The sequence below is a fragment of the Serratia ureilytica genome (assembly GCF_013375155.1).
In the GTDB taxonomy this organism is placed as follows: Bacteria; Pseudomonadota; Gammaproteobacteria; order Enterobacterales; family Enterobacteriaceae; genus Serratia; species Serratia ureilytica.
This window is the reverse complement of sequence record NZ_JABXOF010000013.1, coordinates 1-57,239: the sequence shown is the minus strand read 5'-3', so window position 1 is coordinate 57,239 and position 57,239 is coordinate 1. Positions and strand designations below refer to the sequence as shown.

Here is a 57,239-nt window from a genome sequence, read left to right as displayed (position 1 = left end):
GAGCCGGGCACCTATAAAGACCGCCTGCTGATGGAGCAGCTGCCGCACCTGCTGGTGGAAGGCATGCTGATCTCCGCGTTCGCGCTGAAAGCCTACCGCGGGTACATCTTCCTGCGCGGCGAGTACATCGAAGCGGCGGCGCACCTGCGTCGCGCCATCGCGGAAGCCACCGAAGCCGGCTATCTGGGCAAGAACATTCTCGGCACCGGGTTTGATTTCGAGCTGATCGTCCACACCGGCGCCGGCCGTTACATCTGCGGTGAAGAAACCGCGCTGATCAACTCGCTGGAAGGCCGCCGCGCCAACCCGCGTTCCAAGCCGCCATTCCCGGCCAGCGCCGGCGTCTGGGGCAAGCCGACCTGCGTCAACAACGTCGAAACGTTGTGCAACGTGCCGGCCATTTTGGCGAACGGCGTGGAGTGGTACACCGGCATCTCCGGCAGTGAAGACAAAGGCACCAAGCTGATGGGCTTCTCCGGCCGGGTGAAAAATCCGGGCGTCTGGGAGCTGCCGTTCGGCACCACCGCGCGCGAGATCCTGGAAGACTACGCCGGCGGCATGCGCGACGGTCTGCGTTTCAAAGCCTGGCAGCCGGGCGGCGCGGGCACCGACTTCCTGACCGCCGATCACCTCGATCTGCCGATGGAATACGGCGCGATCGGCAAAGCCGGCAGCCGTCTCGGCACCGCGTTGGCGATGGCGGTAGACCACGAGATCGGCATGGTGCCGCTGGTGCGCAACCTGGAAGAGTTCTTTGCCCGCGAGTCCTGCGGCTGGTGTACGCCATGCCGCGACGGCCTGCCGTGGAGCGTGAAGATCCTGCGTGCGTTGGAAAACGGCGAAGGGCAGCCGGGGGATATCGAAACCCTCGAACAGCTGTGCCGTTCCCTCGGCCCGGGCAAAACCTTCTGCGCCCACGCGCCAGGTGCCGTAGAGCCACTGCAAAGCGCGATTAAATATTTCCGTGAAGAGTTCGAGGCGGGTATCGCCGTGCAGCACTTCGGCAACGCGCATGCGATTGGCGGCATTCAGCCGAACAATCTGCTGAAGCAACGCTGGTAAGCCGACTCGCCCGAACACGGCCAGAATTTTTGATTAACGCCTGCCGCAAGGCAGGCCACTTGGAAGCATGCTGACTATGGCTACGATTCATGTAGACGGCAAAGAGTATGAGGTAGACGGAGCGGACAACCTGCTGCAGGCTTGTCTCTCCCTCGGCCTTGATATTCCTTACTTTTGCTGGCATCCGGCGCTGGGAAGCGTCGGCGCTTGCCGCCAATGTGCGGTAAAGCAATACCAAAACGCGGAAGATACGCGCGGCCGTTTGGTGATGTCCTGTATGACCCCGGCATCCGATGGCACCTTCATCTCCATCGATGACGGCGAAGCGAAGCAGTTCCGTGAAAGCGTGGTCGAGTGGTTGATGACCAACCACCCGCACGATTGCCCGGTCTGTGAGGAAGGCGGTAACTGTCACCTGCAGGATATGACGGTAATGACCGGCCACAGCTTCCGTCGCTACCGCTTCACCAAGCGCACCCACAACAACCAGGAGCTGGGGCCGTTTATCTCGCACGAGATGAACCGCTGCATCGCCTGCTACCGCTGCGTGCGTTACTACAAAGACTATGCGGACGGCACCGACTTCGGCGTGTACGGCGCGCACGACAACGTCTACTTCGGTCGCCCGGAAAGCGGCACGCTGGAAAGCGAGTTCTCCGGCAACCTGGTGGAAGTGTGTCCGACCGGCGTCTTCACCGACAAAACGCATTCCGAACGCTACAACCGTAAATGGGACATGCAGTTCGCGCCGAGCATTTGCCAGCAGTGCAGCATCGGCTGTAACACCAGCCCGGGCGAGCGCTATGGCGAGCTGCGCCGTATCGAAAACCGTTACAACGGCAGCGTGAACCACTACTTCCTGTGCGACCGCGGCCGTTTCGGTTACGGCTACGTCAACCAGAAAGATCGTCCGCGTCAACCGCAGCAGCTGCGCGGCGACGACTGGATCACCCTGAACGCCGAGCAGGCGATGCAGGGCGCGGCGGACATCCTGCGTCAGGCGAAGAAAACCATCGGCATCGGCTCCCCGCGCGCCAGCCTGGAAAGCAACTTCGCGCTGCGCGAGCTGGTCGGCGCCGAGAACTACTACACCGGTATCGCTCAGGCGGAGCAATCACGCCTGGCGCTGATGCTGAACGTGCTGAAGAACGGCGGCGTTCATACGCCGGCGCTGCGTGAGATCGAAGATTACGACGCGGTGCTGGTGCTGGGCGAAGACCTGACGCAAACCGGCGCGCGCATCGCGCTGTCCGTGCGTCAGGCCGTCAAGGGTAAAGCCCGCGCGATGGCGGCGGCGCAGCGCGTTGCCGACTGGCAGATCGCGGCGGTGCAGAACATCGGCCAGCACGCCAAGTACCCGTTGTTCACTACTAACATCGACAACACCCGCCTGGACGACATCGCCGCCTGGAACTACCGCGCGCCGGTAGACGAGCAGGCACGCTTCGGCTTCGCCATCGCGCACGCGCTGGATAGCGCAGCGCCGGCGGTGAACGATCTGGCCGATGGCCTGAACAAGAAAGTCGACATCATCGTGCAGGCGCTGACCGGCGCACGCAAACCGCTGATCATTACCGGCAGCAACGCCGGCAGCGAAGCCATCATCGAAGCGGCGGCCAACATCGCCAAAGCGTTGAAGGGCCGCGGTTCCGACGTCGGCATCACCTTCGTGGCGGGCGCCGCCAACAGCATGGGCCTGGCGATGATCGGCGGTGGTTCGCTCGATCAGGCGCTGGAACAGCTGGCGAGCGGCGCAGCCGATACCGCCATCGTGATGGAAAACGATCTCTATCGCCATGCGCCGGCGGCGCAGGTGGACGCAGCGTTGGCCAAGGTCAGCAACCTGATCGTCGCCGATCACCAGCGCACCGCGATCATGGACAAAGCCAACCTGATCCTCTCCTCGGCCAGCTTTGCCGAGAGCGACGGTACGCTGATCAACCAGGAAGGCCGCGCGCAGCGCTTCTTCCAGGTATACGATCCGGCTTACTACGACGACGCCAAGAAGAATCAGTTCACTGTGATGCTGGAAAGCTGGCGCTGGATGCACTCGCTGCACTCCACCTACACCAGCCGCCATGTGGACTGGACTCAGCTCGATGACGTGATCGCCGCTTGCGTCGCCGCGTTGCCGCAGCTGCAGGGCATCGTCGATGCCGCGCCGGACGCGACTTTCCGCATTCGCGGTCAGAAGCTGGCGCGTTCGCCGCACCGTTCCAGCGGCCGTACCGCCATGCGCGCCAACATCAGCGTGCACGAGCCGCGTCAGCCGCAGGATAAAGACACCATGTTCGCCTTCTCGATGGAAGGGAACAACAGCCCGCTGGCCGATCGTCAGCAGATCCCGTTCGCCTGGGCGCCAGGCTGGAACTCACCGCAGGCATGGAACAAGTTCCAGGCTGAAGTGGGCGGCAAATTGCGCCACGGCGATCCGGGCGTGCGCCTGATCGAAGCGGGGGAGGGCAGCCTCGGTTACTTCGACCGCGTGCCAGCCGCCTTCAATCCGAACGACGGCTGGCGTGTCGCGCCTTACTACCACCTGTTCGGCAGCGATGAAATGTCGCAGCGCTCTCACGTGATCCAGCAGCGCATGCCGGAAGCCTACGTGATGGTCAACCCGGCCGACGCGGCGACGCTTGGCGTCAACGCGGGCAGCCTGGTGGAGTTCAGCTGTGCGGGCCAGACCTTGCGTCTGCCGGTGCGTCTGAGTGAAACCCTGACCCAGGGCCAGGTTGGTTTGCCGCTCGGCTTGCCAGGGATCCCGCCGATCTTGGTGGGTGCTAAGGTAGACAATCTGCGGGAGGCGGCACGATGAGCTGGTTTACCCCTGAGGTGATCGACATTCTGATCGCCGTTCTTAAAGCGGTCGTGATCCTGTTGGTGGTCGTGGCGTGCGGGGCGTTCATGAGCTTCGGCGAACGCCGCCTGCTCGGCCTGTTCCAGAACCGTTACGGACCGAACCGCGTAGGCTGGGGCGGCTCGCTGCAGCTGGTCGCCGACATGATCAAAATGTTCTTCAAGGAAGACTGGGTGCCGAGATTCTCCGACCGGGTGATCTTCACCCTGGCGCCGATGATCGCCTTTACTTCCCTGTTGCTGGCATTTGCCATCGTACCGGTCAGCCCGACCTGGGCGGTGTCCGATCTCAACATCGGTATTCTGTTCTTCCTGATGATGGCCGGCCTGGCGGTGTACGCCGTGCTGTTCGCCGGCTGGTCGAGCAACAACAAATACTCGCTGTTGGGCGCGATGCGCGCTTCTGCGCAAACCCTGAGCTACGAAGTGTTCATCGGCCTGTCGCTGATGGGCGTGGTGATGCAGGCGGGTTCGTTCAACATGCAGGCTATCGTTGAATCGCAGGCGCACGTCTGGAACGTCATTCCGCAGTTCTTCGGCTTCGTGACCTTCGCGATCGCCGGCGTGGCGGTGTGTCACCGTCACCCGTTTGACCAGCCGGAAGCCGAACAGGAACTGGCTGATGGTTACCACATCGAATATTCCGGCATGAAGTTCGGTCTGTTCTTCGTGGGGGAATACATCGGTATCGTCACCGTGTCCGCCCTGATTGTGACGTTGTTCTTCGGCGGCTGGCAGGGTCCGTTCCTGCCGCCATTCATCTGGTTCGCGTTGAAAACGGCCTTCTTCATGATGATGTTCATCCTGATCCGCGCCGCGCTGCCGCGTCCGCGTTATGACCAGGTGATGTCTTTCGGCTGGAAAGTGTGCCTGCCGCTGACGCTGCTGAACCTGCTGGCAACCGCCGCGGTCATTTTGTACAACGCTCAATAAGGGGTGAATAAACCATGACATTGAAAGAGTTAGTGGTTGGTTTCGGCACCCAGGTGCGCAGCATTTGGATGATTGGCATGCATGCCTTCGCCAAGCGTGAAACCCAGATGTACCCGGAAGAACCGGTTTACCTGCCGCCGCGCTACCGCGGCCGCATCGTGCTGACGCGCGATCCGGACGGCGAAGAGCGCTGCGTCGCCTGTAACCTGTGTGCGGTTGCCTGCCCGGTCGGCTGTATCTCGCTGCAAAAAGCGGAACAGAAAGACGGCCGTTGGTATCCGGAGTTCTTCCGCATCAACTTCTCGCGCTGCATTTTCTGTGGCCTGTGCGAAGAGGCTTGCCCGACTACCGCTATCCAGCTGACGCCGGATTTCGAACTGGGTGAGTACAAGCGTCAGGATCTGGTGTACGAAAAAGAAGATCTGTTGATCTCGGGGCCGGGTAAATATCCGGAATATAACTTCTACCGGATGGCCGGTATGGCGATTGACGGCAAAGCCAAAGGCGAAGCCGAAAACGAAGCCAAACCGATCGACGTCAAAGGTCTGTTGCCCTAAGGAGCCAGCAAGCATGGAAATTGCATTTTATCTGGCAGGTTTGATTGCGGTGGCCGCGACGATTCGCGTGATCACCCATACCAACCCTGTGCATGCGCTGCTGTATCTGATCGTCTCGTTATTGGCGATCTCGGCAGTCTTCTTCTCTCTCGGCGCCTACTTTGCCGCCGCGTTGGAAATCATCGTTTATGCGGGCGCCATCATGGTGCTGTTCGTGTTCGTGGTGATGATGCTGAACCTCGGCAACGTGCAGCAGCAAGAGCGCGACTGGATGAAGCCGACGGTGTGGATCGGGCCTGGCCTGCTGTCGCTGGCGCTGCTGGTGGTATTGATCGTCGCGATCCGCAGCGTATCCGATCAGGGTATCAGCGGTGAGATGGTCGACGCGAAGGCGGTGGGCATCAGCCTGTTCGGGCCTTACGTACTGGCGGTTGAGCTGGCTTCAATGCTGCTGTTGGCGGGTCTGGTTGTCGCCTTCCATATCGGCCGCGAGCACAAGCCTGGCGAGGTGCTGAGCAACGCGCCGGCGAGTGGCGAAATGGCGAGAAGAAAATCGGAGGAGCAAGCATGATCCCTCTTCAACATGGCCTGATCCTGGCGGCTATCCTGTTTGTGCTCGGGCTGACCGGGTTGCTGGTGCGCCGCAACCTGCTGTTTATGCTGATCAGCCTGGAAGTGATGATCAACGCTGCGGCGTTGGCGTTTATCGTGGCGGGAAGCTACTGGGGCCAGGCGGACGGACAGGTGATGTACATCCTGGCGATCAGCCTGGCGGCAGCCGAGGCCAGTATCGGCCTGGCGCTGCTGCTGCAGCTCTACCGTCGTCGTCATACCCTGAATATTGATACTGTCAGTGAGATGCGCGGATGAACCTATTATATTTAACAATTCTGCTACCGCTGATCGGGTTCCTGCTGTTGGCATTTTCCCGCGGTCGTTGGTCTGAAAACACGGCGGCCACCGTCGGCGTGGGTTCTATCGGCCTGGCTGCGCTGGTCACGGTCTATGTGGCGATGGATTTCTTCGCCCAGAAAGCCGCCGGCGTGCAGCTGTTCGAGCAAAGCCTGTGGACCTGGATGGCCGTCGGCAACTTCAATATCGGCGTGACCCTGGTGCTGGACGGCCTGTCGCTGACCATGCTGTCGGTGGTCACCGGCGTCGGCTTCTTCATCCACATGTTCGCTTCCTGGTACATGCGCGGTGAAGAGGGCTATTCGCGCTTCTTCGCTTACACCAACCTGTTTATCGCCAGCATGGTGGTATTGGTGCTGGCGGACAACCTGCTGTTGATGTACCTGGGTTGGGAAGGCGTGGGCCTGTGCAGCTACCTGTTGATCGGTTTCTACTACAAAGATCCGGCCAACGGCGCGGCGGCGATGAAAGCCTTTATCGTGACCCGCGTGGGCGACGTGTTCCTGGCGTTCGCGCTGTTCATCCTCTACAACGAGCTGGGCACGCTGAACATCCGCGAGCTGATGATCCTGGCGCCGCAGAAACTGGCGGTGGGCGACACGGCCATCACCTGGGCGACCCTGATGCTGCTGGGCGGCGCGGTCGGCAAATCGGCGCAGCTGCCGTTGCAAACCTGGTTGGCGGACGCGATGGCGGGCCCAACCCCGGTTTCCGCACTGATCCACGCGGCGACCATGGTGACCGCGGGCGTCTATCTGATCGCCCGCACGCACGGCCTGTTCCTGATGGCGCCGGAAGTGCTGCACCTGGTGGGCATCGTCGGTGCGGTCACTCTGCTGCTGGCCGGCTTCGCCGCGCTGGTGCAGACCGACATCAAGCGCGTGCTCGCTTACTCCACCATGAGCCAGATCGGTTACATGTTCCTGGCGCTGGGCGTGCAGGCATGGGACGCGGCGATCTTCCACCTGATGACTCACGCGTTCTTCAAGGCGCTGCTGTTCCTGTCATCCGGTTCGGTGATCCTGGCTTGCCACCACGAGCAAAACATCTTCAAGATGGGCGGTCTGCGCAAGAGCATCCCGCTGGTGTACGTCTGCTTCCTGGTGGGCGGCGCGGCGCTGTCTGCGTTGCCGCTGGTCACGGCCGGCTTCTTCAGTAAGGACGAGATCCTGGCGGGCGCGATGGCCAACGGCCACATCAACCTGATGGTTGCCGGCCTGGTCGGTGCGTTCATGACCTCGCTGTACACCTTCCGTATGATTTTCATCGTGTTCCATGGCGAAGAGAAAATCAAAGCACATGCCGGTAAAGGCATCACTCACCACTTGCCACTGCTGGTTCTGCTGGTGCTGTCCACCTTCGTCGGCGCGATGATCGTGCCGCCGTTGCAGGGCGTGCTGCCGGAGACCACCGAGCTGGCGCACGGCAGCGTGCTGCGGCTTGAAATCACCTCCGGCGTGGTGGCTATCGTCGGCATTCTGCTGGCGGCCGCGCTGTGGCTGGGCAAACGCAGCCTGGTCAACAGCATCGCCAACAGCGCGCCGGGTCGTTTCTTCTCGACCTGGTGGTTCCATGCCTGGGGCTTCGACTGGCTGTATGACAAAGTGTTCGTCAAGCCGTACCTGGGCATTGCGAAGCTGCTGCAACGCGATCCGCTGAACTCGCTGATGAACCTGCCGGCCGTCTTCTCCCGCTGGGGGAACCGTGGTCTGACGGTGAGCGAGAACGGTCAGGTGCGTTGGTATATAGCGTCTATGGGTGTGGGTGCAGTGGTCGTATTGGCTCTGTTGATTTTGGTTTAATTGAATAATTTAAACAGACGCATTTTTCGGGCGTAGCGCCGGGCAGGCGCTACGTACAAAGTTTGAAATTATTCGTATAAGGGACACAAAACGCCATGCTATTACCTTGGCTAATTCTTATCCCCTTTATCGGCGGTCTGCTGTGCTGGCAGCTTGAGCGCTTCGGTACTAAGGTGCCGCGCTGGATAGCGCTGATCGCAATGGGGCTGACGTTGGCGCTCTCTCTGCAGCTGTGGATGCAGGGCGGCTATACATTGACCACGCCGAAAGGCATTCCGCAGTGGCAGAGCGAATTCCTGCTGCCGTGGATCCCGCGCTTCGGCATCTCCATCCACCTGGCGCTGGACGGTCTGTCGCTGCTGATGGTGGTGTTGACCGGTCTGCTGGGCGTGCTGGCGATCCTCTGTTCCTGGCGTGAAATCCAGAAGTATCAGGGCTTCTTCCACCTCAACCTGCTGTGGATCCTGGGCGGCGTTATCGGCGTGTTCCTCGCCATCGACATGTTCCTGTTCTTCTTCTTCTGGGAAATGATGTTGGTGCCGATGTACTTCCTGATCGCGCTGTGGGGTCACAAGGCGTCGGACGGTAAAACCCGCATCACCGCGGCGACCAAGTTCTTCATCTACACCCAGGCCAGCGGTCTGGTGATGCTGATTGCGATCCTGGGCCTGGTGTTCGTGCACTATAACGCCACCGGCGTGTGGACCTTCGATTACGAAGACCTGCTGCAAACGCCGATGTCCCACAACGTGCAATATATGCTGATGCTGGGCTTCTTCATCGCCTTCGCGGTGAAAATGCCGGTGGTGCCGCTGCACGGCTGGTTGCCGGATGCGCACAGCCAGGCGCCAACCGCAGGTTCCGTCGACCTGGCGGGCATCTTGCTGAAAACCGCGGCCTACGGCCTGCTGCGTTTCAGCCTGCCGCTGTTCCCTGAGGCTTCGCACGAGTTCGCGCCAATCGCCATGTGGCTGGGCGTGATCGGCATCTTCTACGGCGCCTGGATGGCGTTCGCGCAGACCGACATTAAGCGCCTTATCGCTTACACCTCGGTATCGCACATGGGCTTCGTGCTGATCGCCATCTACACCGGCAGCCAGCTGGCTTACCAGGGCGCGGTTATCCAGATGATCGCGCACGGCCTGTCCGCCGCCGGCATGTTTATTATCTGCGGCCAGCTGTATGAACGTCTGCATACGCGCGACATGCGTCAGATGGGCGGCCTGTGGGGGCGCATCAAGTTCATCCCTGCGCTGTCGCTGTTCTTCGCCGTGGCTACGCTGGGGATGCCGGGTACCGGTAACTTCGTCGGCGAATTCATGATTCTGTTCGGCAGCTACCAGGTGGTGCCGGTGATCACCGTGATCTCCACCTTCGGTCTGGTGTTCGCTTCGGTTTACTCGCTGATCATGATGCAGCGCGCTTACTACGGTGCGCCTAAATCCGACCAGCCGCTGCAGGGCATGACCGCGCGCGAACTGTTCATCATTCTGCTGCTGGTGGTGTTGCTGGTTCTGCTGGGGGTTTACCCGCAGCCGATTCTGGATACTTCCAACGCGGCGATGAGCAACGTGCAACACTGGTTTGGTTCGTCAGTTTCAGCAATTTCAACAACAAGGCCGTAATTCGCCATGACAATAACTCCTCAACAACTGATCGCACTGCTGCCGCTGTTGATCGTCGGATTGACGGTGGTGGTTGTGATGCTAGGCATTGCGTGGCGACGCGACCACTTTATCAACGCCACCCTGACCGTGATCGGTCTCAACCTGGCGCTGCTTTCGCTGTACTTTGTCGGCCAGGCAGGCCCAATGGACGTCACCCCGCTGCTGCGGGTTGACGGCTACTCGATGTTCTACACCGGGCTGGTGCTGCTGGCGAGTCTGGCGACCTGCACCTTCGCGTATCCGTGGCTGGTCGGCTATCCGGATAACCGCGAAGAGTTCTACCTGCTGGTGCTGATCGCCGCCATGGGCGGCATCCTGCTGGCGAGCGCCAACCATCTGGCTTCGCTGTTCATCGGTATCGAGCTGATCTCGCTGCCGCTGTTCGGCCTGGTGGGCTACGCCTACCGCCAGAAGCGCCCGCTGGAAGCCGCCATCAAGTACATGCTGCTGTCCGCCGCCGCGTCGTCGTTCCTGTTGTTCGGCATGGCGCTGCTGTACGCCGAATCCGGCGATCTGTCGCTGGCCGGCCTCGGCAAGAGCCTGCAGGAAAACATGATGCACCAGCCGCTGATCCTGGCCGGCATGGGCATGATGATCGTCGGTCTGGGCTTCAAGCTGTCGCTGGTGCCGTTCCAACTGTGGACGCCGGACGTTTATCAGGGCGCGCCTGCGCCGGTCTCGACCTTCCTGGCGACCGCCAGCAAGATCGCGATCTTTGCGGTCGTGATGCGTCTGTTCCTGTATGCCCCGGCCGCCGACAACGAAGCGCTGCGCATGGTGTTGTCGATCATCGCGTTCTGCTCCATCTTGTTCGGTAACCTGATGGCCATCAGCCAGACCAACATCAAGCGTCTGCTGGGCTACTCGTCGATCGCTCATCTGGGCTACCTGCTGGTGGCGCTGATTGCGGTGCAAACCCATCAACTGTCGCTGGAAACCGCCGGCGTTTATCTGGCCGGTTACCTGTTCAGCAGCCTGGGCGCCTTCGGCGTGGTCAGCCTGATGTCCAGCCCATACCGCGGCCCGGATGCGGATTCGCTGTTCTCTTACCGTGGTCTGTTCTGGCACAAGCCAATCTTGTCCGCGGTAATGACGGTGATGATGCTGTCGCTGGCCGGTATCCCGATGACGCTGGGCTTTATCGGTAAGTTCTTCGTGATCGCGATGGGCGTCAGCGCGCACCTGTGGTGGCTGACCGGCGCAGTCGTGGTAGGCAGCGCCATCGGCCTGTATTACTACCTGCGCGTGACCGTCAGTCTGTTCCTCAGCGCGCCGGAATCGCTGCAGCGCGACACCCCGAACAACTGGGCGTTGACCGCCGGTGGCGTCGTGGTGCTGATCTCAGCCGCGCTGGTGCTGCTGTTGGGGGTTTATCCTCAGCCGCTGATTTCGCTGGTGCAGATGGCTCAGCCGACGTTCTGATAACGCTTCAGACGGTAAAAAGGTCGCTTCGGCGGCCTTTTTTTATGGAGAAACGGCACTCAGTCGTAATGGGCGCTAAACGACGTTTCCAGCGCCTGCACCACCGCGCGCACGCGAGCGGCGCGTTGCAAATCGGGGTGCAGCACCAGCCAGATATCCACCCAGTCTTTGCTCTCGGGAAAGAGGCGCACCAGTTCCGGGTCGTGGTCGGCCAGGCACGACAAGAGCAGCCCGATGCCCAGCCCGCTGCGGGTGGCCGAACGTAACAACAGCTGCGAATTGCATTGCAGCACGGCGTTGGGCTCGAACAGGGTCTCGCCGCCGAAATTGCTCCAGTGGCGCGGCACCAGTTCGCGCGGGAACATCAGCAGATCGTGGCCGCGCAGCTGCTCGCCTTTGACCGGCATGCCGCGTTGCGCCAGATAGTGCGGGCTGGCGTACAGGCCCATTTCGATAGTGGCTAAGCGTTTGATGATCAGCTCATCGTCATCGGGGCGCGCGCCGCGGATCGCCAGATCCGCGCTGTGGTAAGCGATATCGGTGATGTTCAGCGCCGTCAACAGCGTGACGGTGATGGCCGGATAGCGTTGCCGCAGATCTTGCAGCGCCGGTATCACGAAGGCTTCGGCCAGGGTATCGGTGGTGGCGATGCGCACGTTGCCGCACAGACTTTCGTCGCCGCCGGCGGCTTTGCGAGCGATCGCCTGCACGGCATTTTCCATCTTCATCATGTCCGCCAGCATGGATTCGCCCAGCGGGCTGAGGGAGAAGGATTTTGGCGTGCGGATAAACAATTTCGAACCCAGCGAGTTTTCCAGGGCGGTGAGACGTCGGCCGACGGTCGCTTGATCAACCTGCAGCTGGTTGGCGGCTTTACGTAACGTGCCGCAGCGTGCGACGGCCAGAAAGAAGCGCGCGTCATCCCAATTCATCATGCCATTTCCTCTCTGCAGATTTGTCGGCGCCAGGGGAGCAGTGCGGGCCGGGCGAACGATACCGGTATCTATCATAAAGCGTTGTTCCGTCTGGAGGGAGAGAAAGACGGTCAACGGCACGCACATCGGCGGTTATTTCTCCGGTGATGCAAGAATGCATCAGGGTGATTCATTCTTGACGATACTTCGCCCGTCGCCGTAACGCTATGATAAGCGCCGTTCCCGGCAGACCGGGTGAGGAAAGACGACGATGGCAGGCCGCCGCCTGCCGACTTTGGGAGTGGAAGCATGTCAGAAAATACCGCCATCCAGGACGCGGCGCCAGCAAACGCACAGGCGTCGCGCACGGCCATTTTACTGTTCCTGGCGCTGGCTTTGATGTCGGCATTGCTGAACAGCAGCGCGCCGACGCCGCTTTATCCGCTGTATCAGCAGCAGCTTGCGCTAAGCTCGGTCAGTCTGACCGTCATCTACGGCGCCTATGCCGCCGGCGTGCTGATCTCTTTGTTCGGCGTCGGCAATCTGGCCGGCAAAGTAAAGGATTTACGCAGCATGATCGTGCCGGCGTTGCTGGTGGTGTTGAGCGGCGCGCTGCTGTTCGCGCTGGCTGATACCTTTGCCATGATGCTGATGGCGCGGCTGCTGGCCGGGGTAGGCACCGGGGCGCTGACCGGCGCGGCGAACATCGCGTTGGTGCGGTTTGGGCCGCGCGACGGCGGTAAAAGCGCGGCGTTAATCGCAACGCTGTCATTCACCACCGGATTAGCGCTGGGGCCGATCTTCAGCGGCATCGCTTTGCAGACCGGTTTTCATCCCACGACGCTGCCGTTCGTTTTCATCATGGCCATTGCCGCCATGGCGGCGTTGGGCGTCATGCTGCTGTGGCCGCGTGGCCAGGTTGCGTCGCCGGCCCGCGCTGCGCCGGCCGAACAGGAAAAAAGCACGCTGCTCGATGGCCTGCGCGCTACCGGCGGTAAATTCTTTGTGTGCGCCGGCGCGCTGTTTGTCTGTTGGGCGCTGGCCGCCAGTATTTTGGCAATCGGCCCCGGCGTGGCGGAAACGCTGTTAGGCATGCACCAGCGTGGCGTCTTTGGCTATGCGATTGCGGTGTATCTGCTGATCGCCGGCATCAGCCAGATCCTGAGCCGCCGCGTTAACGCCCGTCATTCGCTGTTGTTCGGTTGCCTGGCGCAGGTGCTGGCGGCAGTGGTGTTCGCCATGGCGATCCAGTGGCATTCTCTGGGGCTGGCAGCGATGGGGCTGGTGGTGGCCGGCTATGCATACGGCGCCATTTTCGTCGGCAGCGCGACCCTGGTGAACTTGATTTCGCCGCCGACCAGCCATGCGCGTTTGCTTTCTCTGTTTTACGTTATCGCTTATATCGCCAACTGGGTGCCGATCTTGCTGGGCGTGGTGGTCGATCGCGTCGATCTGCAGCAGGCGACCCATTTGCTGTTCTTGAGCAGCAGCGCAGTGTGCCTGTTGCTGGCATGGAAAACGTCCCGGGTGGGGTTCCCTTGCTAATTATTTTGTGATGAATATCTATTTTTTATAATTAATGATTCTTTAATTACATTTATGATGTGATTTGTATCGCATAAATTGGCCTGTTTTCGGGTAAACTGCGCGCTTTCTTTTTGCTGCAGGTCACTTTATGAACGTTCTTTTCGCCATTGCCGTCACCACCGGGATCCTGTCCGGCGTTTGGGGATGGGTTGCCGTCAGTCTGGGCCTGATCGGTTGGGCCGGTTTTCTCGGCTGCACGGCCTATTTCGCCTGCCCGCAGGGCGGCCTGAAAGGGCTGTTGATCGGCGCGTTGACCTGCTGCAGCGGCGTTTTCTGGGCAATGGTCATCATCCACGGCAGCGAACTGGCGCCGCAATGGAATTTGCTGGGGTATCTGCTGACCGGCGCCGTGGCGTTCTTGATGTGCATACAGGCCAAACAGCAATGGCTGGGGTTCGTGCCCGGCACCTTTATCGGCGCCTGTGCGACCTTCGCCGGCGGCGGCGACTGGCCGCTGGTGACGCTCTCTTTGCTGGTGGGCCTGCTATTCGGCTATGCGATGAAAAACAGCGGGCTGTGGTGGGCGGCGCGCAGCGAAAAAGCCCGCGCCGCACAGCCGGTCAGCCGGCATGCCGGCTCAAACGGTGCCGCCGAGTGAGAGGCGGTAGTGCAGATCGAGACGCTCGGCGCAGGGCTCGCCCGCGATCCGCTGCAGCAACAGTTCACTGGCGGCCTTACCCATCTCAAAGCGCGGCGTGATCACGCTGGCGATGCCCGGCGTGGTCGCCTGGCCGATATCCAGACCGTGAAAACCCGATAGCGCAACCTCCTGCGGCACGCGCACGCCGAGACGCAGGCAGGTCTGCAACACGCCTACCGCCAAATCGTCGTTGGTGCACAGGATACCGTCCAACTGCGGGTAGCGTTCGCGCGCCATTGCCAGCATGTCGGCGCCGATCGAAACCGATGAGACCCGATGCGGCGTGATCTGGCGCGGCGTTTGCCCCTGAGCCGCCATGGCGCGGCAGTAACCCTGGTAACGTTTAATGTCGCGGGCGTCGGACATGGCGCCAAAGTAAACGATATGGCGTTTGCCGCTGGCCAGCAGCGCGGCGGTCATGTCATACCCCGCCTGTTCATTGTCAAATCCCACCGCGATCCGCCCCGGCGGCGCGTCGAGATCCATCACCTGCGCGATGGGAATTTTCGCGGCGGCGAGATAGGTCTCCGCGCGCAAGGTGTGCGCCGAATCGGTGAGGATTAGCCCGGCGATTGGATAAGCCAGCAGCTGTGCAATCTGCTCTTCTTCCCGCTGCGGGCTGTAATCGTAGTTCACCACCAGCGTTTGATAACCCCGCGCCTGGGTGACGGATTCGATGCCGGCCAGCAGATCGGCGAAAATCTGGTTATTGAAAGAGGGGATCAACACGCCGATGCGCGGTTTTCTGCCGGCCTGTGCGGTATCGGCGTCAGTGATGTTCAGCTCCCGCATGACCTGCGCAATGCGTTCAGCGGTGTCGGCCGCCACTTTGTCCGGCGTGCGCAGAAAACGGCTGACGGTCATTTTGGTCACGCCGGCCAATTGCGCGATGTCCTGTAGCGTTACGCGGGGGTGTTTCATTCGGTAGCCTTAACGGGCGGCGCGGCAAGGGGGGATAGCGGTATGTTAACAAATCGATTTGGTGATAACAACGCATGCGATTTTATTGAAAGTGGCTATTTTTCAATTTGATAGATTGGTTTTGTTCTCTCGCTGTCTGCGTGAGTTCACGTTAAGGGTAACAGGGTTTCGTAACATTATTTTCAGTGATTTCCATCACGTTTTTACCGGTAACAATCGGCTGAGATAGAGGCCTGTCCGATTGGAGGCCTGAAGGCCGGGAATTACCATGAACAACCTGTTTTCTCTGGATAACAAAACCGTCTTGATCACCGGCGCCTCGCGCGGCATCGGTTTTCTGCTGGCGCGTGGCCTGGCGCAGCAAGGCGCGCATATTCTGGTCAATGCCACCACCGAAGAACATGCCCGGCACGCCGCCGATCGCCTGCGCGAAGAGGGGCTGCGCGCCGACGCGGCGGCGTTCGACGTCACCGACTCTCAGGCGGTGCATGCCGCCATCGGCCGTATCGAAACGGACATCGGCGCGATAGACGTGTTGATCAACAACGCCGGCATCCAGCGCCGTCATCCCTTCACCGAGTTCCCGGAGCAAGACTGGGACGACATCATCGCCGTCAACCAGAAGGCGGTCTTCATCGTGTCGCAGACCGTGGCCCGTTACATGGTGCCGCGCCGGCGCGGCAAGATAGTCAATATCGGCTCGATGCAAAGCGAGCTGGGGCGGGACACCATCACCCCTTACGCGGCGTCCAAAGGGGCGGTGAAAATGCTGACGCGCGGCATGTGCGTGGAGTTGGCGCGTTACAACATTCAGGTCAACGGCATTGCCCCCGGCTATTTCAAAACCGAGATGACGCAGGCGTTGGCCGACGACCCGGCCTTTACCGCCTGGCTAACCCAGCGCACGCCCGCCGCGCGTTGGGGGGATCCGCAGGAGCTGATCGGCGCGGCGGTGTTCCTGGCTGCCGACGCTTCCAGCTTCGTCAACGGGCAGCTGCTGTTTGTCGATGGCGGCATGTCCGCCGCGGTGTAATCCCTCTTTCGTGGAGTGTTGAGATGAAAATTCAAACCCAGTCCTGCATGGTCAACGGCAAACGAGACGTGGCGGTGATCGCGCAAGAAGTGAATTATCAGGGACAGGGCACGCTGGTGAAAATCCGCCGCGGCGGCATCTGCGGCTCGGATCTACATTACTTTCAGGAAGGGAAGGTCGGCAATTTTCAGGTACGCCAGCCGATGGTGCTGGGCCACGAGGCGATCGGCGAGGTGGTCGCCAGCGATTCACCGCAGCTGGCGATCGGGCAGAAGGTGGCGCTCAATCCCAGCAAACCCTGCGGGCAGTGCAAATATTGTCTGGCGCAGCAAAGCAATCAGTGCGTTGACATGCGCTTTTTCGGCAGCGCGATGTATTTCCCGCACGTTGACGGCGCTTTCACCCAATACAAGGTGGTGGATAGCGCGCAGTGCATTCCTTACGCCGCCGATCGCGACGACAGGGTGATGGTATTCGCCGAACCGCTGGCGGTGGCGATCCACGCGGCAAAACAGCCCGGCGCGGTGAAGGGTAAAACGGTTTTCGTGTCCGGCGTCGGCCCGATCGGTTGTTTGCTGGTGGCGGCGCTGAAAGCGCTGGGCGCCGCCGAGATCGTCTGCGCCGATCTCAGCCCGCGCTGTCTGGCGCTCGCCAGCCAGATGGGGGCGGACCGCTGTCTGCATGCCGCAGACGACGATTTCAGCGTATATCAGCAACACAAAGGCTATTTCGACATTGCTTTCGAGGCAGCAGGGCATCCGACGTCGCTGCAGCGCTGCCTGGAAGTCACGCGCGCCAAGGGCACCGTCGTGCAGGTCGGGATGGGCGGCAGCTTCCCTGATTTCCCGCTGATGCTGTTGATCGCCAAGGAGTTGAATCTGCTCGGCTCCTTCCGCTTCGTGGAGGAATTCGCGCTGGCGGTGGCCTGGCTGGCCGGCGATGTGGTCGATCCGCTGCCGCTGCTGTCGGCGGAGTTCGCCGGGGACCAACTGGCGCAGGCGCTGGAGTTTGCCGGTGACAAGCGCCAGGCCGCCAAGGTGCAATTAGTGTTTTAGGGTAAAAGTCCGATGGCCGCAGGTGACGATCGTTGTCTATAGTGTAGGAACGCTTAATTTTTCAACCACGGAGATCTCACGATGGCAAGACATACGGATGCTGAGCAAACTACGCTGGATGACGATCTGAGAATGCTGACCGAAACGCTGGAAGAAGTGTTGCAATACAGCGGCGATCGCGCGGATCAGGCCTACATCGACATCAAGTCGCACGCCGAGCAGGCGCTGAGTGAGGTCAAGGCGCGCTGGGTGAACACCGGCGAATCCTACTATGCCCGCGCCAAAGAAGCGGTGCACCGCACCGACGACTATGTGCGGGATAAACCCTGGCACAGCGTGGGCATCGGCGCCACCGTCGGGCTGGTGCTGGGGCTGCTGCTGGCCCGCAAATAAATCACGACCCAGGGGCGGCGCAAGCCGCCTCGTTCTTTTCTGCAGACTGTGTGCTTCATCCCGCTGTTTCTCCGATAGTTCTTCCATATCCCGCCTATACTTTCCGCTAGCCGCCGCAGGCGGGGCGCTATTCCCCTGTTTTTTGTGCGGACGGATTGAGACCATGTCGCCGCAGGTGTAAAGTGTTTGTGTATTTATTGTTTATTTTTTGTTCTAAATCAAATAATTATCTGGTGTAAACACCCAGGGATATACGGCGTTTTTGCGCTGGCGCAAAAGCCGTGAAAATAACACCTCATATAATACAGAGCGTAACTACAGGCGCGGCGTCCGTCGGCTGCGCCGGGGACGATCTCTGCTAACTGACTTGTGAGCGAACTATGTCGACAAGTGTTTTTAATCGCCGGTGGGCGGCTGTGCTGCTCGAGGCGCTGGCCCGCCATGGGGTGCGGCATGTTTGTATCGCTCCGGGATCGCGCTCCACGCCGTTGACGCTGGCCGCTGCGGCCAACCGATCTTTTATCTGTCATACCCACTTTGATGAACGCGGGCTTGGCCATTTGGCGCTTGGGCTGGCGAAGGCGGCGCGTGAGCCGGTAGCGGTGATTGTCACGTCCGGTACCGCGGCGGCGAACCTTTACCCGGCTTTAATCGAGGCCGGCCTGACCGGTGAGCGGCTGGTGTTTCTCACCGCCGATCGGCCGCCGGAACTGATCGACTGCGGCGCCAATCAGGCGATCCGTCAAAACGGCCTCTACAGCAGCCACCCGACGTTGGCGATCGATCTGCCGCGTCCTACGCCGGATATTCCGGCCGCGTGGCTGGCCTCCAGCGTCGACAGCGCGATGGCGCGCCTGCAGCACGGCGCGTTGCATATTAACTGCCCGTTCGCCGAACCGCTGTACGGCGGCGATGAACGTCAGTATGCCGATTGGTCCGCCGCGCTGGGCGACTGGTGGCAGAGCGATCGGCCTTGGCTGCAGGAAAGCGAGACGCGTGCGGCGCCAGTGCCGCAGCCGGACTGGTTCTTCTGGCGGCAAAAACGCGGCGTGGTGCTGGCTGGCCGCATGAGCGCGGAAGAGGGCGCACAGGTGGCCGACTGGGCCGAGACGCTGGGCTGGCCGCTGATCGGCGATGTGCTGTCGCAGACCGGGCAACCGCTGCCCTGCGCCGATTTATGGCTCGCTCATCCGCAGGCGCAGCGCGTGTTGCAAGACGCGCAGCTGGTGGTGCAGTTCGGCGGCAGTCTGACCGGTAAACGCTTGCTGCAGTGGCAGGCGCAGTGTCGGCCGGAAGAGTATTGGGTCATCGACGAGCTGCCGGGGCGGCTCGATCCGGCCCAGCACCGGGGGCGGCGTCTGCGTGCCGGGGTGGCGCAGTGGTTGGCGCAGCATCCGGCGCAACCGCGCGCGCCGTGGGCCGCCGGGCTGGCGGTCTTGGCGGATAAGGCGCTGACGGCGGCGTCCACGCATCTGCACGATAACTTTGGCGAAGCGCAGCTGGCGCACCGCCTGCCGGAACTGCTGCCGGAGAACGGCCAGCTGTTTCTCGGCAACAGCCTGGTGGTGCGACTGATCGACGCGTTAACCACGCTGCCTGTCGCTTACCCGGTATTCAGCAACCGCGGCGCCAGCGGCATCGACGGTCTGATTTCCACCGCCGCCGGCGTACAGCGCGCCACCGCCATGCCGACGTTGGCGATGGTGGGCGACCTTTCCGCGTTGTATGACCTCAATGCGCTGGCGTTGTTGCGCCACTGTTCGGCGCCGACGGTGCTGATCGTCGTCAATAACAACGGCGGCCAAATTTTCTCGCTGTTGCCGACGCCGGACGAGGAGCGCCAACGCTTTTACTGCATGCCGCAGAACGTCGAGTTCAGCCACGCGGCGGCGATGTTCCAGCTTGACTACGCGCGGCCGGAAAACTGGCGCCAACTGCAACAGGCGGTTGAGCAAGGCTGGCGGCGCGGCGGCGCCACGCTGATAGAACTGCAGGTGTCGCCGAGCGCAGGGGCCGAGAGTCTGCAATTCCTGGTGCAACAGATGGCGGTGCAATGATGCTGGCGACGCGAATTTTGCAACAGGGCGAAGCGGGGCGTCCGTGGCTGGTATGGCTGCACGGCCTGCTGGGCAACAACAATGAATGGCGGGTGATCGCCGCGCGTTGCCCGGAATGGCCGTCGCTGGCCATCGATCTGCCCGGCCACGGCGATTCCGTGGCGGTGAGCTGCCGCGGCTTCGACGACATCAGCGCGCAAATCGCCGCGACCCTGCAACTGCGCAATATTGAACGTTATTGGTTGGTGGGCTACTCGCTCGGCGGGCGCATCGCCATGTATCACGCTTGCCACGGCCGCCATGACGGCCTGCAAGGCGTGATCGTCGAGGGCGGCAACCCGGGGCTTGAGGACGAACAACAGCGCCGCGATCGTTGCGAGCAGGATGCGCGATGGGCGGCGCGTTTTCGCAGTGAGCCGATTGCCGAAGTCCTGGCGGACTGGTATCAGCAACCGGTGTTCAAAGAGCTTAGCCATGTGCACCGCCAGGCGCTGATCGCCGCGCGTTCGGTCAACAGCGGCCCGGCGATTGCCGACATGCTCGAAGCCACCTCGCTCGGGCGGCAGCCTTATCTGGCGCCGCAGCTGCGCCAACTGACCGTGCCGCTGCGAGTGCTGTGCGGTGAGAACGACCCCAAATTTCAACGGCTGGCGCGCGACGCCGGGTTGCCGTTGCGCATCGTGCCGCAGGCCGGCCACAACGCGCATCTGGCCAATCCGCAGGATTTCGTCGCCGAGCTGCAGACCTTTCTCGTTAACCCTGGTTAAAGGAACCGAACATGCTTTATCCGAATGAAGAACACCTGTATGCCGCTATCGCCTGGCAGGATTGCACCGGCGATTTCGAAGACATTCTGTATCACAAGTCCGCCGACGGCATCGCCAAAATCACCATCAACCGGCCGCAGGTGCGCAACGCGTTTCGTCCGCAAACGGTCAAAGAGATGATCGACGCGCTGGCCAACGCCCGTTACGACGACGGCATCGGCGTCATTATTCTGACCGGCGCCGGCGATAAGGCCTTCTGCTCCGGCGGCGATCAGAAAGTGCGCGGCGACTACGGCGGCTATCGCGACGACAGCGGCGTACATCACCTCAACGTGCTGGACTTCCAGCGCCAGATCCGCACCTGCCCGAAGCCGGTGGTGGCGATGGTGGCCGGCTATTCGATCGGCGGCGGCCACGTGCTGCACATGATGTGCGATCTGACCATCGCGGCGGATAACGCCATCTTCGGCCAGACCGGCCCGAAAGTGGGCTCGTTCGACGGCGGCTGGGGCGCGTCTTACATGGCGCGCATCGTCGGCCAGAAGAAGGCGCGCGAAATCTGGTTCCTGTGCCGCCAGTACGACGCCGCCGCCGCGCTGGACATGGGCCTGGTCAATACCGTCGTGCCGCTGGCCGATCTGGAAAAAGAGACGGTGCGCTGGTGCCGCGAAATGCTGCAGAACAGCCCGATGGCGCTGCGCTGCCTGAAGGCGGCGCTGAATGCCGACTGCGACGGCCAGGCCGGTTTGCAGGAGCTGGCGGGCAACGCCACCATGCTGTTCTACATGACCGACGAAGGGCAGGAAGGGCGCAACGCGTTCAACGAGAAGCGCCAACCGGACTTCAGCAAATTCAAGCGTAACCCGTAATGAGCGGGGCAAACCGCAGCGCGGCGCTATACCGTTACAGCCTGCCGATGGAGGCGGGCGTGGTGCTGCGCAATCAACGGTTGAAAACGCGTGACGGATGGGTGGTGCAGCTGTGTCAGGGCGAGCGTGAAGGTTGGGGCGAGATCGCGCCGCTGCCGGAATTCAGCCGGGAAACGCCGGCGCAGGCCGAACAGGCCGCGTTGGGCTGGCTGCAGGCGTGGTTGGCGGGCAACGAACCGGAGCACAGCGCGCTGCCCTCGGTGGCCTTTGGGCTCAGCTGTGCGCAGGCCGAGCTGGAGCAGCGTTTGCCGATGCAGGCGGATTTTCGCAAGGCGCCGCTGTGCACCGGCGATCCGGATGAGCTGTTCGAGACATTGAGCGCTTTGCCGGGCGAGAAAGTCGCCAAGGTGAAGGTGGGGCTGTATGAGGCGGTGCGGGACGGCATGATCGTCAACGTGTTGCTGGAGGCACTGCCGGATCTGCGGCTGCGGCTGGACGCCAACCGCAGCTGGACCCGCGCCAAGGCCGACGGCTTCGCCAGGTACGTTAACCCGGCGTGGCGCGATCGCATCGCCTTCCTGGAAGAGCCCTGCAAGACCCGTGATGAATCGCGCGACTTCGCCCGGGCGACCGGTATCGCCATCGCCTGGGATGAGAGCGTGCGGGAGGCGGACTTTGTGGTGCAGGCCGAGCCGGGCGTGGCGGCCATCGTGATCAAGCCGACGCTGGTCGGCAGCCTGGCGCGTTGCCAGACGCTGGTGGCGCAGGCGCACGCGGCGGGCCTGACGGCGGTGATCAGCTCCAGCCTCGAATCCAGCCTGGGGTTGACCCAGCTGGCGCGCATCGCCCATTGGCTGACGCCGGATACCGTGCCGGGCCTGGACACGCTGGGGTTGATGCAGGCGCAGGTGCTGCGCCCGTGGCCGGGCAGCGCGTTGCCGCTGCTGGATGTCTCGGCGCTGGAGTGCCTATGGCGCCGTTGAACGATTGGCCGTGGCGACACTGGGCGCGCACTCAGCCGCAGGCGACGGCGCTGATGCTCGGTGAACAACCGCTGAGCTGGCTGGCGTTGCAGAGCCAGGTGGATGAGCTGGCGGCGGATTTCCAGCATCAGGGCGTTGAACCGGGCTGCGGTGTGGCGCTGTGTGGTAAAAACAGCTATCCACTGCTGCTGGCCTATCTGGCGCTGTTGCAGTGCGGCGCACGCCTGTTGCCGCTCAATCCCGCCTTGCCGACGCCGCTGCTGGCGCAGCTGTTGCCGGAATTGGATATGACCTTTGTCTTCGGCCCGGACTCGTTGCCGGCGCTGCCGGAAGACGTGATTCGATTGACCCCGCCGTCGACCGAGCCGCGTTGGCCAGACCTGCCGACGTGGGATGCGCAGCGTCTGGCGACGCTGACGTTGACCTCCGGTTCCAGCGGCATGCCGAAAGCGGCCGCACACAGCTATGCCAACCATCTGGCCAGCGCCGCCGGGGTGTTGGGGCTGATGGCGTTTCAGCGCGAGGATTGCTGGCTGCTGTCATTGCCGCTGTTTCACGTCTCCGGACAGGGCATTGTCTGGCGCTGGCTGGCGGCGGGCGCCCGGTTGGCGGTGCGCGAGATGCACCCGCTGAACGAGGCGTTGGCGGGATGCACGCATGCCTCGTTGGTGCCGACCCAGCTGTGGCGGCTGCTGGCGCAACCGCTGGCGGGCATGACGCTGAAGGCGGTGCTGCTCGGCGGCGCGATGATCCCGGTGGAACTGACCGAACGGGCGGAGGCGGCGGGGATCCGTTGCTGGTGCGGCTACGGGCTGACCGAACTGGCCTCCACGGTGTGCGCCAAGCGCGCCGATGCGCGGGCGGGTGTCGGCCTGCCGCTCGGCGGCCGCGAGGTAAAACTGGTGGATGAAGAGGTCTGGATCCGCGCCGACAGCCTGGCGCTTGGCTACTGGCGTCATGGCCATCTGCAGCCGTTGGCCGATGAGCAGGGCTGGTTCCCGACCCGCGATCGCGGCGCGATGATCGAGGGGGAACTGCGAATTCTCGGCCGGCTGGACAACCTGTTTTTCAGCGGCGGCGAAGGGGTGCAGCCGGAAGATATCGAACGCGTGCTGGCGGCGCATCCGCAGATCACGCAGGCGTTTGTGGTGCCGGTGGCGGACGCCGAATTCGGTCAGCGGCCGGTGGCGGTGATCGACGGCGATCCGTCGCTGTCGCTGGCGACGCTGCTCGCCTGGTCGCAGGATAAGCTCGCCAATTTCCAACGCCCGACGGCGTTGCTTCCGCTGCCTGACGAGCTGAAAAACGGCGGCATCAAGATTTCGCGCCGCCGGTTGCAGGCGTGGGTGGCGGAGCGCCTGCGTCAGGCATAAAAAAAGCCGCCCGAAAGGGCGGCTGAGCGAATGATGACGACGGGTTATTTCAGTCCCAACGCCTTGGCGACGCCGGCGCCGTAGTCCGGGTGCACCTTGGTGAACAGCTCGACCTGACGGCGCTGGATGTGTTCCGGCACCTGCGACAGTTCGCCGGCGATGCGGGTGAACATGCGCTGGTGCTCTTCGGCGCTCAGCAGGTTGAACAGCGCGCGCGGCTGGCTGTAGTAATCGTCGTCTTCACGATGATTCCAGTGGTCGGCCGCGCCTTCAATGCTCAGCGGCGGTTCGCTGAAGTCCGGCTGCTCTTGGAACAGGCCAAAGCTGTTCGGTTCGTAGGTTGCGCCGTTGCCGCTGTTGCCGTCCACGCGCATCGCGCCGTCGCGATGATAGTTGTGGAACGGGCATTTGGCGCCGTTCACCGGGATCTGGTGGTGGTTGACGCCCAGGCGGTAGCGGTGCGCATCGCCATAGGAGAACAGGCGGCCCTGCAGCATTTTATCCGGCGAGAAACTGATGCCCGGCACCACGTTGGCGGGGTTCATCGCCACCTGCTCAACCTCTGAGAAGTAGTTGTCGGGGTTGCGGTTCAGCTCGAAATAGCCGACGTCGATCAGCGGGTAGTCGCCGTGCGGCCACACCTTGGTCAGATCGAACGGGTTGTATGGCGTCTGCGAGGCTTCGTGTTCCGGCATGATCTGAATTTGCAGCTTCCAGCGCGGGAAGTCGCCGCGTTTGATCGCATCGAACAGATCGCGCTGTGAGCTTTCGCGATCCTTGGCGATGATCGCTTCCGCTTCTTCATCCATCAGGTTTTCAATGCCTTGTTCGCAGCGGAAGTGGAATTTCACCCAGAAGCGCTCGTTGGCGGCATTGATAAAGCTGAAGGTGTGGCTGCCGAAACCGTGCATGTGGCGGTAGGACTTGGGAATGCCGCGATCGCTGAAGTCGATGGTCAGCTGGTGCAGTGATTCCGGCAGGTGAGAGAAGAAATCCCACTTGTACACCGGATTACGCAGGTTGGTATGCGGATCGCGTTTCACCACGTGATTAAGATCGGGGAATTTCAGCGGATCGCGCAGATAGAACACCGGCGTATCGTTGCCCACCAAATCCCAGTTGCCTTCTTCGGTATAGAACTTCATGGCGAAACCGCGAATGTCGCGTTCGGCGTCGGCCGCGCCGCGCTCACCGGCGACGGTGGAGAAGCGGATAAACATTTCGGTCTGCTTACCGATTTCGGAGAAGATCTTGGCGCGCGTGTAGCGGGTGATGTCATTGGTGACGGTAAAGGTGCCGTAGGCGCCGGATCCTTTGGCGTGCATGCGGCGCTCGGGGATGACCTCGCGGTCGAAGTGGGCCAGTTTTTCCAGGAACCACACGTCCTGCAACAGCATCGGGCCGCGTTTGCCCGCGGTGATCACGTTATTGTTATCGACAACCGGGGCGCCGGCTGCGGTGGTCAGTCCTTTCTTGCTCATCACTTGCTCCTTATCGTAGTGCAGTTAAGTAAAGACTCGGGCGGTTTAAGCGTTCATCAGCATAGTCCTTTGGCGGGGCTTCTTCCCCTGACCTTGGTCAAAGCCACTACTAGTTGTAGCCCTATTGCCGAGCGACGGCAAATAGGTCTCGGTTATCGTTGGCATCGCCTTGACGAATATGGATTTTTGTTTGCAAATTTTTACATTTATTTGATTATTGAAGAATTTTTTCGCTTTTATCCCTTAAATACTCATTGCGCTTTGGTATAGACTCATGACGTTATTATTTTGCGTTGATTCGATCATTCGGTACGGATGACAAACCAGAGGGAAAAATGATGAAAAAGACTTGGGTCGCGTGCGCGGCAGGATTGCTGTTTGTGACCGGCGCGGCGAACGCCATCAGCGTGTCGGGCGAAGCCGGGCAACACTACACCAACCTGGGCGTTGGTATGAGCACCGGCTCTTCAGGTCTGGGCCTGACCGGCAACTGGGCGCGCAGCGACCACGACGGCAACGTCGGCAGCGTGGGGTTGAACTTCGGCGTGCCGCTGGGGCCGTTGACGGCGACCGTGGGCGCCAAAGCGCTGTACCTCAGCCCGAAAGACGGGAAAAGCGGCGGGGCGGTGGCGCTGGGCGGCGGCCTGGAGTGGGAAATTAACCGTTACTTCAGCCTGCACGGCGAAGGTTACTTTGCCCCTGAGTCTTTCACCAGCGGCGTGAAGGCCTATAACGAAGCCAGCGGCGGCCTGCGCTGGAAGTTCCGTCCGCTGAGCGTGGACGTGGGCTACCGTTACATGCAGATGGAAGGCAAAGACGGGCGTCGCGACAACACCCTGGCCGATGGCCCTTATGTCGGTGTCGGTCTGAGCTTCTGACGCTCAGCAAAAAGGGGCCATTGCGGCCCCTTTCTCTTTATCATTCTTTGTCTTTCGTCGCTTACCCGACCGCCGGCAGCATGCCGCTGGCGATGCCCAGTTGGATGGCGATCACCGTTACCCCACAGACAAACACCAGCGCCAGCGCAGGGGTGCCGCCCCAGACGCGATACTGCGCCTGATGCTTTTGGCGAGTTTTCCACACCAGCAGCGAAGGCAGCAGCAGCGCCAGCACCGACAGGGCGATGGCGGCGAAACCCAACGCCAGCACGAAACCGCGCGGATAGAACAGCGCGAAGGCCAGCGGCGGCAGGAAGGTGATGGCGCCGGTTTGCAGGCGGCCACGCACGTTATCTTGCCGCTTGAACAGGTCAGCCAGGAAATCGAACAGCCCAAGCGCAACGCCGAGGAACGAGGTCGCCAGCGCCAGATCGGCGAACAGGTGCACCGCCAGTTCAACGTGCGGCGAAGCTACTGCATCACGCACCGCCTGCAACAGGCCATTCAGCCCGGCCTGCTGCGCCAGAATGCCGACGAAGGTGTCGGAGCTGATACTGCCCAGCGTTGCCAGCTGCCAGAAGATATAGGCGATCAGCGGGATGGCGCTGCCGATGATGAACACCCAACGCAGTTTGCGAATGTTGCCGCCCATGTAGTTGACGATGCTCGGCACGCTGCCGTGGAAGCCGAATGAGGTGAAGATCACCGGAATGGCCGATAACGCCAGACCTTGCTCCAGCGGCAACGTCATCAGATTGGTCTGGTGGATATTCGGCAACATCAGGCCGAGCATCACCACCAGAAACACCACTTTCGCGCTGAACAGGATGCGGTTGAACAAGTCGACCGAGTGGGTGCCGATGCACACCACGCCGCCGGCCACCAGGGTGAACAGCAGGACGCCGAGCGACACCGGGAAGTCCTGCGATGTCCATTGGCTGATGCTGGTGGCGAGCAGTTCGCCGGCGCCGCTAATGTAGGCGGCGGTGAGGGCGTACATCAGGAACATCATGCTAAAGCTGGTCAGCCACTGGCCGCCGCCGCCGAGATAACGTTTGGCGAGCGTGCCCAGACCGGTATCCGCCTGCTCATGCTGGTAAACCTCCACCAGTAACAGCGCGGTGTAACACATCAACAGCCACAGCCCGACCAGTAAGGCCAGCGTGACGCCGAAACCGACGCCGGCCGCCGCCAGCGGCATCGCCAGCATCCCGGCGCCAATGGTGGTGCCCGCCACGATAAAAACACTGCCAAGAGTGCGATTCTTCACGTTTTTTCTCTACCAGCCGAAAGATTTTGAAAATTATAGGTAACGATTTATGAGGATGGCAGGATAGTGGAAGCCCTAATTTGTGTCAAACCGGCGTTACGCGCATTGTAAATTAAAGTTTACAACCTTGCGGGCGGCATGGCGCATGATGAACGACGCGATGGCGGAAATAATCCGACGGCGGCTAGTGAAAAGTTATTTACGGGCTTCTATAGTGGAATGACCAAAAAATGTGGGAGAGATCAATGTTAAGGGTGGAGATGCTCAGCACCGGCGATGAGGTGCTGCACGGGCAAATTATTGATACCAACGCCGCCTGGCTGGCGGACTACCTGTTCCAGCAGGGCGTGCCGATGAGCGGGCGGGAAACGGTAGGGGACAGCCTCTCTGCTTTGATCGAGATCCTGCAGGAACGCAGCCATATCGCCGATGTGCTGATCGTCAACGGCGGCCTGGGGCCGACCAGCGACGATTTGAGCGCGCTGGCCGCCGCGAAAGCCTGCGGCGTAGAGCTGATTGAACGGGCTGACTGGCTGGCGCGCATGGAAGCCTATTTCGCCGAGCGCGGGCGGCCGATGGCCCCTTCCAACCGAAAGCAGGCGCAGATCCCGGCCAATGCGGAAATGCTGGATAACCCGGTGGGCACCGCCTGCGGTTTCGCGTTGCAGCTGAACCAATGCCTGATGTTCTTCACCCCCGGCGTGCCTTCGGAATTCAAAGTGATGGTCGAACAGCAGATCGTGCCGCGTCTGCGCCAGCGCTTCACTTTGCCGGCGCCGCCGCTGTGCCTGCGTCTGACGACGTTCGGTACCTCCGAGAGCGATCTGGCCGCCGAACTGGACAGCCTGCCGCTGCCGCCGGACGTGGTGCTGGGTTACCGCTCGTCCAGCCCGATCATTGAGTTGAAGCTGACCGGGCCGGAAAACCGGCGCGCGGAGATGGAGCTGGCCTGGCGACGCGTGCGCGAGGTAGCGGGGGACAACTGCATCTTCGAAGGCACCGTCGGGTTGCCGGCGACGCTGACGCAGCGCTTGAATCAGCAAGGGCTGAAGCTGGCGTTGAGCGAGCAATTCAGCGGCGGCTTGATCAACCTGCAGCTGCAGAGCGAAGGCGCGCCGCTGGCGGGGGGAGAGCTGCTGCCGGCCCACTGCATCGAAACGCTGGAAACGACGCTGGCGCGCGCCCGCTCGCTGGCGGAATTGACCGGCGCGCCGTTGGCGTTGGCGGTCAGCGCCATGCGCGATGAGCAGGTGAGCATTGCGCTGCACACGCCGCGCGGCGGGATTGGCCAGACCGTGCGTTATCGCGCGTCGCGCCACGGGCTGCGGCTGCGGCAGGAGTCGGTGGCGATGCTGGCGCTGGATATGCTGCGCCGTTGGCTGAATGGGGGCCAGGCGTGCGGTAAAAACGCCTGGCTGGAGGTGGTGGAAATTATCGAGTGACGCTCATGGCGCTGAGTTGTCTGCCTCACTGTTTTGTTGTAGCCGTTCGGACGCCAGGCGTGAAAGATGTATTGCCGCCGCGCCTCGCGTTTGCAGCTCTGTACCGTAGTTCCTGAGCGCCTGCGCGGCGCTGTCTGAGTGCGCCAGATGCGCCGCCAGGCTGGCGGCGTCTACCAGCGCGGTGTTGGCGCCGAGCCCACCTGCCGGGCTCATGGCGTGCACGGCGTCGCCGAGAAAGGCGATGCGTTCGCTGTGCCATTCCGGCATCGCCGCCGTAACCTGCACCGTCCGCACGCTGAGCGACAGGGGATCCGCCAGCGCTAACGCCGTTTGCAAGGCGGGCGCCCATCCTTGCGAGATATGCCGTACGCGCGCCTGCAACGCGGTGTTCTCCTCCAGTCCCGGGGCTCCGCCGAGACGTTCAGCCGAACCGATACAGGCCCAATAGAGATAGTCGTCGACCGGCGAGAGGCGGCAATCGGGCGCGTAGTCGGCCGCCAGTTGCGCCATGGGGGCCTGAAAGCGCATCGGTTCAACCACCAGCGACACGCCGTCGGCGAAGATCACCGATACGCCGTTCAGCAGCTCAGGGGCCAATTGGGCCCGGGTCGCCGCATCGAGCGGCGTTTTGCCGTAGAGGGTGACCGCACCGCTGTCTTCTGGCCCCGCCTCGGGCAGGCAGCGCCGCCGCACCAGCGAGTTGACACCGTCGGCGGCGATCAGCACATCGACCCGCACGTGTTCGCCGTTGGCGAACTGAAGTTCCACACCCTGCGGCGTTTGTGCAAATTCACGCAAGGTATGGCCGAAACGCACCCGGTCTTGCAGGCCGGCAAGCAGGATCTCGCGCAGCGTTTGGCGATGAATGCCGAGATCGCCGCCCGGTTCTTGTGTTTGGCGCTGGCTGGAGGGCAACCAGTGCTCGGGGCGCCGGCCGGTGAGCGGGGCAAGCTGCGGATCCCATAGATTGCTCTCGCCGCTGTTTTGCGCGCTGCCGGCGCAGAGCAAGCGGTAGTGCGTCGGCGGCAGGCAGGCGGCCAGCGCCTGCTGGCCCGACGGATCGATGCGCAGCCGGTAGCCCTGATCGCGTGCTTGCGGTGTGGTGTCGCGTTCAAACACCGTGGCGTGGATGCCAAAGCGGCGCAGTCCCTGAGCCAGACACAGGCCGCCGGGCCCGGCGCCGATAATGCCAATGCTGAGTGTTGTCATCATGTTCCCTCGTGAGTCAGTGGCCGCAGACGGTCGCGGCCGGAAGCATTTCATTATGTCGGTGCAGGAAAAGGTTGGTATAACGGTATCTGGACTAAAAATAGTGATTAGTGGCCAATATGAATGCGAACCTTCACGCCCTCGACGCTGACTGCAGCGAATGGTCGACGGGCCCCTGGCTGATCGCCCTCGGCGGCCGCGACGCGGCAGGCCGGGAGTATCGGTTGGGCACGCGCGAATACGACTGGCATCAGCATGTGCGCGGGCAGTTGCTGTGCGTTGAAAGCGGTTTGCTGCATGTAAGCACGGCGCAGGGCGATTGGGTGCTGCCGCCTCAGCGGGCGGGTTGGATCCCGCCGGCGACGGAGCACCGGGTGCAGGTTTGCGGCGCGCTGAGCGGCTGGAGTTTACTGCTGGCGCCGGAGGCCTGCCACGATCTGTCGAATATACCTTGCGTTATCGGCATCAGCGCAGTGCTACAGGCGCTGGCTCAGCGTGCGGAAGGTTGGGACAAACGCAGCGCGCTTACCCTGGAGCAGGAGCGTATGGCGCAGGTGATGCGTGACGAGATACGGCTGGCGCCGACGGAGCCGCTGTATTTACCGATGTCGTCCCATCCGCGCCTGGCCGGCGTTCTGCAGGCCTTGCTGGCGCAACCGGGGAGCGAACATTCGCTGGAGGCGTGGGCTGAATGGGGGGCGATGTCGCCGCGTACCCTGCGGCGGCTGATGATCGGCGAGACGGGGTTGAGTTTTGCACAGTGGCGCCAGCAGGCCCGGTTGTCGTATGCGTTAGCGAAGCTGGCCGAAGGCGAGACGGTGCTGCAGATCGCGGAAACGCTGGGGTATGCCTCGCCGAGCAATTTTATCGCCATGTTTCGTAAAGCTTTCGGCGATTCCCCGGCGCGTTATTTTTCCGCATCGGCAGGCAAGGGGCGCTAAGCGAAATACTTTGAGGATAGTTATATATCCCTAATTAATCATAAGGTTATAGGGGATATTCGCGGCGAGAGAATGCTGTTACTCTCTTGACGGGTGCTTGAGACTGTTCGTCTTGGGCATTGTGTGACAAGGCGGATAGATGAAAGCCCCAAACTGACTTTCAATCAGAATGGGGCTGCCCTAACGCCTAGACACCGTTATGGTAGCCCCTTCACAGCAAGGAGGCAAGCATGCGCTTAAGGCATGTGTTTCACTCGCTAACCGTTGTATGTATTACGGTTTTGTTATTTATCTGGATGATAAGAGACTCGCTGTGCGAGCTGAAAATCTACCAGGAAAATATCACTATCCTGATCAGGTTGGCGTGTGAGGTGAAGCGGTAATCATAGGGCGGGGGCAACCCCGCCTTCTGGTCTCCAGGCGCGGTTTCCGGCACCCGACTTTACATTTCCAGCTCGATATCCGTCAGCGGCATGCAGCAGCAGGGCAGGATTTCGCCGGCGTTGATAAACGCCAGCGGCTGCTGGCGGTAGGCCACTTCGCCTTTCACCAGCTTCAGGCGGCAGGCACCGCAATAGCCGGATCGGCACTGATACTCCACCTGCACGTCGTGCAGTTCCAGCACGTCGAGCAGACAGTTTTCACTGTTGGGGCAGGAGAGCTGCGTGCCGGCGGCGCGCAGCGTTACGATTGGCGTCGCCATCGCTTACAGTTCGAAGTCGCTCAGGTCGTCGGCGTTGATCTCCGAGTCGATCTGGCCAACCAGGTAGGAGCTCACTTCCACTTCCTGCGGCGCTACCTGCACGTTGTCGGACACCAACCAGGCATTGATCCATGGGATCGGGTTGGAGCGGGTTTCGAACGGCAGACCAAGGCCGACCGCCTGCATGCGGATATTGGTGATGTATTCCACATACTGGCACAGGATGTCTTTGTTCAGGCCAATCATCGAGCCGTCGCGGAACAGGTATTCCGCCCACTCTTTCTCCTGCTGGGCGGCCAACACGAACAGATCGTAGCACTGCTGCTGACATTCCTCGGCGATCTCCGCCATTTCAGGATCGTCGGCGCCGGAACGCATCAGGTTCAGCATGTGCTGGGTGCCGGTCAGGTGCAGCGCTTCGTCGCGGGCGATCAGTTTGATGATTTTGGCGTTGCCTTCCATCAATTCGCGCTCGGCGAAAGCGAAGGAGCAGGCAAAGCTGACGTAGAAGCGGATCGCTTCCAGCGCGTTCACGCTCATCAGGCACAGGTACAGCTGCTTCTTCAGCGCACGCAGATTGACGGTGACGGTTTTTCCGTTCACCTGGTGGGTGCCTTCACCCAGCAGGTGATAGTAGCTGGTCATCTCGATCAGATCGTCGTAGTAGCCGGAAATGTCTTTCGCGCGCTTCTTGATCTCTTCGTTGGTGACGATGTCGTCGAACACCAGCGCCGGATCGTTGACGATGTTGCGGATGATGTGGGTGTAGGAACGGGAGTGGATAGTCTCGGAGAACGACCAGGTTTCCACCCAGGTTTCCAGCTCAGGGATCGAGATCAGCGGCAGCAGGGCGACGTTCGGGCTGCGGCCCTGGATGGAGTCCAGCAGGGTCTGATACTTCAGGTTGCTGATGAAGATGTGCTTCTCGTGCTCCGGCAGCGCCTGGTAATCGATGCGATCGCGGGAAACGTCAACCTCTTCCGGGCGCCAGAAGAAGGAGAGCTGTTTTTCGATCAGTTTTTCGAAGATTTCATGCTTTTGCTGGTCGAAACGCGCAACGTTTACCGACTGGCCGAAGAACATCGGCTCTTGCAGCTGGTCGTTTTTGGTCTGAGAAAAAGTGGTGTAAGCCATAAGCCTGAATCCATCGTAACGTGGCTAAATGAAGGGGCCGGAAAATTCCGGCCCGCTAGGTCAAACTTTAGATCTTGCAGGCGCCGCTTTCGCAGTCGTCATCGCCGGCCTTGGCAGGCTGCAAATCTTCCTGGGCGTCTTCCGCACCGTCGCGGGTGTTTTGGTAGTACAGCATTTTCACGCCGAACTTGTAGGTGGTGAGCAGGTCTTTCAACAGCTGCTTCATCGGCACCTTGCCGCCCGGGAAGCGGGTCGGATCGTAGTTGGTGTTGGCCGAAATCGACTGGTCGATGAATTTCTGCATCAGCCCCACCAGCTGCAGATAGCCGTCGTTGCTCGGCATTTCCCACAGCAGCTCGTAGTTGTCTTTCAGACGCTCATACTCCGGCACCACCTGGCGCAGGATGCCGTCTTTCGACGCCTTGATGCTGATGTGGCCGCGCGGCGGCTCGATGCCGTTGGTGGCGTTGGAAATCTGCGAAGAGGTTTCCGACGGCATCAGGGCGGACAGCGTCGAGTTGCGCAGACCGGTTTCCTGGATCTCTTTACGCAGGGTTTCCCAGTCGTAGTGCAGCGGCTCGCTGCAGATCGCATCCAGGTCTTTCTTGTAGGTGTCGATCGGCAGGATGCCCTGCGAATAGGTGGTTTCGTTGAACCACGGGCAAGCGCCTTGTTCCTGCGCCAGACGGTTGGAGGCTTTCAGCAGGTAGTACTGAATGGCTTCGAACGTCTTGTGGGTCAGGTTGTTGGCGCTGCCGTCGGAGTAGCGCACGCCGTTCTTCGCCAGATAATAGGCGAAGTTGATGACGCCGATGCCCAGGGTGCGGCGACCCATTGCGCCACGGTGCGCGGCCTTGATCGGATAATCCTGATAATCCAGCAGGGCGTCCAGCGAACGTACCGCCAGGGTCGCCAGCTCTTCCAGATCGTCCAGGCTGTCGATCGCGCCCAGGTTGAAGGCGGACAGGGTGCACAGCGCGATCTCGCCGTTTTCGTCGTTGACGTCTTCCAGCGGCTTGGTCGGCAGTGCGATTTCCAGACACAGGTTGGACTGGCGCACCGGCGCGATCTGCGGATCGAACGGGCTGTGGGTGTTGCAGTGGTCGACGTTCTGGATATAGATACGGCCGGTAGAGGCGCGTTCTTGCATCATCAGCGAGAACAGCTCAACCGCTTTCACGCGCTTCTGGCGAATGCTGTCGTCTTTCTCGTACTGGGTGTACAGGCGCTCGAATTCGTCCTGATCGGCGAAGAACGCGTCATACAGCCCCGGCACGTCGGACGGGCTGAACAGGGTGATGTCTTCGCCTTTGATCAGGCGCTGGTACATCAGACGGTTCAACTGCACGCCGTAGTCCATGTGGCGCACGCGGTTGCCTTCAACGCCGCGGTTGTTTTTCAGCACCAGCAGGCTTTCCACTTCCAGGTGCCACATCGGGTAGAACAGCGTTGCCGCGCCACCGCGCACGCCGCCCTGCGAGCAGGATTTGACGGCGGTCTGGAAGTGTTTGTAGAACGGGATGCAGCCGGTATGGAAGGCTTCACCGCCACGGATCGGGCTGCCCAGCGCGCGGATGCGGCCGGCGTTGATGCCGATGCCGGCGCGTTGCGAAACGTATTTCACAATGGCGCTGGAGGTAGCGTTGATGGAGTCCAGACTGTCGCCGCACTCGATCAGCACGCAGGAGCTGAACTGGCGGGTTGGGGTGCGCACGCCGGACATGATCGGCGTAGGCAGCGAAATCTTGAAGGTGGAAATCGCGTCGTAGAAACGTTTGACGTAGTCCAGACGAGTTTCACGCGGGTAGTTGGAGAACAGGCAAGCGGACACCAGCATGTACAGGAACTGGGCGCTTTCGTAGATCTCGCCGCTGACGCGGTTCTGCACCAGATACTTGCCTTCCAGCTGCTTGACGGCGGCATAAGAGAAGTTCATGTCGCGCCAGTGATCGATAAAGGAGTCCATCTGCTCGAACTCTTCAGCGCTGTAGTCTTCCAGCAGATGTTTATCGTATTTGCCCATCTCGACCATGCGGGTCACGTGAGCGTGCAGCTTCGGCGGTTCGAACTGGCCGTAAGCCTTTTTACGCAGGTGGAAGATCGCCAGGCGAGCGGCCAGGTACTGATAGTCCGGCGCATCGCGGGAGATCAGATCGGCAGCGGCTTTGATGATGGTTTCGTGAATGTCGGCGGTTTTGATGCCGTCATAAAACTGAATGTGGGAACGCAACTCTACTTGAGAAACCGAGACGTTGTGCAATCCTTCTGCGGCCCAATCGATGACCCGGTGGATTTTGTCGAGGTTGATGCGCTCTTTACGGCCATCGCGTTTAGTTACAAGCAGACTTTGGTTCATGTGGTGTTTTACCTGTCCGTATGGTGCCCCTAAGCAGAAGTGTAGTCGCTCTGCTCAGTATGTAAACACTATATATAGGGGTTGTATGTCGGTGAGGTAACAAGATAGTGAGAAAAAACGGCGTTTGCAAGTGAACAAAACCGGCCTAATTTGTGGATAACTTGGGGGTGAAATGTAACTTGCCGTTCGCAGTGCGCGCCGTGACTGGCGCGACAAGCTTGTCAATAAGCGAGATCAGATTTTACTGAAAAACTGAAAAAACCGATCGTTTGGCGTTTTATTAAACGTTAGAAAAAAACGGCATATTGATCTGATTTAATATTCTAAAAAACTGTCTACAACCACGATTTTGATCGAAGTCGCGGAAATTAGGTATTTTTCCTAACAGCGCGTTGGCGCCGAACCCCGATAACGCAGGGCCGGCGCGGTTTACAGCGCTCAGCCTTCGTGCTGGGTGTGCACCATGTAGTTCACGTCAACGTTGCGCCCAAGCTTGAAATGATCGGTGATCGGGTTGTAATGCAGGCCGATCATGTGCTTTTCGCGCAGCGGCGTGCCGTCGACCCAGCCGATCAGTTCGGAAGGGCGAATAAACTTCTTATGATCGTGGGTGCCCTGCGGCACCATCTTCAGCACGTACTCCGCGCCGATCACCGCCATCAGCCAGGCTTTGGTGTTGCGGTTGATGGTGGAAAAGAACACGTGGCCGCCCGGTTTCACCAGTTGGGCGCAGGCGCGCACCACCGAGGCCGGATCGGGCACGTGCTCCAGCATTTCCATGCAGGTGACCACGTCGTAGCGCTGCGGGTTGGCCTGAGCGTGGCTTTCCACCGTCTCCTGCACGTAAGTCACGTTCACGCCGCTTTCCAGCGCGTGCAGCCGGGCGACCTGCAGCGGCTCCCCGCCCATGTCCAGACCGGTCACTTCGGCGCCTTCGCGCGCCATGCTTTCCGCCAGAATGCCGCCGCCGCAGCCCACGTCGAGCACCTGCTTGTCAAAAATGCCGCCGGCGCGCTGCATGATGTAGTTCAGGCGCAGCGGGTTGATGCGGTGCAGCGGTTTGAACTCGCCTTCCAGATCCCACCAGCGGGAGGCGACGGCCTCGAACTTGGCGATTTCCTGGTGGTCAACGTTTTGCACTCGGCTGGATGATTCTGCGTTCATGGGCTTGTCTGGCTCCTTGTTCTCGTTGCGCGGATTATACATGTTCCGGCGCGGCATCGTCTGCGTCGATGCGTTTTTAGCGCACTAATCTGTACAATTTCCGTGAAACAGCGGCGGTTATTTTCCCGTAAAGCGTGCTTTGTGATATAGTTTTACACCTTTGCCACTATGGCAGCGGGCAGATGAATCATTAGTAGAGGGATAGCAGCTCCATGAGCGACCTTGCCAGAGAAATCACACCGGTAAACATCGAAGACGAGTTGAAAAACTCGTATCTGGACTACGCGATGTCCGTTATTGTCGGACGTGCGCTGCCAGATGTTCGTGATGGACTGAAGCCGGTTCACCGCCGCGTTCTTTACGCGATGAGTGTATTGGGTAACGACTGGAATAAACCATACAAGAAATCGGCCCGTGTCGTCGGGGACGTGATCGGTAAATATCACCCGCACGGTGACAGCGCGGTTTACGACACTATCGTGCGTATGGCTCAGCCGTTTTCACTGCGCTACATGCTGGTGGACGGTCAGGGTAACTTCGGTTCCGTCGACGGCGACTCCGCCGCGGCGATGCGTTATACCGAAGTGCGCATGTCCAAGATTGCTCACGAACTGTTGGCGGATCTGGAAAAAGAAACCGTCGACTTCGTGCCTAACTATGATGGCACCGAGCAGATCCCGGCCGTTATGCCGACCAAGATCCCGAACCTGCTGGTCAACGGCTCGTCGGGCATCGCCGTGGGCATGGCCACCAATATTCCGCCGCACAACCTGGCTGAAGTCGTCAACGGCTGCCTGGCCTATATCGATGATGAAAACATCAGCATCGAAGGGCTGATGGAACACATCCCGGGGCCGGACTTCCCGACGGCGGCGATCATCAACGGCCGTCGCGGCATTGAAGAGGCCTACCGCACCGGGCGCGGCAAAGTCTACCTGCGCGCGCGCGCGGAAGTGGAAGCCGACGCCAAAACCGGCCGCGAAACCATCATCGTTCACGAGATCCCGTATCAGGTGAACAAGGCGCGTCTGATCGAAAAGATCGCCGAGCTGGTGAAAGAAAAACGCGTAGAAGGCATCAGCGCGCTGCGTGACGAGTCCGATAAAGACGGCATGCGCATCGTGATCGAAGTCAAACGCGACGCGGTCGGCGAAGTGGTGCTGAACAACCTGTATGCGCTGACGCAGCTGCAGGTTACCTTCGGCATCAACATGGTCGCGCTGCATCAGGGGCAGCCTAAGCTGCTGAACCTGAAAGATATCCTCGAAGCCTTCGTGCGCCACCGCCGCGAAGTGGTCACCCGCCGCACCATCTTCGAACTGCGCAAGGCCCGTGACCGCGCCCATATCCTGGAAGCGCTGGCTATCGCGTTGGCTAACATCGATCCGATCATCGAGCTGATTCGCCGTGCGCCGACGCCGGCGGAAGCGAAAGTCGCGCTGGTGGCTCAGCCGTGGGATCTGGGCAACGTCAGCGCCATGCTGGAACGCGCCGGTGACGACGCCGCTCGCCCTGAGTGGCTGGAGCCGGAGTTCGGCATCCGCGACGGCAAGTACTACCTGACCGAGCAGCAGGCTCAGGCGATTCTGGATCTGCGTCTGCAGAAACTGACCGGCCTGGAGCACGAAAAGCTGCTGGACGAATATAAAGAGCTGCTCAACTTCATCGCCGAACTGATCTTTATTCTGGAAAGCCCAGAGCGCCTGATGGAAGTGATCCGCGAAGAGCTGGTGGCGGTCAAAGAGCTGTACAACGACGGCCGCCGCACCGAGATCACCGCCAATACTTCCGACATCAACATCGAAGACCTGATCAACCAGGAAGACGTGGTGGTGACCCTGTCTCACCAGGGCTATGTGAAGTATCAGCCGCTGTCCGACTATGAAGCGCAGCGCCGCGGCGGCAAAGGCAAGTCCGCCGCGCGTATTAAAGAAGAAGACTTTATCGATCGCCTGCTGGTGGCCAACACCCACGATACGATCCTGTGCTTCTCCAGCCGTGGCCGCCTGTACTGGATGAAGGTGTATCAACTGCCTGAAGCCAGCCGTGGCGCGCGCGGCCGCCCAATCGTCAACCTGTTGCCGCTGGAAGCCGATGAGCGTATCACCGCCATTCTGCCGGTGCGCGAGTATGAAGAAGGGCGTCACGTGTTCATGGCCACCGCCAGCGGTACCGTGAAGAAAACCGCGCTGACCGAGTTCAGCCGTCCGCGCAGCGCCGGCATTATCGCCGTCAACCTCAACGAGGGCGACGAGCTGATCGGCGTCGATCTGACCGATGGCACCAACGAAGTGATGCTGTTCTCCGCCAACGGTAAAGTGGTGCGCTTCCCGGAAACGCAGGTGCGTTCGATGGGCCGTACCGCGACCGGCGTGCGCGGCATCAACCTCGGCGAAGGCGACAGCGTGATTTCGCTGATCGTGCCGCGCGGCGAGGGCGACATTCTGACCGTCACGCAAAACGGCTTCGGTAAACGTACTGCAGTCACCGAGTACCCGACCAAGTCACGCGCCACCCAGGGGGTTATCTCCATCAAGGTGAGCGAGCGTAATGGCCAGGTGGTCGGCGCCGTGCAGGTGGAAACCAGCGACCAGATCATGATGATCACCGATGCCGGCACGCTGGTGCGTACCCGCGTTTCGGAAGTCAGCGTGGTCGGTCGTAACACCCAGGGCGTGACGCTGATCCGTACGGCGGAAGACGAAAACGTCGTCGGTCTGCAGCGCGTGGCCGAGCCGGTGGAAGACGAAGAGCTGGACAGCCTGGAACCGGGCGCGGAAGCGGTGGAAGAAGACACTACGCCGCTGGACGATGGCGACGACGCGGCTGAGCCGATGGACGACGACAACGTTTAAGCAAGGTGAGGGCGTCGGCATGCCGACACCGTAATGCACTGAGACAAAAGGGCCTGGCAGCGATGCTAGGCCCTTTTTCAGTTATATGGTTTAATTGGCGCACCGAGCCGCCGGCCGCTGCGCCGGCGACAACGCGCGCCGCCACTGACTTTCGTATGGTATCCGATTGAAATATTTAGCCTCTTTTCGAACTACGCTGAAGATATCCCGCTATCTGTTCCGGGTGCTGGCGATTTTGCTGTGGTCGTTGGGAGCGCTGCTCACCACCTTTTATATTCTGAATATCCTGCATCAGAAAGAATCGGACATCCGCCAGGAGTACAACCTCAATTTCGATCAGGCGCAGGGCTATATTCGCCATTCCGCCGACATCATACGCGACATCAAGTACATGGCGGAAAACCGCCTCAACGGTTCGGTCAGCGGCCTGGACATGTTCAGCGGCGTGATCCCCGGCAAGGGCAGCCCACCGCAATTCTATCCGCTGTATCCAGAGTCTAACTGCGCCCTGAGCGCCACTTACCGCAGTTCACTCGATTCGCTGAGCGGCCTGATCCAGTATTGGAAAGAGAACTTCGTGGCGGCCTACGATCTCAACCGGGTGTTCTTTATCGGCGGCGACAGCCTGTGTCTGGCGGAATTCGGCGGCGGCAACGCGGTCGCCAACCGGGAAAACATGCTGAAGCTGCTGCACGAGCGCATTCTGAAATACCGCAACGCCAAGAATCTGGACAAAGACAACAACCTGTATTGGATTAGCCCCAGCGCGCAGCGGCCTGACATCGGTTATCTGTATGTGCTGACGCCTCTCTATATCGGCAACAAGCTGGAGGCGCTGCTGGGCATCGAGCAAACCGTCCGGCTGGAAGATTTCGTCACCGCCGGCAACCTGCCGATCGGTGTCACGCTGCTGGATGAAAACAACGATCCGATACTGCGCCTGGCGGATGGCGATCGCTATGCCGCTGCGCTCAACAGCTACCCCGAAGAGCATGCTTACTTCGGTTATGTCGACAACTACCGCGATCTGATCCTGAAAAAAGCGCTGCCGCCTTCATCGCTGAGCATCGTTTATGCGCTGCCGGTGAAAAGCGTGGTGGAACGCTTCAAAATGCTGATCCTCAATGCGCTGTTGCTGAACCTGTTGTCGGCTATCGTGCTGTTCACGCTGGCGTGGCTGTTTGAGCGCAAGATGTTCCTGCCGGCGGAGGACAATGCCTTCCGGCTGGAAGAACACGAACAGTTCAACCGCAAGATCGTCGCCTCGGCGCCGGTGGGCATCTGTATCCTGCGCATCAGCGATGGCACCAATATTCTGAGTAACGAACTGGCGCACAACTACATCAACCTGTTGACCCACGAAGATCGCGATCGCATTACGCGCATCATCTGCGAACAGCAGGCGAACTTCGTCGATGTGATGACCAGCAACAACAATAACCTGCAGATCAGCTTTGTCCATTCGCGTTACCGCAACGAAGAGGTAGCGATCTGCGTGCTGGTGGACGTCAGCGCGCGCGTGAAAATGGAAGAGTCGCTGCAGGAGATGGCGGCGGCGGCGGAGCAGGCCAGCCAGTCTAAATCGATGTTCCTGGCCACCGTCAGCCATGAGCTGCGCACGCCGCTGTACGGCATTATCGGCAACCTCGATCTGCTGCAGACCAAGGCGTTACCGCCAGGGGTCGATCGGCTGGTGAATGCGATGAACAACTCTTCCGGGCTGCTGCTTAAAATCATCAGCGATATTCTCGACTTCTCCAAAATCGAGTCCGAGCAGCTGAAGATTGAACCGCGTGAGTTCTCCTGCCTGGAGGTGATCACCCATATCGCCGGCAACTATTTGCCGTTGGTGGTGAAGAAACGTTTGGGGCTGTACTGCTTTATCGAGCAAAACGTGCCGGAGCGTATCTTCGGCGATCCGGTGCGGCTGCAGCAGGTGCTGTCCAACCTGGTGAACAACGCCATCAAGTTCACCGATACCGGCTGCATCGTGCTGCAGGTCTGCACCCGCGGCAGCTACCTGGAATTCAGCGTGCGCGATACCGGCGTCGGTATTCCGGAGAAGGAGATCTCACGCCTGTTCGATCCGTTCTTCCAGGTGGGCACCGGCGTGCAGCGCCACTTCCAGGGCACCGGTTTGGGGCTGGCGATCTGCGAGAAATTGGTCAACCTGATGGACGGCGACGTCTCCGTCGAGTCCGAACCGGGGCTGGGCAGCTTGTTCAGCATTCGCATTCCATTGTTTAACGCCCAGTTCCCGATCCCGCAGGCCAGCGATACCTGGCAGGGCCGGCGGCTGTGGCTGGATATCCGCAATCAGCGGCTGGAAAGCTACCTGATGGCGATTCTGGGCGGCTACGGCGCCGATATCCAGCGCTATGACGGGCAGGAGACCGCCGCCGACGAAGTGATGCTCAGCGACTATCCGCTGATGCTGAACACGCCGCTGTTGGCTCAGATCCAGTTCTCGACCGAACATATCGGCCCGTCGCTGGAAACCCGGCCAGGCTATTGGATGCACAGCACCTCTACGCCGCGTGAAACGCTGACCTTGATCAACCGATTGTTCGGCGTCGGCAACGGCGCGGCAGAGGCGCTGGTGCAGCTGCCGGTGCCCGCCAAGGCCAGCGCGGCGGACAACGGCGATATTCATCTGCTGGTGGTCGACGATCATCCGATCAACCGTCGTCTGCTTTCCGATCAGCTGGGGTCGCTGGGGTATCAGGTGGTGACCGCCAACGACGGCGTAGACGCGCTCGCCGTACTGAAACAGCACCACGTCGATATTGTGTTGACCGACGTCAATATGCCGAACATGGACGGCTATCGCCTGACGCAGGCGCTGCGGGAGATGCAGTTCAGCGCGCCGGTGATCGGCGTGACGGCGAACGCGTTGGCGGAGGAGAAGCAGCGCTGTCTCGAGGCGGGCATGGATAATTGCCTGTCGAAACCGGTTACGCTGGAGACGCTGGAGCAGACATTGGCTTATTACAGCCAGCAGGTACGCTACAACCGCAGCGAGGCCTGAAAAGCAAACAGGCACGGCGGATGCCGTGCCTGTTTGGCGTTAACCTGCCGTGAGGCGGGCTTTAGTCTTTGTCCAACGGCGTCATGCTGACGGACGAGAGGTAGTTGAGCAGGGCGATGTCGTTTTCGACGCCCAGCTTCATCATCGCCGATTTCTTCTGGCTGCTGATGGTTTTGATGCTGCGGTTGAGTTTCTTGGCGATTTCGGTCACCAGGAAACCTTCGGCGAACAGACGCAGCACTTCGCTCTCTTTCGGCGACAGGCGTTTGTCGCCATAGCCGCTGGCGCTGATTTTCTCCAGCAGTTTGGAGACGCTTTCCGGCGTGAACTTCTTGCCTTTCTGCAGGGCGGCCAGCGCCTTCGGCAGATCGGTCGGCGCGCCTTGTTTCAGCACGATGCCTTCGATATCCAGATCCAATACCGCGCTCAGGATCGCCGGGTTGTTGTTCATGGTCAGCACGATGATCGACAACTGCGGATAATGACGCTTGATGTACTTAATCAGCGTGATGCCGTCGCCATACTTGTCACCCGGCATCGACAGATCGGTGATCAGCACGTTGGCATCCAGCTTGGACAGATTGTTGATCAGTGCGGTTGAGTCTTCGAACTCCCCAACGACATTCACCCATTCAATTTGCTCAAGTGACTTCCGGATGCCAAACAGTACGATAGGATGGTCATCAGCAATAATTACGTTCAGGTTATTCATGTTGTTGGCTACCTTGCTTCAGCAGTCTGCTGACGAAAAAATCAATCTGACTGATGTTATTCTCGATCTCGGGCGCATCACCTTCTGCGATGCGCTGTTCTAACGATTCGCACAGCTGCTTGCCGGGAAGCAGATTTAACATGGCAAACACGCCTTTCAGGCGGTGTGCGGTTTGTGACAGCGCATTGAAATCACTGCTGCCCGCCTCAGTATACAGTTTTTTGACATCATCGGGTACTGTATCGACAAACAGCCCATAGTAATCACTTGATTTCAATTGTTTTTCATAGAGTTGGATATCTTCTGAGCTCAATGAAAGCGGACTTTCTTCCTGCTCCAGCGCGGCCATTTGCTGTTCGATCAGCATCAGCACGGCGTCGATTAATGCGCCGTTCAGGTTATAGTTCACCCGAATGTAGCGTTTATCCAGCGCTTGCCAACCCGGTTCATCGGTCGCCAGCAACAGCGTGTAATCATCGGCTCGCTGCGGGTTATCGGTCAGCAGCACGTCATAATCGCGGTTGACCGCGCGATCTTCGGCGACGAGGCAGTCGGCGCCGTAAGCCTGCAACAGGCGGGTCACGATGCCGCGCACTTCATCTGACGTGATGTCCAGCAGGGCGGTGACGCCGTCGAGCAGCTTTTCCTGTTCCTGCGGCTCTTTTCTCTCCATCTCCATGGCGACGCGAATGGTATAGCGAGTGCCGATATCCACTTTGCTGCGAATGTCCAACTGGCCGTTAAGCTTTTTGCACAGCTGATTGCACAGGAAGAAAGTGAGGCCGGAACCGTGGTTGAAGCGGTCCACCAGCGTCTGGCTGAGGAACGGGTAATTGAGATTGCTGATCTCTTCGTTGGAGATGCCGGAGCCGGTGTCGTTGATTTGGAAAATCAGGCGATCCGGGTGTTCGGGCTCATGGTCGATGACCAGAGAAATCTTACCGCAGGCGGTGGTGATAATGGCGTAATGCACCAGCAGTGAGATCACTTTGCGCAGCGCGTTGGCGTCGCCGATGTAGTTCTGTTCGACGTCCAACTGGAAATGCTTGAACAGCGCCAGCCCCTTTTGATTGAGAGCGGGCAGGGCTTCCAGCAGCAACTCGTCGATCATCGCCGCCGGGTTGAACGGCTCGCGCGTCGGTTGCCAGTCCTGGGTTTCCAGCCGCGTCAGCAGAGTGATGTTATCGATCAATCCCAGCACCGATGACGACGCCGCCGTCAGTTGGCCCAGCAGCGCCTGCTGTTGTTCCTGATCCGGCTGGTTGCGCAGGCTGTCGACCAGATCGTGCATCTGGCGCACCGGCTGATTCAGTTCGATGCCCAGGTTGTGCAACATCAGTTTGCGCGCCTGCACGTTCTTGTCGTATTCACGCCGTGCCTGCTGCAGCCGCTTGTTCACCATGACCTCTTTATCTTGATCGTGCATCAGGAACAGGTAGGTATCCGGCGATAGCTGGCTGCGGAAAATGCGGATTTCATACACCTCGTTGTTGACCGTTGCCTGAATGACGCCGTGATGCTGTTCGGCCATATGGGCGATTTTTTGCAGGCTGAGGTGCGGCAGCAGGTGCTCGGCGATTTTGTTGCTGGCGATCACCGCATTGTTGGCGAAGCTGTAAACCAGCAGGCCGGAGGGCAGGCTGGAGACGATTTCCTGATTCAGCGCGCGCTCGGCCTCCAGCTCAACCGCCATGTTTTCGCTCGGGCGGATGTACTGGCGGCGGATAAAGTAGATGCTCAGCATCGAGAGCGCCAACAGCAGCAGATTGACCGCGATCAGCCAGATGTTGTTGCGCAGCAGGTCTATGGCAAGATTAATGGCCGAAACGCGATACACCACCTTCAACGGCGCATTGGGCAGGGCGGCGCTGAACTCCACCCAGCCGCCGCTCATCGCCGCCTGGGCGCCGAGGGCGGTTTCCGCCGGGATGGCGCTGTCGTCGAGCTCGACATCGTCCGGCTGCAGCAGGAAATTGGCGCGGGCCAGGTTGGCCGGAATGATGTCGTTGATCGGCAAGTCGAAGGCGATCACCGTCGCCAGATGTCCCGGCTGATTAAAGGTGGTGCGAATCGAGAATGAATAGGCGTTCTGGAAGCGCTGTTTGCGCAGATCGGAAAAGCTCTCGCGTTCGTCGAGCATATTGGCCTGTTGCAGCATCTCGGCGCGGCGTTCGTCCGCCGAAGTGGTCAGGTAGCTTTCCCTAAAGCGCGAAGCCAGCTCTTTGAGCGGCTGAGTGGTGATCAGACTGAGGCTGTTGTCCTGACCATTGAGGTAATACATGGCGTAGCTCTCGGTCTTGGCGCCCCAACGGTTGTCCAGGTAGTCCGAGATGTTGGCGATCATCGCCAGCGTGTTCTCGTCATGGCTGCCGAAGATCACCGCGTCGGTTTTCTTGTGCGGCTTCTCGACATAGTAGACGTCGGGGCGCAGGCGGGTTTCCTGCAAACCGGGATCGACATTCTGCGCCGGCGCGTTGCCGAATTTGTCATAGACCTGATAGGTCATGTAGCGATAGGTATCGATGCGCTTTTGCAGCGAACCGGCGATGCTGTTCAGCGTGTACTTCTTTTCCGCCAGCCAGGCGTTGGTGTAGTTGTAGCCATACAGGCCGATGCCGATCGTCAGCAGCACGATAAATAGCAGGAAGCAGCGAGTGATATTGCTGGAGCTAATGGTCAGTTGTTTATTTTGCATAGTGGCTGCGCATTCCTGAATCAGCGAGTGACGGCCCTGGCGCTGGCGGTCACTGCCAACAGCAGAGCGGCTACGCAGGCGAAGGCCACCGTCAGGCTGGAAAACTGAGCGATAAAGCCGATCAGCGCCGGGCCGGCCAGAATACCGGCATAGCCGACGGTGGTAACGGATGCGATCGCCAAATTGGCCGGCATATCGCGTTGGTTGCCCGCGGCGCTGAACAGAATCGGCACGACGTTGGAAGCGCCCAGGCCAACCAGCATAAAGCCGACCAGCGAAACGGTGGCGTGATTGAAGGCGATAGCCAGGCTGAGACCGACAGCGGCGCACAGGCTGCCCAGTAGCAGCACCCGGTAGCGGCCCAGCGAGTTCACCACCCGATCGCCATTGAGGCGGCCGAGCGTCATGGTGATGGAAAACAGCGCATAGCCCAGCCCGGCCTGGCTGTGTTCGACGCCGCGCAGCGTGGTGAGGAACAGCGCGCTCCAGTCGAGCATCGAGCCTTCCGCCAGGAACATGATAAAGCACAGAATGCCGATAAACATCACCCAACCGCGCGGCAAGACGAACATCGGTCCGTCGTCGTCGGCGCCGCTGTCACGTAGCAGATGGCGGCTGGCGAACGCCAGCAGCACGATCACCGCCAGCACGGTGATCAGGGTGGATTGCAGCGGCGTCAGCCCCAGCCACAGCAGCGCGCTGACGCCGCCTGCGCCGGCGATGCCGCCGATGCTGAAGAAGCCGTGAAAGCCGGACATCATCGCCTTGCCGCTGTTGCGCTCGACGATCACTGCCTGCACGTTCATCGCCACGTCTATCATGCCGATCGCCGCGCCGAACAACAGCAGCGCCACGGCCATGCCGCCGAGGGAGTCCATCAGCGCCAGCAACGGCAAATCGATGCAAAGCCCCAGCCCCGCCATCAGGATCACCGCGCGGCAGCCCAGTTTGCCGGTCAGGAAGCCGGTCAGCGGCATCGCCAACATGGAGCCAGCGCCGATACATAACAACAGCAGGCCGAGCGAGCCGTCATCGAGGCCGATGCGCGTTTTGGCGAAGGGCACCAGCGGCGCCCAGGCGGCCATACCGAGGCCGGCGACGAAAAAGGCCAGGCGGGTGGCGATCTGTTGAGGAACGCCGGGCGTTTGCTGTTCATTGCACAAGGTGGCTGTCATGTAAGCGTCAGGATCTTGGGTCAAAAGAGTGGCGAAAGTTACTGACAGTTTTTATCACAATCCGCGATCCGGGTCGAAAAGATTCGCGCCTGATTCCTCTCTGGCGCCGCCTCGGCGCACCAGCCACAGGGCGATCGCCTGGACAATATAGTCTTTTTGCTGCTCGCCCAGCGCGATGCCCTGCGGTATGCCGTGCCATTTTTCCAGGCAGCTTCGGCAGCAGGTGGCGGTGGCGTGTTGGGCGACGAACACCGGGTGGCCGCGCATCGGCGTCTGCTTGCCATCGTTTTTGGGGTGGGCGGCGGCCAGACGACGATCGATAAAGTCGCGGGCATGGCTGAGGATCAGCGGCAAGCCTTTGTCGTCAAGATAGCTCTGGTCTTTGGGATTCAAACGGAAACGGGCGCGGAAGGGGGAGCCTTGCAGCCGCCGCCATAGCGCCTCTGGGTGAAATGGCATCATGACTTTACTCGCTGAGGGTGAGCTTTTTTTCAGGCTACCAGAAGTGAAACTCTGCGGCCAATTTTGCCTGTGACACACAATATTCTGCGAGATAAAGCACGAAATGAAAAACAAATTCAATTTGTAGACCAAAATAAGAGAAAAGATTAGCAATTAGTGCGGATGTAAATTGGCGAAACTATATCGCGAGGTTATTTATTTGCGTGCTATTTGTGCGGATTGAAATTGTGAGGACAGTGTGGAGGAAAATAAAAAACCGGCCAGAAGCCGGTTAAAGGTATGCAGAAATTATCTTCGGATAATGAAGGTAATAATGAAAATAATGATGATAGCGAGGTGATTATAGCGGCTGCGTGCAGGCGGCGTTTTGGCACAATGTGCTTATTGTCCAGTACAATTGTATGGTTGGCTTTTTTTTCTTAAAGATTTGTATAACTACATGATTTTTTATCAATTAATCTATTCTTTGTCTTTAAGTGCTTTATTTTGTTTGTCGGTAATGTTTTGTGAAAGTTCGCGCACATTTACATTTTGAAACCTTTATTAATCACGCTGAAACACTATCGGATACTTGGTATCATTTTCTTTCTGGATTAATATAACCCTTGTTACCAGAATGGTAATGCACAGTCGTGCTAATAATGCTCGAAAAGGGCAGTGGCCGTAGCTCGACATAATTAACGAGGATAATAACGATGAAACTTCGAGTACTCTCTCTGATGGTACCCGCACTGCTGGTTGCAGGCACAGCAGGCGCGGCGGAAATCTACAACAAAGACGGTAATAAACTGGATTTGTACGGTAAAGTCGACGGTCTTCACTATTTCTCCAGCAACAACGGCGTGGACGGTGACCAGTCTTACATGCGTTTTGGCCTGCGCGGCGAAACGCAAATCAGCGATCAGCTGACCGGCTACGGCCAGTGGGAATATCAGGCTAACCTGAACCACGCTGAAAACCAGGACAACAAGAACTTCACCCGTTACGGCTTCGCCGGTCTGAAATTCGGCGACTACGGTTCCTTCGACTACGGCCGTAATACCGGCGTGCTGTACGACGTCGCGGCGTATACCGACTTGCAGCCTGAGTTCGACGGTATGACCTACGGCGCCGACCAGTTCATGTTCCAGCGTTCCAGCGGCCTGGCGACCTACCGTAACAACGACTTCTTCGGTCTGGTTGACGGCCTGAACTTCGCCCTGCAGTACCAGGGTAAAAACGGTAATGGCGAAGAGACCAACAACGGTCGCGATGTCCTTGGCCAGAACGGCGAAGGCTACGGTATGTCCATGAGCTATGACATGGGCTACGGCATCAGCGCGGCGGGCGCCTTCTTCAACTCTCGCCGCACCAGCGAGCAGAACGGCGCTAACGGTCACCAGAACATCATGGGCCGCGGCGACAAGGCCGAAGGTTACTCCGGCGGTCTGAAATATGACGCCAACGACGTCTACCTGGCGGTGATGTTCACCCAGTCCTACAACGCGGCGCGTTTCGGCAGCTCCGACAGCAGCGTTTACGGCTACGCCAACAAGGCGCAGAGCTTCGAAGCCTACGCGCACTACCAGTTCGATTTCGGTCTGCGTCCGTTCGTCGGCTATAACCAGACCAAAGGTAAAGACCTGGGCCGCGCCGGTAACGGCAAGGACTACGGCGATCAAGACCTGGTCAAATTCGTCGACCTGGGTGCGACCTACTTCTTCAACAAAAACATGTCTACCTATGTTGATTACAAAATCAACCTGGTGGACAACAACGACTTCACCGACGCTGCCGGGATCAACACCGACAACGTGGTTGCCGTGGGCCTGGTTTACCAGTTCTAAGCACCTCAGTGTGAACGTCATCGCGCGGCCTTCGGGCCGCGTTTTTTTTGCCTGTAAACCGGTAAAAAGCACGGATTGATCCGCTATCGGCACGGGAAGCACCGTGGTTTTCCTCCTCTAAGCCTACGCTGTCAGTACAAAAAAGAGGGGGATGATATGGAACTCAAGATCGATAAGGTGATCGAAACGGTGCTGTACGTCAGCGATATTGAGCGAGCGGACGCCTTCTACCGAGAAGTGCTGAAGCTGCCGGCGATGGTCGCCAACGAGCGGTTCCGCGCCTATAACGTTGGCGATCGGAGCGTATTGTTGCTGTTTGTCGAGGGCGATTCACTGCGTGGGGCGCATTATCCGACCGGCTTTATTCCCGCGCACGATGGCGTGGGGCCGGCGCATATCGGGCTGGCGGTGGCAAAAGACCAACTGCCGCACTGGGAACGGCATCTGACGGCCAACGGCGTGGAAATTGAGGGGCGCATGCGTTGGGATCACGGTGGCGAGAGCATCTACTTTCGCGATCCAGACGCCCACCTGTTGGAACTGGTGACGCCGGGCATCTGGGCCAATTACTGATCGAACCCGCCTTGTGCCAACAACGCCAGCGCGGCATTCAGCACCTGCAACGCCGGCTGCGGCTGGCGCTCAATCTGCACCCTGACGATGGCGCCGTCGATCAGCATCGCCAATATCGCGGCGTGCTGTTCCCGCTGCGGGCCTGCGGGCAGGTGGCGCGCCAGTTCATCCGTCATCTGTTGCTTATGCCGGCCGGCGAGGTGCAGGCTTTCCGGCAGCAGATCGGCGATCTCCACGGCCGTATTGATAAACGCGCAGCCGCGAAAACGCGGATCGTCGAACCATTCCGCCAGGCAGGGCGCCATCGCCGGCAGTAACCCGCTGCTCTGCGCCACATGTCGATCCAACGCTGTACTGAACCAGGTTAGCCACTGCTGGTGGCGATAGGCCAAAAACGCCGTAATCAAATCGTTCTTGCTGGGAAAGTGGCGATAAAACGTCACCTTAGTGACGCCTGATTCCTTGATGATGCGATCGATGCCGGTGGCGCGGATCCCTTCCTGATAGAACAGATCGTGGGCCGTCAGCAGGATGCGCTGACGGGCGGGTAAGGTGTTGCGATCAACGGTCATCATTTTTCTCCCAGGCTATTTTCGAGTGATTGTAGACAGAGTTGTCTACTTGCCTATACGCAGGAGATGATCATGAGCATTAAACCCCCATTGCCGCCTTTTACCCGTGAATCCGCCATCGAAAAAGTACGGTTGGCGGAAGATGCCTGGAACAGCCGCGATCCTGAGCGGGTTTCGCAGGTCTATTCCCTCGATACCCATTGGCGTAATCGCGCGGAGTTTGTCGACGGCCGCGCGGCGGTGGTCGCATTTTTGCAACGCAAGTGGGCGAAAGAGCTGGAGTATCGGCTGATTAAGGAACTGTGGGCGTTTGACGGCGCGCGCATCGCGGTGCGTTTCGCCTATGAGTGGCGCGACGATTCCGGCAACTGGTATCGCAGCTTCGGCAACGAAAACTGGGAGTTCAATCAGGAAGGGTTGATGATCAACCGCCATGCCTGCATCAACGACATGCCGATTCGCGAACAGGATCGGCGTTTTCATTGGCCGCTGGGTCGGCGCCCAGACGATGTCCCGGCGCTGAGCGATTTCGGCTTTTGAATCCGATGTCGCGCCCGCGCCGGCCGATCGCGAGAAAAAGCGCACCGATCGACAAAGGGGAGTTTGTAGAAAAGCCTTTCCACTTCTAGACTTAGGGGACAACAAACGTACTCCAAGAGGACAAGCTATGACGAAGAAGTTGGTTTTGGCCGTCGGCACTGCGGCGGTATTTTCCATTCTTGCCGGCTGCACCGCCTATGACCGTGCAACCAGTTATGTCAATGAGCCGGTGGTCAGCGATGTCAAAGTAGGGATGACCAAGCAGCAGGTGCGGGCGATTGCCGGTCCGCCGTCGACGTCCGCCACGCTGATCCATGCGCAGGGCACTTGCGACACCTATGCGGTCGCGCCGCGCGATGGCAAAGTGCAAACGTATTTTGTCAGCTACAACGACACGGGCCATGTCATGAACAAGGGCTATCAAACCTGTTCAGACTACGATTCGCAGCCGAAGTAATCGCGTTTCAGCCGAACATAAAAGCCTCGCTTTTGCGGGGCTTTTCATTTTTTAAGCGTTTAAGGCCTGAAGTTTAGGCAACTGCGCCGCCGATGCGATTTTTTTGCATCAAAACGATAGACATTTCATAACGGTATCGCTAATATCAGCGCCCATTGGAAGGATGGCCGAGTGGTTTAAGGCAACGGTCTTGAAAACCGTCGAGTGTAACAGCTCCCAGAGTTCGAATCTCTGTCCTTCCGCCAAATTCAGCCGGCTTAGCTCAGTAGGTAGAGCAACTGACTTGTAATCAGTAGGTCACCAGTTCGATTCCGGTAGCCGGCACCATGACAGAGGCCCCAGCAGCGATGCTGGGGCTTTTTGTTATGGTGCTTGTACGAGGAAAAGGTGCCCACGCAGGAATACACGCTTCGAAGTGCGCCAGGATTAACCGATAATCGGGGGCATGTGCCGCAGTCAGTCCTTTGACCCAAGGGGGTATTCGCTGCGGAACTGGAGGTTGAGCGGTGCGATGTGCTGGTGGAAATAATAGCCGGTGGGTCAGCCCGGCTTTCAGATTGGGTTTATATATCCATAACCAGCCACTGATCCGCTTCTTCGAACATCTCTTCCAACATCCGGTTCAGCTTTTCGCGATCGCTTTTGCTGGCGTCGGAGTTCAGGCCGTTGGCCTGCATCGGTTTCACGCGCACTTCCGCCTCCGGGAACAGCGCATGCACGCGTTTTTCCAGCTCGCTGCGAATAATCTCGGCGGCGTTGGGCATCCCAGCGACGTTGCGTTTGTCGTACACCAATTCTACAAACATGACTCACCTTTAAATACTGATTTAATGTACAGTATTCTGGCCTGAGGCGCTCGGGTTGGCAAGAGGCGGCGCAGAATTTTACAAGGGGCGTTTATTCTTGCGCGGCGTGCGGTAAAGCCCGCCGCTGAATCCCCGTTCTGCGAGAAAAGGGAGCCGTCGCGTTAAGGCGATTTTTATCTGGCCTGCGTCAGCAGCTGCAAAAAGCGGCTCAGTGCGGCAAAAGGCGGCTCGCTGTTGCGCCAGAAAACACCCACGCTGCCTTTCTGCTCTATCTTCGGCAGGTTCAGGATCGCCAGTTGCCCCTGGCTGGCATAACGCTGCGCCAGCCGTAGTGAAAGAATGGAGATCATGTCGCTGCTTTGCAGCAGGTTGGTGCTGACGTTCATCGATGCCGATTCAACCGTGTTTTCAGGCAGCATCACGCCGTTATCTGCCAACGCATTATCGATGCTGAGGCGGATTGGCGTGCCGGTCGGCCAGACTATCCAGCGCCAGTGGGTGAGATCGTGCCAGGTGAGGGAGGCGGATTTTGCCAGCGGATGGTGAGGGCGGGCAACGAAGCATACCGGTTCGGTGTAGAGCACTTGATAGTTGAGCGGCAGTTGCAGCGCCCGCCCCCCGACGCGGCCCACGACGACATCCACCGCGCCCGCGAGCAGATCGTGCAGCAGGGGGGTCATCACCTTTTCCTCAATATTGAGATGCAGCGTCGGCATTTCTTGCAGCAGGCTCAATATGGCCTGCGAAACGCAGTCGGTCGCCACCGGCGAGCAGCCGATTTTCAGGCTTCCCACCAGCCCGCCTTGCTTAAAGCGGGCGATTTCAGACTGCGAACGCTCCAGATCATTGATCAAACGCTGCGCATGCTGAAGCAGCAACTTCCCCCCCTCGGAGGGGCGCAGCCCTTTGCTATGCCGCTCAAAGAGCGTGATCCCAATCTCATCTTCGAGCTGCGACAGCCATTTTGACAGAGCGGGTTGGGAGATGTTCATCATCCGCGCAACGTGGGTCAGATTTCCCTGTTCACCCAATGCCACCAACATTTGCAGATGGTGCAGCTTCAATTTCTGCGCCCAGTTCGCCATTTGTTATAACCCTCCGGTTATGTCTCCGCCCGAAAAGCCATTGTACATTTTATCGCTAAAGATACAAATTCGTAACATACCTAAAACAACACAGACATCTCTCTATCTGCTCCGAGGCGCTCACTATGACTCAACGGCGTGATTTACAAGCACTGATCGACGCAGCCCCTATCGGCAAGACGCAGTGGCGCGTCATTCTCTGCTGCTTTTTGGTGGTGATGCTCGATGGTTTTGACACCGCCGCCATTGGTTTCATCGCGCCCGACATCCGCGCCCAGTGGCAACTGTCCGCCGGCGAACTGGCCCCGCTGTTTGGCGCGGGGTTGCTGGGATTGACGGCGGGCGCGCTGCTTTGCGGCCCGCTTTCTGACCGCTTTGGCCGCAAGCGCGTCATCGAACTTTGCGTGGCGCTGTTTGGCACGCTGAGCCTGATTTCGGCCTTCTCCCCCGATCTGCAAACGCTGGTCGTTTTGCGTTTTCTCACCGGCCTGGGCCTGGGGGGCGCGATGCCGAACACCATCACGATGACCTCTGAATATCTGCCCGCTCGCCGCCGTGGCGCGCTGGTCACGCTGATGTTCTGCGGTTTCACGCTCGGTTCGGCCCTGGGCGGGATCGTCAGCGCCCAACTGGTGCCGAGGGTGGGGTGGTCCGGCATTTTGGTGCTCGGCGGCGTCTTGCCGTTGATGCTCTTTGCGGCGCTGCTGTTTGCCCTGCCGGAATCCCCGCGCTGGCAGGTTCGCCGCCAACTGCCGCAAAAGGTGATTGCCAAAACGGTCAGCGCCATGACTGGCGAGTGCGATGAAGAGACCCATTTTTATCTGAACGAAGCCGCCACGGCGGCCAAAGGCAGCATCAGCCCGCTGTTCGCCGGCCGCCAGTTGCGCATCACCCTCATGCTCTGGGCGGTTTTTTTCATGAGCATGCTGATCATCTACCTGCTCTCCAGCTGGATGCCGACGCTGCTTAACCACCGCGGTATTGATCTGCGGCATGCCTCCTGGGTAACCGCCGCTTTCCAGATAGGCGGCACGGTGGGCGCGCTGGGGCTGGGCGTGTTGATGGACAAATGCAATCCCTTCCGGGTGTTGGCGGTGAGCTACGCTTTGGGCGCGGTGTGTATTGTCATGATTGGCCTGAGCGAGAACGGCCTGTGGCAAATGGCGCTGGCCATCTTCGGCACCGGCATCGGCATCAGCGGGTCGCAGGTCGGGCTGAATGCTTTGACCGCCACGCTCTATCCGACGCAAAGCCGGGCGACGGGCGTCAGCTGGTCCAATGCCATTGGCCGCTGCGGCGCGATTGTCGGCTCGCTTTCCGGCGGCGTGATGATGGCGATGAATTTCTCATTCGATACGCTATTTTTCATTATTGCCCTTCCGGCGGCGCTCAGTACGGTGATGTTAATGCTGCTGACGGCTGTCGTTCGTCTGTCTGCCCCAGCCCCTGACACGTTGCCTCGCGCAGCGTCGTGAATGAAAAAGGAGAATCCCTATGCCTGAACGCCATCAGGATGTTAACCCCAGCCGCCAGCAGTTTTACCGGCAGATTTCCGGGCAGAACCTGACCCCGTTGTGGGAGTCGCTGCACCATCTGGTACCGTCAACGCCGAATGCAAACTGCGCCCCGGCTTACTGGAACTATCAGGAGATTCGCCCGCACCTGCTGGCCAGCGGCGAGTTGATTGGCGCCAAAGAAGCAGTGCGCCGCGTGCTGGTGCTGGAAAACCCGATGTTGCGCGGACAAGCCGCCATCACCCCGACGCTGTACGCCGGATTGCAGTTGATCATGCCGGGCGAAATCGCGCCGAGCCATCGCCATAATCAGTCCGCGTTGCGTTTTATCGTCGAAGGGAAAGGGGCATTTACCGCCGTTGACGGCGAGCGAACGCAAATGCATGAAGGCGACTTCATTTTGACGCCGCAGTGGCGCTGGCACGATCACGGCAATCCCGGCGCTGAGCCGGTGGTATGGCTGGACGGGCTGGATTTGCCGCTGGTGAACCTGCTGGGCTGCGGTTTCGCGGAAGACTATCCGCAAGAACAGCAGCCCGTGACGCGCCGGGAGGGGGACTATTTACCGCGTTATGCGGCCAATATGCTGCCGCTGCGCCATCAGAAAGGCAACTCATCGCCCATTTTCAACTACCGCTACGATCGCAGCCGCGAAACGCTGTACGACCTCACCCGCATGGGGGATGCCGACGAGTGGGACGGCTACAAGATGCGCTACGTCAATCCGGTGACCGGCGGCTATCCCATGCCCTCGATGGGCGCCTTCCTGCAATTGTTGCCGAAAGGCTTTTCCTCACGAAAGGCGCGCACCACGGACAGCACCCTCTACCACGTGGTGGAAGGGCGCGGCCAGGTCAGCATCGGCAACGAAACCCTTCACTTTTCGGCAAAAGATATCTTTGTGGCGCCGACCTGGTTCGACGTGTCGTTTCAGGTGGATGAAGACACCGTGTTATTCAGTTTTTCGGACCGGCCGGTTCAGGAAGCCCTGGGGCTGTTCCGTGAAGCACGTTATTAATTTGGGAGAGACAAAATGACGCAATACGTATTTGCACCGCCAGCCCCCGTGACTGTTCCAGTCGTGGGGAGTGATAAACAGTTCCCCGTGCACCGTGTCTACTGCGTCGGGCGCAACTATGCCGCCCATGCTCGCGAAATGGGCTTTGATCCGGATCGTGAGCCGCCGTTCTTCTTCTGCAAGCCTGCCGATGCGGTGGTGCCGGTGGCGGCCGGCGAAACGCTGGCGCTGCCGTATCCGGCGCAAACGGACAACTATCACTACGAAATCGAACTGGTGGTGGCGATTGGTAAACGGGGGAGCGATATTCCGTTGGAAAACGCGCATGAATATATCTGGGGATATGCCACGGGCCTGGACATGACCCGCCGCGATCGGCAGATGGACATGCGTCAAATGGGGCGCCCATGGGAAATCGGTAAGTCGTTCGATCTCTCTGCGCCCATCGCGCCACTGCATAAAGCCGGCGACAGCGCAGACGTCAACCATGCGCCTATCTGGCTGCAGGTCAATGGCAGCGATCGTCAGCGCAGCGACATCCGTCATCTGATCTGGTCGGTGAATGAAACCATCAGCTATCTGTCCGGCTTTTTTGAGCTGCAGCCCGGCGATCTGATTTTTACCGGCACGCCGGAAGGGGTGGGGGCGGTGGTGAAAGGCGATGTGATTACCGGGAATGTAGAGGGGCTTACCCCTATCGCCGTGAAGATTGTCTGAGGCTGATTCTGAGGTGAATGATGAAGCTGTACAGTTTTTTTAATAGCTCTGCGTCCTACCGCGTGCGCATTGCGCTGGCGCTGAAAGGTATCCATTACCAGACGGTGGGCGTCAATATTCGCATCGGGCAGCAGAATGAGCTGGCTTATCGGCGTATGAACCCGGTCGGGCTGGTGCCGACGCTGCTCACGGACGACGGCGAGTCTCTCAGCCAGTCGCTGGCGATTACCGACTGGCTGGATCGCCATTTCCCCCAGTCGCCGCTGTTGCCGACGGCCGATTCGGCGCGCAGCCGGGTACTGGAAATCGTTTATGTCATCGCTTGCGATACTCACCCGGTCAATAACCTACGGGTGTTACGCTACCTGAGTGAAGAGCTGAAGGTGAGTGAGGAAGAGAAAAAACGCTGGTATGCATATTGGATCCGGCAAGGGCTGAGCGCCGTGGAACAGCTGTTGCTCCAGAGGCCGCCAGGGCCCTTCTGTGTTGGCGACAGCCCGACGTTGGCGGATTGCTGCCTGATCCCTCAGTGGGCGAATGCCCTGCGGATGGGGTGCGATCTGAGCGGGTACCCGCGCTGTAAAGCGATTTACGACGTCTGCACTCGGCTCCCGGCGTTCATCGCCGCAGCGCCCGAAAACCAACAAGACAAAATCTCAGCCTGAGCTTGATAAGGAGAAAGGCCGTCGCGAAAGCGAGGCGCGCAATGATCGTTGGGGGAGGCAGGGGTGCAGCGGCTGCGTTCTCATCCTCTCGACGTGCAGACGAAAAAAAACCTGCTGTTACAGCAGGTTTTCTTGAATTTGGTCGGCATGAGAGGATT

The 57,239-nt window shown here is 59.9% G+C and carries 49 protein-coding genes and 2 tRNA genes (1 of these 51 running past the window's edge); 35 read left to right on the top strand and 16 right to left on the bottom strand.

Features of this window, described 5'->3' with window-relative positions; all coding sequences use genetic code 11:
* The 9 genes from nuoF to nuoN form a co-directional block, all read left to right on the top strand.
* Positions 1 to 1,062, top strand: the 3' portion of a protein-coding gene (nuoF, locus tag HWW83_RS21915) for an NADH-quinone oxidoreductase subunit NuoF (protein WP_015378579.1). It extends 285 nt beyond the left edge of the window; only the last 1,062 of its 1,347 coding nucleotides appear in the window; the start codon falls outside the window, past its left edge; it ends in the stop codon at positions 1,060 to 1,062.
* Positions 1,063 to 1,138: 76 nt separating this feature from the next.
* The gene (gene nuoG, locus HWW83_RS21910) at positions 1,139 to 3,877 is read left to right on the top strand and encodes an NADH-quinone oxidoreductase subunit NuoG (RefSeq protein ID WP_122016694.1); all 2,739 of its coding nucleotides are present in this window, start codon (positions 1,139 to 1,141) and stop codon (positions 3,875 to 3,877) included.
* Positions 3,874 to 4,851 (top strand): NADH-quinone oxidoreductase subunit NuoH, encoded by a 978-nt coding sequence (gene nuoH / locus HWW83_RS21905; RefSeq protein WP_033643858.1) that lies wholly within the window; start codon positions 3,874 to 3,876, stop codon positions 4,849 to 4,851. The genes nuoG and nuoH overlap by 4 nt, the downstream gene beginning before the upstream one ends.
* Before the next feature lie 14 nt (positions 4,852 to 4,865).
* Positions 4,866 to 5,408 (top strand): NADH-quinone oxidoreductase subunit NuoI, encoded by a 543-nt coding sequence (nuoI, locus tag HWW83_RS21900; RefSeq protein ID WP_025160170.1) that lies wholly within the window; start codon positions 4,866 to 4,868, stop codon positions 5,406 to 5,408.
* A gap of 13 nt (positions 5,409 to 5,421) precedes the next feature.
* Entirely contained in the window at positions 5,422 to 5,979 is a 558-nt protein-coding gene (gene nuoJ / locus HWW83_RS21895; RefSeq protein WP_019453717.1) for an NADH-quinone oxidoreductase subunit J, read from the top strand.
* Positions 5,976 to 6,278 (top strand): NADH-quinone oxidoreductase subunit NuoK, encoded by a 303-nt coding sequence (nuoK, locus tag HWW83_RS21890; RefSeq protein ID WP_004936014.1) that lies wholly within the window; start codon positions 5,976 to 5,978, stop codon positions 6,276 to 6,278. Before nuoJ ends, nuoK begins: the two co-directional genes overlap by 4 nt.
* Entirely contained in the window at positions 6,275 to 8,122 is a 1,848-nt protein-coding gene (nuoL, locus tag HWW83_RS21885) for an NADH-quinone oxidoreductase subunit L (protein WP_004936005.1), read from the top strand. The genes nuoK and nuoL overlap by 4 nt, the downstream gene beginning before the upstream one ends.
* Positions 8,123 to 8,217: 95 nt before the next feature.
* Positions 8,218 to 9,747 (top strand): NADH-quinone oxidoreductase subunit M, encoded by a 1,530-nt coding sequence (gene nuoM, locus HWW83_RS21880; protein WP_033643857.1) that lies wholly within the window; start codon positions 8,218 to 8,220, stop codon positions 9,745 to 9,747.
* A gap of 6 nt (positions 9,748 to 9,753) precedes the next feature.
* Entirely contained in the window at positions 9,754 to 11,211 is a 1,458-nt protein-coding gene (nuoN, locus tag HWW83_RS21875; RefSeq protein WP_033635324.1) for an NADH-quinone oxidoreductase subunit NuoN, read from the top strand.
* 59 nt (positions 11,212 to 11,270) lie between these two features.
* Here nuoN and HWW83_RS21870 read toward each other — a convergent pair whose 3' ends face one another.
* On the bottom strand, positions 11,271 to 12,146 hold the full coding sequence (locus HWW83_RS21870; protein WP_047574272.1) for a LysR family transcriptional regulator: 876 nt from the start codon (positions 12,144 to 12,146) through the stop codon (positions 11,271 to 11,273).
* A gap of 288 nt (positions 12,147 to 12,434) precedes the next feature.
* Between HWW83_RS21870 and HWW83_RS21865 the strand changes: the two genes are divergently transcribed.
* Together HWW83_RS21865 and HWW83_RS21860 are read left to right on the top strand one after the other, a co-directional pair.
* The gene (locus HWW83_RS21865) at positions 12,435 to 13,670 is read left to right on the top strand and encodes an MFS transporter (protein WP_047574275.1); all 1,236 of its coding nucleotides are present in this window, start codon (positions 12,435 to 12,437) and stop codon (positions 13,668 to 13,670) included.
* Positions 13,671 to 13,800: 130 nt separating this feature from the next.
* Positions 13,801 to 14,310 (top strand): DUF1097 domain-containing protein, encoded by a 510-nt coding sequence (locus HWW83_RS21860; protein WP_033643854.1) that lies wholly within the window; start codon positions 13,801 to 13,803, stop codon positions 14,308 to 14,310.
* On the opposite strand, the gene HWW83_RS21855 is transcribed toward HWW83_RS21860, so the two are convergent.
* Positions 14,290 to 15,273, bottom strand: a complete 984-nt coding sequence (locus HWW83_RS21855; protein WP_047574277.1) for a LacI family DNA-binding transcriptional regulator — start codon at positions 15,271 to 15,273, stop codon at positions 14,290 to 14,292. The genes HWW83_RS21860 and HWW83_RS21855 overlap by 21 nt on opposite strands.
* 268 nt (positions 15,274 to 15,541) lie before the next feature.
* Between HWW83_RS21855 and idnO the strand changes: the two genes are divergently transcribed.
* The 8 genes from idnO (at position 15,542) to menE (ending at position 23,803) form a co-directional block, all read left to right on the top strand.
* Positions 15,542 to 16,306, top strand: a complete 765-nt coding sequence (idnO, locus tag HWW83_RS21850; protein ID WP_033643852.1) for a gluconate 5-dehydrogenase — start codon at positions 15,542 to 15,544, stop codon at positions 16,304 to 16,306.
* A gap of 23 nt (positions 16,307 to 16,329) precedes the next feature.
* Complete coding sequence (idnD, locus tag HWW83_RS21845) at positions 16,330 to 17,361, top strand: L-idonate 5-dehydrogenase (RefSeq protein ID WP_047574280.1); 1,032 nt, start codon at positions 16,330 to 16,332, stop codon at positions 17,359 to 17,361.
* Positions 17,362 to 17,442: 81 nt separating this feature from the next.
* Positions 17,443 to 17,754, top strand: coding sequence for a stress response protein ElaB (elaB, locus tag HWW83_RS21840; RefSeq protein WP_033643850.1), 312 nt, complete (start codon positions 17,443 to 17,445; stop codon positions 17,752 to 17,754).
* A gap of 380 nt (positions 17,755 to 18,134) precedes the next feature.
* The gene (menD, locus tag HWW83_RS21835; protein ID WP_033643849.1) at positions 18,135 to 19,811 is read left to right on the top strand and encodes a 2-succinyl-5-enolpyruvyl-6-hydroxy-3-cyclohexene-1-carboxylic-acid synthase; all 1,677 of its coding nucleotides are present in this window, start codon (positions 18,135 to 18,137) and stop codon (positions 19,809 to 19,811) included.
* Entirely contained in the window at positions 19,808 to 20,578 is a 771-nt protein-coding gene (menH, locus tag HWW83_RS21830) for a 2-succinyl-6-hydroxy-2,4-cyclohexadiene-1-carboxylate synthase (RefSeq protein WP_033643848.1), read from the top strand. The genes menD and menH overlap by 4 nt, the downstream gene beginning before the upstream one ends.
* An 11-nt stretch (positions 20,579 to 20,589) precedes the next feature.
* On the top strand, positions 20,590 to 21,447 hold the full coding sequence (gene menB / locus HWW83_RS21825) for a 1,4-dihydroxy-2-naphthoyl-CoA synthase (RefSeq protein WP_033639797.1): 858 nt from the start codon (positions 20,590 to 20,592) through the stop codon (positions 21,445 to 21,447).
* Positions 21,447 to 22,430, top strand: a complete 984-nt coding sequence (gene menC / locus HWW83_RS21820; protein WP_033643847.1) for an o-succinylbenzoate synthase — start codon at positions 21,447 to 21,449, stop codon at positions 22,428 to 22,430. The genes menB and menC overlap by 1 nt, the downstream gene beginning before the upstream one ends.
* A complete protein-coding gene (menE, locus tag HWW83_RS21815; RefSeq protein WP_103100934.1) occupies positions 22,418 to 23,803 on the top strand; it encodes an o-succinylbenzoate--CoA ligase in 1,386 nt (461 codons plus the stop codon). The genes menC and menE overlap by 13 nt, the downstream gene beginning before the upstream one ends.
* A gap of 44 nt (positions 23,804 to 23,847) precedes the next feature.
* On the opposite strand, the gene katA is transcribed toward menE, so the two are convergent.
* Positions 23,848 to 25,284 (bottom strand): catalase KatA, encoded by a 1,437-nt coding sequence (katA, locus tag HWW83_RS21810; protein WP_176589549.1) that lies wholly within the window; start codon positions 25,282 to 25,284, stop codon positions 23,848 to 23,850.
* A gap of 338 nt (positions 25,285 to 25,622) precedes the next feature.
* Here katA and HWW83_RS21805 point away from each other — a divergent pair, with 338 nt between their 5' ends.
* Positions 25,623 to 26,162: a YfaZ family outer membrane protein gene (locus HWW83_RS21805; RefSeq protein WP_033643844.1), complete on the top strand. Its 540-nt coding sequence runs from the start codon at positions 25,623 to 25,625 to the stop codon at positions 26,160 to 26,162.
* Between the two features lie 61 nt (positions 26,163 to 26,223).
* Here HWW83_RS21805 and tyrP read toward each other — a convergent pair whose 3' ends face one another.
* On the bottom strand, positions 26,224 to 27,432 hold the full coding sequence (gene tyrP / locus HWW83_RS21800; RefSeq protein ID WP_004935940.1) for a tyrosine transporter TyrP: 1,209 nt from the start codon (positions 27,430 to 27,432) through the stop codon (positions 26,224 to 26,226).
* 245 nt (positions 27,433 to 27,677) lie between these two features.
* Between tyrP and HWW83_RS21795 the strand changes: the two genes are divergently transcribed.
* A complete protein-coding gene (locus HWW83_RS21795; protein WP_122016671.1) occupies positions 27,678 to 28,874 on the top strand; it encodes a nicotinamide mononucleotide deamidase-related protein YfaY in 1,197 nt (398 codons plus the stop codon).
* 3 nt (positions 28,875 to 28,877) lie between these two features.
* Here HWW83_RS21795 and HWW83_RS21790 read toward each other — a convergent pair whose 3' ends face one another.
* Entirely contained in the window at positions 28,878 to 30,086 is a 1,209-nt protein-coding gene (locus HWW83_RS21790) for an FAD-dependent oxidoreductase (protein ID WP_232095332.1), read from the bottom strand.
* A 116-nt stretch (positions 30,087 to 30,202) separates the two neighbouring features.
* Between HWW83_RS21790 and HWW83_RS21785 the strand changes: the two genes are divergently transcribed.
* Both HWW83_RS21785 and HWW83_RS21780 read left to right on the top strand, forming a co-directional pair.
* Complete coding sequence (locus tag HWW83_RS21785) at positions 30,203 to 31,024, top strand: AraC family transcriptional regulator (protein WP_176589548.1); 822 nt, start codon at positions 30,203 to 30,205, stop codon at positions 31,022 to 31,024.
* A gap of 230 nt (positions 31,025 to 31,254) precedes the next feature.
* Entirely contained in the window at positions 31,255 to 31,407 is a 153-nt protein-coding gene (locus HWW83_RS21780; protein WP_004935921.1) for a Hok/Gef family protein, read from the top strand.
* A gap of 59 nt (positions 31,408 to 31,466) precedes the next feature.
* Here HWW83_RS21780 and yfaE read toward each other — a convergent pair whose 3' ends face one another.
* The 4 genes from yfaE to ubiG all read right to left on the bottom strand — a co-directional run bounded on the left by yfaE (position 31,467) and on the right by ubiG (position 36,381).
* Complete coding sequence (yfaE, locus tag HWW83_RS21775; protein ID WP_033653779.1) at positions 31,467 to 31,727, bottom strand: class I ribonucleotide reductase maintenance protein YfaE; 261 nt, start codon at positions 31,725 to 31,727, stop codon at positions 31,467 to 31,469.
* Positions 31,728 to 31,730: 3 nt separating this feature from the next.
* Positions 31,731 to 32,861: a class Ia ribonucleoside-diphosphate reductase subunit beta gene (nrdB, locus tag HWW83_RS21770; protein WP_019453694.1), complete on the bottom strand. Its 1,131-nt coding sequence runs from the start codon at positions 32,859 to 32,861 to the stop codon at positions 31,731 to 31,733.
* 67 nt (positions 32,862 to 32,928) lie between these two features.
* On the bottom strand, positions 32,929 to 35,217 hold the full coding sequence (nrdA, locus tag HWW83_RS21765) for a class 1a ribonucleoside-diphosphate reductase subunit alpha (protein ID WP_176589547.1): 2,289 nt from the start codon (positions 35,215 to 35,217) through the stop codon (positions 32,929 to 32,931).
* Positions 35,218 to 35,655: 438 nt separating this feature from the next.
* Positions 35,656 to 36,381, bottom strand: coding sequence for a bifunctional 2-polyprenyl-6-hydroxyphenol methylase/3-demethylubiquinol 3-O-methyltransferase UbiG (gene ubiG, locus HWW83_RS21760; protein ID WP_033644327.1), 726 nt, complete (start codon positions 36,379 to 36,381; stop codon positions 35,656 to 35,658).
* A 212-nt stretch (positions 36,382 to 36,593) separates the two neighbouring features.
* Here ubiG and gyrA point away from each other — a divergent pair, with 212 nt between their 5' ends.
* Both gyrA and rcsC read left to right on the top strand, forming a co-directional pair.
* Complete coding sequence (gyrA, locus tag HWW83_RS21755; protein ID WP_033643840.1) at positions 36,594 to 39,236, top strand: DNA topoisomerase (ATP-hydrolyzing) subunit A; 2,643 nt, start codon at positions 36,594 to 36,596, stop codon at positions 39,234 to 39,236.
* A gap of 166 nt (positions 39,237 to 39,402) precedes the next feature.
* Entirely contained in the window at positions 39,403 to 42,264 is a 2,862-nt protein-coding gene (gene rcsC, locus HWW83_RS21750; protein ID WP_033643839.1) for a two-component system sensor histidine kinase RcsC, read from the top strand.
* A gap of 61 nt (positions 42,265 to 42,325) precedes the next feature.
* Here rcsC and rcsB read toward each other — a convergent pair whose 3' ends face one another.
* Genes rcsB through HWW83_RS21730 form a run of 4 tightly spaced genes read right to left on the bottom strand, consistent with a single transcriptional unit; the run spans position 42,326 to position 47,308 of the window.
* Positions 42,326 to 42,976 carry a response regulator transcription factor RcsB gene (gene rcsB, locus HWW83_RS21745; protein ID WP_004935900.1) on the bottom strand — a complete coding sequence of 217 codons (651 nt, stop codon included), beginning with the start codon at positions 42,974 to 42,976 and terminating at the stop codon, positions 42,326 to 42,328.
* Positions 42,969 to 45,671, bottom strand: coding sequence for a phosphotransferase RcsD (gene rcsD, locus HWW83_RS21740; RefSeq protein WP_033651924.1), 2,703 nt, complete (start codon positions 45,669 to 45,671; stop codon positions 42,969 to 42,971). Before rcsD ends, rcsB begins: the two co-directional genes overlap by 8 nt.
* Positions 45,672 to 45,691: 20 nt before the next feature.
* The gene (locus tag HWW83_RS21735) at positions 45,692 to 46,846 is read right to left on the bottom strand and encodes an MFS transporter (RefSeq protein ID WP_033651923.1); all 1,155 of its coding nucleotides are present in this window, start codon (positions 46,844 to 46,846) and stop codon (positions 45,692 to 45,694) included.
* Positions 46,847 to 46,900: 54 nt separating this feature from the next.
* Positions 46,901 to 47,308 (bottom strand): DUF4186 domain-containing protein, encoded by a 408-nt coding sequence (locus HWW83_RS21730; protein WP_071845124.1) that lies wholly within the window; start codon positions 47,306 to 47,308, stop codon positions 46,901 to 46,903.
* A gap of 695 nt (positions 47,309 to 48,003) precedes the next feature.
* Here HWW83_RS21730 and ompC point away from each other — a divergent pair.
* Together ompC and HWW83_RS21720 are read left to right on the top strand one after the other, a co-directional pair.
* Positions 48,004 to 49,134, top strand: coding sequence for a porin OmpC (ompC, locus tag HWW83_RS21725; RefSeq protein ID WP_033643836.1), 1,131 nt, complete (start codon positions 48,004 to 48,006; stop codon positions 49,132 to 49,134).
* A gap of 156 nt (positions 49,135 to 49,290) precedes the next feature.
* Positions 49,291 to 49,707, top strand: coding sequence for a VOC family protein (locus tag HWW83_RS21720; RefSeq protein ID WP_033643835.1), 417 nt, complete (start codon positions 49,291 to 49,293; stop codon positions 49,705 to 49,707).
* On the opposite strand, the gene HWW83_RS21715 is transcribed toward HWW83_RS21720, so the two are convergent.
* The gene (locus HWW83_RS21715) at positions 49,701 to 50,279 is read right to left on the bottom strand and encodes a TetR/AcrR family transcriptional regulator (protein WP_176589561.1); all 579 of its coding nucleotides are present in this window, start codon (positions 50,277 to 50,279) and stop codon (positions 49,701 to 49,703) included. The genes HWW83_RS21720 and HWW83_RS21715 overlap by 7 nt on opposite strands.
* Before the next feature lie 72 nt (positions 50,280 to 50,351).
* Here HWW83_RS21715 and HWW83_RS21710 point away from each other — a divergent pair, with 72 nt between their 5' ends.
* The 4 genes from HWW83_RS21710 (at position 50,352) to HWW83_RS21695 (ending at position 51,603) form a co-directional block, all read left to right on the top strand.
* Entirely contained in the window at positions 50,352 to 50,819 is a 468-nt protein-coding gene (locus tag HWW83_RS21710; protein ID WP_033643833.1) for a nuclear transport factor 2 family protein, read from the top strand.
* Positions 50,820 to 50,946: 127 nt separating this feature from the next.
* Positions 50,947 to 51,276, top strand: a complete 330-nt coding sequence (osmE, locus tag HWW83_RS21705) for an osmotically-inducible lipoprotein OsmE (protein ID WP_004935874.1) — start codon at positions 50,947 to 50,949, stop codon at positions 51,274 to 51,276.
* Between the two features lie 157 nt (positions 51,277 to 51,433).
* Positions 51,434 to 51,521, top strand: a tRNA-Ser gene (locus HWW83_RS21700).
* Positions 51,522 to 51,527: 6 nt separating this feature from the next.
* Positions 51,528 to 51,603, top strand: a tRNA-Thr gene (locus tag HWW83_RS21695).
* Positions 51,604 to 51,839: 236 nt separating this feature from the next.
* Here HWW83_RS21695 and HWW83_RS21690 read toward each other — a convergent pair.
* Positions 51,840 to 52,082 carry a DinI family protein gene (locus HWW83_RS21690; RefSeq protein ID WP_176589546.1) on the bottom strand — a complete coding sequence of 81 codons (243 nt, stop codon included), beginning with the start codon at positions 52,080 to 52,082 and terminating at the stop codon, positions 51,840 to 51,842.
* A gap of 173 nt (positions 52,083 to 52,255) precedes the next feature.
* Complete coding sequence (locus HWW83_RS21685) at positions 52,256 to 53,167, bottom strand: LysR family transcriptional regulator (RefSeq protein WP_089192038.1); 912 nt, start codon at positions 53,165 to 53,167, stop codon at positions 52,256 to 52,258.
* A gap of 125 nt (positions 53,168 to 53,292) precedes the next feature.
* On the opposite strand from HWW83_RS21685, the gene mhbT reads away from it, so the two are divergent.
* Genes mhbT through maiA form a run of 4 tightly spaced genes read left to right on the top strand, consistent with a single transcriptional unit; the run spans position 53,293 to position 57,081 of the window.
* On the top strand, positions 53,293 to 54,642 hold the full coding sequence (mhbT, locus tag HWW83_RS21680; protein WP_122004454.1) for a 3-hydroxybenzoate transporter MhbT: 1,350 nt from the start codon (positions 53,293 to 53,295) through the stop codon (positions 54,640 to 54,642).
* 19 nt (positions 54,643 to 54,661) lie between these two features.
* A complete protein-coding gene (gene gtdA, locus HWW83_RS21675; RefSeq protein ID WP_069100284.1) occupies positions 54,662 to 55,699 on the top strand; it encodes a gentisate 1,2-dioxygenase in 1,038 nt (345 codons plus the stop codon).
* A gap of 15 nt (positions 55,700 to 55,714) precedes the next feature.
* Positions 55,715 to 56,416: a fumarylacetoacetate hydrolase family protein gene (locus HWW83_RS21670; RefSeq protein WP_033652522.1), complete on the top strand. Its 702-nt coding sequence runs from the start codon at positions 55,715 to 55,717 to the stop codon at positions 56,414 to 56,416.
* Between the two features lie 20 nt (positions 56,417 to 56,436).
* On the top strand, positions 56,437 to 57,081 hold the full coding sequence (maiA, locus tag HWW83_RS21665; RefSeq protein WP_176589545.1) for a maleylacetoacetate isomerase: 645 nt from the start codon (positions 56,437 to 56,439) through the stop codon (positions 57,079 to 57,081).
* The last annotated feature ends 158 nt before the right edge of the window (positions 57,082 to 57,239 follow it).

Bases quoted from the DNA above. Each gene is read 5' to 3' on its own strand.
- gtdA (WP_069100284.1), top strand. From the start codon at position 54,662: ATGCCTGAACGCCATCAGGATGTTAACCCCAGCCGCCAGCAGTTTTAC.
- katA (WP_176589549.1), bottom strand. From the start codon at position 25,284: ATGAGCAAGAAAGGACTGACCACCGCAGCCGGCGCCCCGGTTGTCGAT.
- HWW83_RS21720 (WP_033643835.1), top strand. From the start codon at position 49,291: ATGGAACTCAAGATCGATAAGGTGATCGAAACGGTGCTGTACGTCAGC.
- mhbT (WP_122004454.1), top strand. From the start codon at position 53,293: ATGACTCAACGGCGTGATTTACAAGCACTGATCGACGCAGCCCCTATC.
- menH (WP_033643848.1), top strand. From the start codon at position 19,808: ATGATGCTGGCGACGCGAATTTTGCAACAGGGCGAAGCGGGGCGTCCG.
- nrdB (WP_019453694.1), bottom strand. From the start codon at position 32,861: ATGGCTTACACCACTTTTTCTCAGACCAAAAACGACCAGCTGCAAGAG.
- HWW83_RS21780 (WP_004935921.1), top strand. From the start codon at position 31,255: ATGCGCTTAAGGCATGTGTTTCACTCGCTAACCGTTGTATGTATTACG.
- HWW83_RS21870 (WP_047574272.1), bottom strand. From the start codon at position 12,146: ATGATGAATTGGGATGACGCGCGCTTCTTTCTGGCCGTCGCACGCTGC.
- idnO (WP_033643852.1), top strand. From the start codon at position 15,542: ATGAACAACCTGTTTTCTCTGGATAACAAAACCGTCTTGATCACCGGC.
- HWW83_RS21865 (WP_047574275.1), top strand. From the start codon at position 12,435: ATGTCAGAAAATACCGCCATCCAGGACGCGGCGCCAGCAAACGCACAG.
- rcsD (WP_033651924.1), bottom strand. From the start codon at position 45,671: ATGCAAAATAAACAACTGACCATTAGCTCCAGCAATATCACTCGCTGC.
- menC (WP_033643847.1), top strand. From the start codon at position 21,447: ATGAGCGGGGCAAACCGCAGCGCGGCGCTATACCGTTACAGCCTGCCG.
- nrdA (WP_176589547.1), bottom strand. From the start codon at position 35,217: ATGAACCAAAGTCTGCTTGTAACTAAACGCGATGGCCGTAAAGAGCGC.
- nuoL (WP_004936005.1), top strand. From the start codon at position 6,275: ATGAACCTATTATATTTAACAATTCTGCTACCGCTGATCGGGTTCCTG.
- HWW83_RS21855 (WP_047574277.1), bottom strand. From the start codon at position 15,273: ATGAAACACCCCCGCGTAACGCTACAGGACATCGCGCAATTGGCCGGC.
- nuoM (WP_033643857.1), top strand. From the start codon at position 8,218: ATGCTATTACCTTGGCTAATTCTTATCCCCTTTATCGGCGGTCTGCTG.
- ubiG (WP_033644327.1), bottom strand. From the start codon at position 36,381: ATGAACGCAGAATCATCCAGCCGAGTGCAAAACGTTGACCACCAGGAA.
- nuoN (WP_033635324.1), top strand. From the start codon at position 9,754: ATGACAATAACTCCTCAACAACTGATCGCACTGCTGCCGCTGTTGATC.
- HWW83_RS21805 (WP_033643844.1), top strand. From the start codon at position 25,623: ATGAAAAAGACTTGGGTCGCGTGCGCGGCAGGATTGCTGTTTGTGACC.
- yfaE (WP_033653779.1), bottom strand. From the start codon at position 31,727: ATGGCGACGCCAATCGTAACGCTGCGCGCCGCCGGCACGCAGCTCTCC.
- HWW83_RS21785 (WP_176589548.1), top strand. From the start codon at position 30,203: ATGAATGCGAACCTTCACGCCCTCGACGCTGACTGCAGCGAATGGTCG.
- nuoK (WP_004936014.1), top strand. From the start codon at position 5,976: ATGATCCCTCTTCAACATGGCCTGATCCTGGCGGCTATCCTGTTTGTG.
- elaB (WP_033643850.1), top strand. From the start codon at position 17,443: ATGGCAAGACATACGGATGCTGAGCAAACTACGCTGGATGACGATCTG.
- nuoG (WP_122016694.1), top strand. From the start codon at position 1,139: ATGGCTACGATTCATGTAGACGGCAAAGAGTATGAGGTAGACGGAGCG.
- gyrA (WP_033643840.1), top strand. From the start codon at position 36,594: ATGAGCGACCTTGCCAGAGAAATCACACCGGTAAACATCGAAGACGAG.
- HWW83_RS21860 (WP_033643854.1), top strand. From the start codon at position 13,801: ATGAACGTTCTTTTCGCCATTGCCGTCACCACCGGGATCCTGTCCGGC.
- HWW83_RS21685 (WP_089192038.1), bottom strand. From the start codon at position 53,167: ATGGCGAACTGGGCGCAGAAATTGAAGCTGCACCATCTGCAAATGTTG.
- HWW83_RS21790 (WP_232095332.1), bottom strand. From the start codon at position 30,086: ATGATGACAACACTCAGCATTGGCATTATCGGCGCCGGGCCCGGCGGC.
- HWW83_RS21710 (WP_033643833.1), top strand. From the start codon at position 50,352: ATGAGCATTAAACCCCCATTGCCGCCTTTTACCCGTGAATCCGCCATC.
- nuoH (WP_033643858.1), top strand. From the start codon at position 3,874: ATGAGCTGGTTTACCCCTGAGGTGATCGACATTCTGATCGCCGTTCTT.
- HWW83_RS21690 (WP_176589546.1), bottom strand. From the start codon at position 52,082: ATGTTTGTAGAATTGGTGTACGACAAACGCAACGTCGCTGGGATGCCC.
- HWW83_RS21735 (WP_033651923.1), bottom strand. From the start codon at position 46,846: ATGACAGCCACCTTGTGCAATGAACAGCAAACGCCCGGCGTTCCTCAA.
- HWW83_RS21715 (WP_176589561.1), bottom strand. From the start codon at position 50,279: ATGACCGTTGATCGCAACACCTTACCCGCCCGTCAGCGCATCCTGCTG.
- ompC (WP_033643836.1), top strand. From the start codon at position 48,004: ATGAAACTTCGAGTACTCTCTCTGATGGTACCCGCACTGCTGGTTGCA.
- menE (WP_103100934.1), top strand. From the start codon at position 22,418: ATGGCGCCGTTGAACGATTGGCCGTGGCGACACTGGGCGCGCACTCAG.
- maiA (WP_176589545.1), top strand. From the start codon at position 56,437: ATGAAGCTGTACAGTTTTTTTAATAGCTCTGCGTCCTACCGCGTGCGC.
- HWW83_RS21795 (WP_122016671.1), top strand. From the start codon at position 27,678: ATGTTAAGGGTGGAGATGCTCAGCACCGGCGATGAGGTGCTGCACGGG.
- osmE (WP_004935874.1), top strand. From the start codon at position 50,947: ATGACGAAGAAGTTGGTTTTGGCCGTCGGCACTGCGGCGGTATTTTCC.
- nuoI (WP_025160170.1), top strand. From the start codon at position 4,866: ATGACATTGAAAGAGTTAGTGGTTGGTTTCGGCACCCAGGTGCGCAGC.
- HWW83_RS21730 (WP_071845124.1), bottom strand. From the start codon at position 47,308: ATGATGCCATTTCACCCAGAGGCGCTATGGCGGCGGCTGCAAGGCTCC.
- rcsB (WP_004935900.1), bottom strand. From the start codon at position 42,976: ATGAATAACCTGAACGTAATTATTGCTGATGACCATCCTATCGTACTG.
- menD (WP_033643849.1), top strand. From the start codon at position 18,135: ATGTCGACAAGTGTTTTTAATCGCCGGTGGGCGGCTGTGCTGCTCGAG.
- nuoJ (WP_019453717.1), top strand. From the start codon at position 5,422: ATGGAAATTGCATTTTATCTGGCAGGTTTGATTGCGGTGGCCGCGACG.
- HWW83_RS21670 (WP_033652522.1), top strand. From the start codon at position 55,715: ATGACGCAATACGTATTTGCACCGCCAGCCCCCGTGACTGTTCCAGTC.
- menB (WP_033639797.1), top strand. From the start codon at position 20,590: ATGCTTTATCCGAATGAAGAACACCTGTATGCCGCTATCGCCTGGCAG.
- idnD (WP_047574280.1), top strand. From the start codon at position 16,330: ATGAAAATTCAAACCCAGTCCTGCATGGTCAACGGCAAACGAGACGTG.